Raw genomic sequence first — 57671 nt, 5'->3', positions numbered from 1 at the left:
CGTGGTCGAGGCGGGCAACGCGGCGGAGGTCTTCGCCAATCCGCAGACAGCCTATACCCGCCAGTTGATGGTGGCCGCCTTGGGGGAGAGTTCGCTGACCCCCGAGATTGCATGAAGATCCTCTTCGTTCACCAGAACTTCCCGGGCCAGTTCGTACATCTGGCACCGGCTCTGGCCGCGCGCGGGCATGACGTTCTGGCCCTGACGGTCGAGACGAACCAGCGCCCCTCGCCGGTGAAGGTGGTGAAATACCGCAAGCCCGATCCGGTCGAGATGTCCTCGCGGCTCACACGCCTCTACGCCGAAAGCGCGGCGCGCGGGGCCAAAGTGGCGCTCGCTGCGCGGCAGTTGCGCGACAGGCACGGCTATGTGCCGGATGTGATTTTCGGCCATTCCGGCTGGGGCGAGACGCTGTTCCTGCGCGAGGTCTGGCCCGAAGCGAAGCTCTTGGTCTATGCGGAACTCATGTATCGCACGACTGGGATGGACACGGATTTCGACGCGGAGTTCCAGCGCCCCGGCCTCGAGACCCGGATCTCCACCACCGCGCGCTCGGCCCATCTGATCCAGTCGATGGTGCAGGCCGATGCGGGGCTTGCCCCGACCGAGTTTCAGGCCGAGACCTTCCCGCCGGAGCTGCGTGCCAAGCTCACGGTCTGCCATGATGGCGTCGATTGCGCCCGCCTCGCGCCGAACCCCCAGGCGCGCTTCACCGTGCCAGAGACCGCGCTCACCTTCCGCCCCGGCGACGAGGTTCTGACCTTCGTGAACCGCTCGCTCGAACCCTATCGCGGCTATCACTCCTTCATGCGCGCGCTGCCCGATGTGCTCGCCGCGCGGCCCGAGGCGCATGTGCTGATCGTGGGCGAGGAGGGCCAAAGCTATGGCGCCCCGCCGAAGGACGCCAAAAGCTGGAAGCAGAAATTCCTCGACGAGGTGCGCGATCGGCTGGACATGAGCCGCGTGCATTTTCTGGGCCGCATCCCTTACGGCGATTACGTTGACATGCTCCATGTCAGCCGCACCCATGCCTATCTGACCTATCCCTTCGTGCTCAGCTGGTCGCTGATGGAATCGATGGCCGCGGGTTGCGCCATCGTGGCCTCGGATACCGCGCCGGTGCGCGAGGTGATCACCGACGGGCAGACCGGGCGGCTGATCGATTTCTTCGACATTCCCGGCTGGTCGCGCGCGCTGAGCGAAGGGCTGGCGACGCCGCAAACATTCGCCCCGATGCGCGAGGCGGCCCGAGCCCATATGTGCGAGCGTTACGACCTGCGCACCCATTGCCTGCCGCGCCTGATCGCCTTCGTCGAGGGCGCGATCGCCACGCCCTGATACGCGCCCGTCCGCGAGACGGACTCGACTCCACATCCCGCGAAGCTTAAAAAGAACAAAACGCGAACAAATGACTCGAACCCTAGGCTCAGCGACATGCTCGACGGGCGCACACGGCGTATTCTCACTCTCTGGTTTCCCCGGCTGGCGAGCGACCGGGTTCTTCGCGCGCGGCCCGTTGAGGGGCCCTTCGCGCTGGTCCTGCGCGAGGGCAATACCGACCGGCTGCACTGCCTGAACGCCGCCGCCGAGGGGCAGGGGCTCGCGCGCGGCATGGCGCTGTCGGAGGCCCGCGCCTTCTGCCCCGCGCTGCAGACCGCGCCTGCCGATCCCGCCCGCGAGGCGCAATTCCTCGAAACCCTGCGCCGCTGGGCCACGCGCTACTGCCCTTGGGTGGGGCTGGAGGACGAGGGGCTGGTGCTCGACATCACCGGCTCGGATCACCTCTGGGGTGGGGAGGAGCCGATGATGGCCGAGATGGCCGCCCGGCTGGAGCGCGCCCGGATCACCGCGCGGCTGGGCCTCGCCGACACGCGCGGCGCGGCTTGGGCGCTGGCGCATTTCGCCCCCGGCCGGGCTGCGCCGGGCGCGCGGCTCTCGGCACTGGGCAAGCTGCCGGTGGCCGCGCTGCGCCTGCCGCATGACACGATCACGGGGCTGCAGCGGCTGGGCCTGCGTGAGATCGGCGATCTGACCCGCACACCGCGCGCGCCGCTCGTGCGCCGCTTCGGGGCGGGGCTGATGGCGCGGCTCGATCAGGCCTTGGGCGATCTGCCCGAACAGGTCTCGCCCGTGGCCGATACACCCCATTACGGCACCCGCCTGACCCTGCCCGAGCCGATCGGACAGCAGTCCGACGTGATGGCCGGGATCGAGCGGCTGCTCGACCGGCTCTGCGTCAAACTCAAGGAAAACGAGACCGGCGCGCGGGTGCTCTGCCTCACCCTGCGCCGCGTCGATCAGGCCAGTCAGGAGGTCGAGCTGCGCCTCGCCACCCCGCTCCGCGATGCCACCCGGATCGCGGCGCTGTTCGCGCGCGGCATCGAGGATATCGATGCAGGCTTCGGGATCGACCAGATGCGCCTCGCCGCCACGCAGGTCGAGACACTGCCCGCCCGCCAGATCGGGGCAATCGCCACCGAGCGGCGCGACAAGCTAGGCGATCTGATCACCCGGATCGGGCTGCGCATCGGGCTGGAAAACGTCCAACGCTACCTGCCCGCCGACAGCCATATTCCCGAGCGCAGCTTCCTGATCGCGCCCGCCGCCTTCACCGACCCCGAGGGCAACTGGCACCAGCCGCACCCCCGCCCGCTGCGGCTGTTCCCGCCCGAGCCGCTCATCTCCGACGCCCCCGATCCGCCGCGCCGCTTCCGCTGGCGCCGCCAATCGCTCAGCGCGGAACGCATCGAGGGGCCGGAACGGCTGACCCCGGAATGGTGGTTCGACGATCCGAACTGGCGGCGCGGGATGCGCGACTATTGGCGCGTCGAGACCGGGCAGGGGCTGCGGCTCTGGATGTTCCACACGCCGCAGGATCCCGGCTGGTATATCGAGGGGGTCTTCGCATGACCGCCCCCTTCGCCTTGGCCGAAATATCCCGGGGGGCGCCCGACGGGCGCGGGGGCAGCGCCCCCTCCACGGTCGTGACCACCGCCAATACCCCCGCCATTCCGCTGGCCTATGCCGAGCTTTGCACCACCTCCAATTTCACCTTCCTCACCGGCGCGTCCCACCCCGAGGAACTGATGGTGCGCGCCGCCGAGCTGGGCCTCGAGGCCATCGCGATCACTGACCGCAACTCGCTCGCGGGCGTGGTCCGGGCCTTCTCCGCGCTCAAGGAACTCAAGCGCGAGATCGGCGAGGCGCTGCGTATCCGCTCGGAAGTCCAGCGCGACGAAAGCTCTCGCCAGCCCATCGGCTCGCCGCAGGATCTGGCCCGGCCAACCACCGCGAAACTGCCGAAGCTGATCGTCGGCGCGCGGCTGGTGCTGACCGATTGCCCGGTCGAATGGGTGGCGCTGCCCACCGACCGCGCGGCCTATCACCGGCTGAGCCAGCTTCTGACCCGCGGCAAGCGCCGGGCGGGGAAGGGGGAGTGTCACCTGACCCGCGCGGACCTGCTGGAGGGCTGCGCGGGGATGATCCTGATCGCCCTGCCGCCCGCCGATCTGGCCCGCGCCTACCGCCCGCTGCAGGAGATGCGGCGGCGCTTTCCGGGGCAGGTCTTCCTTGGCGCGCCGCCGCGCTATGACGGCTCGGATCAGCGCTGGTTCGACGCCTGTGCGGCGCTCGCGCTGAGGGCCTCGACGCCGATGGTGGCGACCGGCGACGTGCTGATGCATCGCGGGTCTCGCCGACAACTGGCCGATGTGCTGACCTGCCTGCGCGAGGGTTGCACCATCGATGCGCTTGGCACCCGCGCGCTGCCCAATGCGGAACGCCGCCTGAAAGGGGCCGAGGACATGGCGCGGCTCTACCGTCGCCACCCCGCAGCCCTGCGCCGAAGCTGCGAGATCGCGGCGCGCTGCGGCTTCGATCTCGACGAACTCAGCTACGAATATCCCGATGAGGTCGCGCAGAACGAACCCGCGCAGGACCGGCTCGACCGGCTCGCCCGCGAGGGGCTGGCCCGGCGCTCTCCGGGGGGGATTTCGGAACGTCACGCGGGGTTGCTGGAGAAGGAACTGCGCCTCGTCTCCGAGCTGGGCTTCGCTGCCTATTTCCTCACCGTCCATGACATCGTGAGCTTCGCCCGCAGCCGCGGCATCCTGTGTCAGGGGCGCGGCTCGGCGGCCAATTCGATCATCTGCTGGGCGCTTGGCATCACCGATGTCAGCCCCGACCAGATCGGCATGGTCTTCGAGCGTTTCATCTCGAAATATCGCGGCGAGCCGCCCGATATCGACGTCGATTTCGAGCATGAGCGCCGCGAGGAAGTCATCCAGTGGATCTACGAACGCTACGGCCGCGACCGCGCTGGCCTCTGCGCGACCGTGATCCATTTCCGCACCCGCGCCGCGATCCGCGAGGTGGGCAAGGTGATGGGGCTGAGCGCCGATGTCACGGCGAGCCTCGCGGGCCAGATCTGGGGCATTTCCGGCAAGGGGCCGGACCATGCGCGGATGGGCGAACTGGGCCTCGACCCCACCGATCGGCGGCTGTCGCAGACGCTGAAACTGATCGGCGAGATCATCGGATTTCCGCGCCATCTCAGCCAGCATGTCGGCGGCTTCGTCATCACGAAAGGCCGCCTCGACGCGCTCTGTCCGATCGAGAATGCCGCGATGGAGGGGCGCACCTGCATCGAATGGGACAAGGACGATATCGACACGCTGTGCATCCTGAAGGTCGATGTTCTCAGCCTCGGGATGCTCACCTGTATCCGCAAGAGCTTTGACCTTCTGGCGGGTCACGAGAAGCTGGATATGTCGCTCGCCACCGTCCCGCAGGAAGACGCGACGACCTATGACATGCTGTGTCGCGCCGATGCAGTGGGGGTGTTTCAGGTCGAGAGCCGGGCGCAGATGAACTTCCTGCCGCGGATGCGTCCGCGCATCTTCTATGACCTCGTGATCGAGGTCGCGATCGTCCGCCCCGGCCCCATTCAGGGCGGCATGGTCCACCCCTATATCAACCGCCGTCAGGGCCGCGAAAAGGTCGATTTTCCTTCCAAGGAACTGGAAGGCGTGTTGGGCAAAACCCTCGGCGTGCCGCTGTTTCAGGAGCAAGCGATGCAGATCGCGGTGGTCGCGGCAGGCTTCACGCCGGAGGAGGCTGACCGCCTGCGCCGCTCGCTCGCGACCTTCCGCAAGATGGGCACGATCGGCACCTTCCGCGACCGCTTTGTCGAAGGCATGCTGGCGCGCGGCTACACGCCCGATTTCGCCGATCGCTGCTTTTCCCAGATCGAGGGCTTCGGCGAATACGGCTTCCCCGAAAGCCACGCGGCAGCCTTCGCGCATCTCACCTATGTCTCGTCCTGGCTCAAGTGCCACCACCCCGCGATCTTCGCCTGCGCGCTGCTGAATTCGCAGCCGATGGGCTTTTATGCGCCCGCCCAGATCGTGCGCGACGTGCGGGAACACGGGGTCGAAGTGCGGCCCGTTTGTGTGAACCATTCGGGCTGGGACAGCTCGCTGGAACGCCGCGCGGACGGGGCCCTGGCGCTGCGTCTGGGCTTTCGCCAGATCAAGGGATTTCGCGAGGAGGATGCGGGCTGGATCGTCGCTGCACGGGGCAATGGCTACCCCGATCCCGAGAGCCTGTGGCTGCGCGCGGGCACGCCGCCGCATGTGCTCGAACGGCTCGCCGAGGCCGATGGATTTGCCGGAATTGGCCTCACGCGGCGCGATGCGCTCTGGGCCGTGAAGGCGATCCGCGCCCCCGCGCCACTGCCGCTTTTCGCCGATCCGATGGATGGGGAAGGGGGGCGCGAACCGGCGGTGGAACTGCCCGCGATGCATCTGGGAGAGGAGGTCGTGGAGGATTACGTGGCGCTCAGATTGAGTCTCCGCGCCCATCCGATGGAGCTGCTGCGCCCCTCGATTTCCGGCCTCACACCGCATTGCGAACTGATCGGCACGCGGCAAAATCGGGTCACGGTTTGCGGCCTCGTGATCACCCGACAGCGCCCCGGAACGGCCTCCGGGGTGATCTTCATCACCCTCGAAGACGAGACCGGCGTGAGCAATGTCGTGGTCTGGCCGAAGCTCTATGAGCGGTTCCGCCGGGCGGTGATGGGCGGGCGTCTTCTGCGGGTCTCGGGGCGGCTCGAACGGGAGGGGGTGGTGGTCCATCTGATCGCCGAAAAGATCGAGGATCTGTCCCCGCGACTGGCCGATCTGGGCCACCCGCTCGACGACGTTCTGGGCCTCACCACACCCCAGGCGGACGACGCTCCGAGGCTCCGTCCGCAGACCACCGCGCGCCATCCGCGCGAGCAGGCGAAACGGCTTTTTCCGAGCCGAGATTTCCATTGAAACCGGGCCTCTACCGCCCGTCGCGCGACACTTTGCCCGGTGCGGCGATTCGCCTCGCCTTGGACGCAATTGTTTTCGTAACGTCAAGAACGCCCTGTGGATAAGTTTCATTTTTGACGCTAAGTAAGGATATTAAGTCACTGAAATATATATGTTTCATATGATTTCGGCGCCCTGTGGATACTATTTTCGTTGCAATATTGCTGCGTGAGTTCAGCCTAAAGGAGAACAAAATTTCGTCAGATGGCGGAACCGCGTTCATATCGCAACTTGGGGAGGGAGCTTGCCGATATCGGTGAGCTTCAGGCGCGTCTTGTCTTTATTTGGCTTGACCAGTGTGACGAAATTCCTGCGTCGGACCCGCTCCGACGTGCAGGATGCTGTCGGTCTGGCCAATGACACCGCCCTCCACGAAGCCGATAACACCCTTCACCGCGAGGAAAATTACCGCATCGAGGCCCTGGAGCCGCGGCTTTTGCTCTCGGCGGACCCGATTTCGGGAGAACTGGCCCGGATGGCAGCCAATGCGCAGCCATTGGACCTTCTCGAAGACCTCATCGTGCTTGTTCAGACGGCTTTCGACCAGAATGTGCGGGGCGAGACGGGGGCTGATGAAGGGGCTTCGGACACCGGTTCGAACAGTGTGGACTGGCCGGAAGACTGGGGAAATCCTGCCGCTGCAACGCAAGCCGTCGCTCCGCAGGACGTGCAGGAAGAGGGGCAGCCAACGCCCTTCGAAGCGTTCCTTGCCCAGTTCGATATTCAAGAAAATCAGGGCATCGAAGGGCTGCGCGAGCTGCTCGGTGCGATGCTGTCGCAGCTACGTGGAAGCTTTGGCGCGGGACAAGACCCCGCAAGCAGCTCCGTGGCCGATCTGACCGGAAATGAGCCTACTGGCCCCCCGGCCGCAACCACTAATGCACTGACGAATAACGAAAATACGCAAAACTCCAACAATGGGGCGGTTCTCGCTGCGCTCCAGGACCTGTTCCAAAAAATCAGTGAAACCCTTGGTCTTGGCGAATTCTTCAACGCTGGTCCGTGGGGCCCGCAAGCCGATTACCTCCATTTCGCCGGTACCGCCCCGACGGGCTCGAGCGCCGCGGATCTGACCGAGGAGCAGCTTGCCCCGGTCTTCGAGGAAGCGCTCGCTCAGTGGGCGGCCCGGACCGATGACGCGGCGATCCTGTCGCAGCTCACCATCTCGATCACCGATCTCGAGGACGGCGCGCTTGCCCGGATCACCGGCACGCATATCGAAGTCGATGCCGACGCGGCAGGGGCCGGTTGGTTCACCGGTCTCGATACGAGCGAGCCGATCGATGGCGTCGATCTGCTGACGGTCCTCACCCACGAGATCGGCCATGCGCTCGGTTACGACCACGATGCCGATCTGGCCGTGATGGGGGAGAGCCTCGGCACGGGTGAACGGATCGCGCTTCCCGAACTTCAACTCGCAACCTCGGACCCGGTCGATGGCGCGCTCCAACTGTCCGACGCGTTCACCGCGCCGGTCATCACGCCCGGTGCCGGGTTCGCCGAGAACCTCCGCGCACTGTTCGCCGGTCTGGCCTCGGCACTCGGCATCCAGATCCCGTTTGCGGAGGAGAGCGGACAATCGCTTCGTCTCGATCCCGCGGCGGCTGGCACAGGCACCGCCGATCTCACCGAGGCGCAGGTTGCTCCGATCTTCGACGAAGCCCTCGCTCAATGGGCCAGCCGCACCGACGCGGCGATCCTGTCGCAACTCACCTTCACCATCACCGATCTCGAGGACGGCGCACTCGCCCGGATTACCGGCACGCTGATCGAGATCGACGCCGACGCCGCCGGGGCCGGTTGGTTCATCGACGCGACGCCGGGCGACAGCACCGAGTTCGATCTGCTCGCAGGCGATCGTCTGGTGGCGACCGACGGTGCGGCCTCCGAGGGCGTCGACCTCTACACCGTCCTGCTCCACGAGATCGGCCACGCGCTCGGCCTCGACCATGACGCCGACGCTTCGGTGATGAACGCGACGCTTGGTACCGGCGAGCGCATCGGTCTTCCCGACGCGGCCCCGAGCCTCGGCGCTCCGGTGGCCGGCGCGATCTCGGAAGCGGGTGGCGCGCTCGACGGCACCGCCGACAGCAACCTGACCTACACCGTGAACCTCGACGGCACCGTCACCGTCAACGGCGTGACCTATGGCACGCCCGGCGCACCGATCACCTCGATCGCGGCGGGCGCTGGCTTCAACGACACGATCGAGGGTCCGGACGCCGCGACGGTCTGGACGATCACCGGCATCAACGAGGGGTCGCTCAGCTGGAACGGCCTCACCATCACCTTCACCGGGGTCGAGCGTCTCGAGGGTGGCACCGAGGCGGATGCCTTCGCGATCGACGGTCCGGGCTTCGTGACCGCGGGCTTCGCGGGCAATGCCGGTCTGATGGAAATCTCGGTCGGCGATTTCGTGAGCCTCGCGACCAGCGACGGCGTCGGCTCGCCGATTGGCTACACCACCGACACCGGCCTCGACGGTGTGCTCTACGAAGTGGGCACCGGCACGACCACCGCCGTCACCGCCGGGTTCGACGTCACCACCATCTCGCTCACCGGCGGCTCGTTCTTCGCGGGTAGCGGCGCGAACGGCTACTTCACCCTCGGCCAGCCCAATAGCTCGGTCGGCTTCGCGGTCGACAATCTCAGCTTCTCGGTCAAGATGATCCGCGAGACCGCAACGGGCCGTCAGTGGGTAATCGCCGATGGCACGGTCGGTGCGCTGGGTCTGGTGAACGTCGACGGCGTGACTGCCACGCTCTCGAACGGCGCGCTGGAGCTGGTGACCTCGCAACTGACCGACCCGAACGATGCGCTGAGCGCCAAGCTCGTCGTCTCCGAGATCGACAGCGCGGCGACGGGCGCGACCGCGCCGCTCGCGAAAGTATCGGGCGACGTGACGCTGGCCATCGGCGGCGAGGTTCTGATCGCGGGCGGGTTCAGCTTCACCAAAACCATCGTCAGCGGCTTGACCGGCGCGACCGACACGATCGGCGATCTGATGGTCTTCGGCTTCGACGCGGTCAAATTCTTCGCGGGCACCGGCGCGGTCTTCGATACGAGCGGCCCGGTCACCGTCGACACCACTAACGCCTTCGGCTTCTCGGTCACCGGCTTCACCGGCACCTTCGCGGTGCTGAGCTCGGGCGGCACAACCTATACCGGCATCGACTTCTCCTTCGCCAACGCGACCCCGGTCGGCATCACCGGGCTGACCGCCGAGGTCAGCAATGTTTCCGTTCAGGTGAATACCGCATCTGGCGGTGCCACTCCGCTGAATTGGGACCAGGGCGCGCTGAGCGATGCCGGGCTGACGCTGAACGGTGCGCTCACCAAGGTCGAGGCCACCGCGACGCTGATCGTGAGTGACGCGGTCTATGTCAGCGGCACCTTCGAGCTGAAAAGCTCGGCCAAGACCAGCGTGACCTTCGACGGCGCGACGGTGGATGGCGATTACTTCACGCTCTTGATCACGGACGGGCGCCTCTTCGCGGGTGTCGGCGCCGAGGTCTCGGGCGGCAGCTACGATCTGACCAATGCGACCGGCTTCGAAATCCCGACCCTCGATCTGACGCTCGCCATGTTCACCGTGACCTCGGCAGGGGCCAACCTCGGCCAGAAGGTCACCGCGCTGGAACTCTCGACCGCCGCCACGCTGCATGGGATCACCGATGTGACCGCGACGGTCGATGCGCTCGACGTGACCTATGCGAGCATGGCGTTCGACTGGACCCAGGTCGGTGGGCCGAGCTTCAGCTTCGACAGCACTTTCACGGGCTTCACCATCGATGTGCGCGCGGTCTTCACGGTCAAGAGCACCGTTCTGCTCGCGGGCGACATCTCGATCACGGTGACCAAGCAGACCATCGCCGCGGCGGATAATCCGCTTGGCACCGATCTGACCGATGCGCAGGTGATGACCTTCGCGCTGGCCGATGGCTACATCTTCGTGGGCAGCGGCGGCGGCTTCACCACCGATGGGAATGGCAAGGTCAACGGGCTGGACCGCGATCTTGAGAACAAGCTGATCGGCACCGGCTTCGGCGCGGAAGGGGTGCTGTTCGAATTCGCCTCGGTGAAGAATGTCGATGGAACGACCGGCGCCGTGCTGAACGCCTGGAACGCGATCAAGCTCTATGTCGGCACCGTCGAGGTCGCGGGCATTCCGGGCTTCACGCTTGCCGTCAGCGATTTCGTGGTCGAGGTCAACGCCGCCGATGCGATGGTCGCGGTGAACCCGACCGTGATGACCTGGAAGGGGCTCGATCTGGGCACGACGCTCGCGCTGACCGATGCCACGAACGGCTTCGACAATACCGAGCGTTTCTTCGTCGGCGCGACTATCGACGAGCTGAACATCTCGGACACCGTGCTGCTGACCGGCAGCTTCTCGGTCGAGAAGACCGCGGGCACCTCGGTCGGCGGCATCACCGGCGATCTGCTCTACATCACGCTCACCGATCTGAGCCTCTTCGCGGGGGCGGGCGGCACGATCGGCGCAAGCGGGATCGATACGACGAACGCCATCGGCTTCTCGGCGGCGGGGGGCAATTTCTACATCGGCATCCTGACCACCACCGACCCGATCCCGGTCAGCTATACCGGCGTGTCGGCGAGCCTCGCGAGCCTCGGTCTGGTGAATGTCGAAGGCGTGACGCTGAACCTTGCGAGCCTCAAAGTGCTCTACAACTCGGTCAGCGATACCACCCTCTCCAATCTCGATTGGTCGAGCCTGACTGGCCTCGAAGAGGTGACCGACACGGTGAGCCTCGCGGTGTCGGGCAAACTGACGCTGGCGGTGGGCGATTTCGTCTATCTGCGCGCGGGCTTCGGGCTGAGGGCGATCGACGTGACGGCGCAGGCGGGCAGCGCCGAGACGCTCGATCTCGTCGATATCACCGCGGGCACGCTGACTTTCGTGACGCTCAGCGATGTCGAGTTCTTCGCGGGCACCGGTGCGTCGACCGCCACGGATGAGGCGACCGGCACGACCACGCTGAACCTCTTGGGCGATGCCGCGGGTCTTTATGCGAATGGCGGTAATCTCGCGCTCGGCCTGCTGACCGACACGACGACCGGTGTGAAATATTCCGGGGTGATCGGCTCGCTGAGCGCGCTGGAGGCCAAGGGCATCGACGCGGTCCAGATCAAGCTGTCGGGCATGTCGCTGGCCTCGAACTCGACAACCGCGCCGACCGGCCCGCACCTCGACTGGTCGACTGTGAACGATACCGACGTGACCACGGCGCTTGGCGATCTGGGCCCGGGTGATCAGCTGGCGGTGTCCGGCACGCTATCCGTCGAGATTTCCGAGACGGTCTTCGCGCTGGCGACCTTCAACTTCTCGGCCTCGACCGAGTCGATCGACGACACCATCCAGGCGGCGATCACCGATGCGCAGGTCACGCGGCTGACCCTGACCAATGTGAACTTCTTCGCCGGTGTCGGCGGTGCCTTCGATGATGCCAATGCTCCCACCGCGATTGCCGATCAGGGCACGGGCTTCCTCGCGTCGGGCGGCACGCTCGAACTGATCGTCGTGAAAGAGAAACTCGGCACCGCCACACCTCACAGCTGGAGCGCGCTGTCGCTTTCGGTCGATTATGTCGGGATGCGCGGCCTGCCCAACGAGTTCGCGCTCGGGGTCACCGGTCTTTACTTCCGCATGAACACGGCCTCGATGGGCGCGACCAAGCTGAACTGGTCGGCCATTGTCGATCCGGCCGAGAACCCCGGGATCGCTCAGATCAACGCCGATACCGGCATCGCCTTCGGCGGCACGCTCGATCTGGCGCTCGGCGGGTTCGTGCTGGTCTATGGCACGGTCGAAGGCTCGATCTCGACCGCCGATATCAATGACGGCGTGATCGCCCTGACCGCCGCCGACATCACCAGCTTCAAGATCACCGGTGCGCAGATCTTCGTTGGTGCTGGCGGCGCGTTCGACCGCGACGCGACCACGAACGAGGTGACCGGGCTTCTCGATCAGGGCACCGGCATCTATGCTTCGATGGGTCTGGACGACGCGCTCGAATTCGCGCAGGTGACCCGCCTCGGCGTGCTGACCGATAATGCGGCGACGAATGACAGCGATCCGGCCACGCAATGGGATAACGAGACCGTCACCATCGGTTGGACCGCGCTGCGCGTCACCGTCGCGAGCCTCGGCCTGCGCGGCATCGACGCCTTCCAGATCACCCTCGCGGACCTCGCGGTAGACGGCAATTTCGCAGCCATCGACGGCACCTTCCTGAATTGGGCCTCGCTGGGCGGCGTCACCGGGCTCGACTTGCTGAGCCTCGCGGATGCCACCGACGGCCTGACCCGCGACGACGGCTTCTCCGTCTCGGGCACCGTGTCGGAACTGAACGTGGCGGGCGTGATCGTGGCCTCGGGCAAGTTCGGCATCAAGAGCTTCGCGAGCGACATCATCGTGCCCTCGGGCGTGACGACCGAGACCGTGCTGGGTGCGAATATCCTGATCTTCACCCTGTCGGATCTGAACCTCTTCGCGGGTGTCGGCGGCGCGCTTCTGGGCGACGGCACGATCGACCCCGATCAGGGCACCGGCTTCGTGGCCGAGAACGCCTCGCTGCAACTGGTGCTGGTGAAGGAAGATCCGCTGAGCGTGACGCTTCCGGCAGTGCCGCGCAGCTGGACCGCCGTTGCGCTCGACGTAGCCACGGTGCGCCTGCAGGGTCTGCCCAACACGGTCACCGTGCAGGGCCTCGACCTCTATTTCGGCTTCAACGGCGCGGATGCGGTGAATGGCGAGCGGATCGACTGGACCGCGACCGGCGTGACCGAGATCGGCAATCTCGCCTCTGGCGATCTGTTCGACGTCACCGAGATGGGCGCCAACTTCAACATCGCTTTCGGCGGCTATGTCGAGTTCACCGTCGACGGCTTCGTCACCGTCGCGGGCACGATGGCGGGCCAGATCCTGACCGAGACGATTAGCGACGGCAACGGCCTGACGGTCGAGGGCGCGTCGGTGATGACCTTCTCGCTGACCGGCGGTTATTTCTTCGCGGGGCAGGGCGGCGTGTTCACCCGCACCGATGGCAAGATCACGGATGTGAGCACCACCGACGGTACTGGCATCTATGCGAACAATGTGGGCATCGAGTTCGCCTCGGTCACCCAGACCGCCGACAACCCGCTGACGACAGGTGTGGTCGAGACCCGCACGGTCAAAAGTTGGTCGGCAATCCTCGTGACCTCGCAAAGCGTCGGCGTGACCGGCCTTACGGGCTTCACGCTGAAAATCTCGGATGTCGCGGTCGAAGCCAACTTCGGCTACACCGACCCGCTGAACGCGGCCAACAACTCGGTGATGAACTGGAAGGGCCTCGATCTGGGCCTGACGATCACCGACAGCACGGATGGCTATGACGCGACCGCGATCCTGTCGGTGACCGGCACCGTGTCGGAGCTGAACGTGGCGGGCGTCGTGATCGCCACCGGCACCTTCTCGATCAAGAGCCTGCTCGCCGATGTGGCGGTCGCCACCGCAATCGACGCCGATGGCACGCTGACCGGGGCGAAGGTTCTGATCTTCACCCTGAGCGATCTGAACTTCTTCGCCGGTGTGGACGGTGTGCTCAAGAATGACGGCACGATCGACCCCGATCAGGGCATGGGCTTCGTGGCGCAGGGTGGCTCGATCGAGCTGGTGATGGTGTCGGAAGACCCGGCCACCGTGACCTCGCCCGCCGTGGCTCGCAGCTGGATGGCGCTGTCGCTGCGCGTCGATCAGCTGGGTCTGCAGGGGCTGCCGCTGACCGCGACGGTGAAGGATCTCTACTTCGCGATGAACGGCGCGGATGCGGACGATAACAAGCTCGACTGGGGCGCGACCGGCGTCGATCAGATCAACGCGCTCGCCGATATCACCAATCTCGACGCGGGCTTCGGCATCGAATTCGGCGCCTATGTCGAACTGCAGATCGAAGGCGCGATCCTGTTGGCGGGCGGTCTGTCGGGTGTGATCCGCGATCTCACCGTCGACGATCCGCAGGGCGGCACGATCAGCGCCAAGGCCTTCTCCTTCTCGATCGACGGCGCCTATGTCTTCGTGGGCGCGGGCGGCGAGTTCACCTATGACGAATTCGACCGGGTCGACGCCGTCGCCAATGCGGGCACGGGCTTCGCGGCCGAAGGGCTCGCGTTCGACCTGATCTCGGTGACCGAGGTGGTCGATCTGGTCGCAAACCCGAGCGCCGTCGCGCGCAGCTGGACCGCGATGTCCGCCCATGCCGACACGATCTCGCCGCGCGGCCTGCCGCAGGGGCTGGATCTGACGGTGAACTCGCTCGACTTCACGTTGAACGGGCGCGACGCGATCAATAGCGATCAACTCGACTGGGCGCCGATCATTCAGGATCTGGGCGTCGATGCGGTCGCTCCCGAAGATGGCACGGATCTGGTGATCTCGGGCGGTCTGGATCTGGATATCTTCGGCTTCGTCACCGGCTCGGCCACCTTCGACATCGTGATGCGCAACCAGATCGAGGCCGAACTGGACAGCACCAATGCGGGCCTCGAAGACGCGAGCCTCATGCTGATCGGCCTGCATGTCGAGAACCTCTTCGTCGGCCAGCCCGGCGGTGTGGGCCTGTCGGTGGCTTCCGCCGATATCGCGCTTGCGCTGATCAAGGCGACCCCGCCTGCAAACAGCACGTTGCCCTTGACCACCACGCCCTCGGCGACGGCGGTGCTGGGCAATATCCAAGGCGGCACGCTCGCCGGTCTGCCCGAGGGGATGGAGCTGACGGTCAACGCCTTCTCGCTCGACTACTACGCGACGAAGCCCGCCGGGAACGACACCACGACCTTCTTCAACTGGAATTCGATCGATCTGGACGGCACGCCCGCGCAGGGCGATCCCGCGAACGACCCTGCGGGTCCGGTCTCCTTCACCTATGGCCCGAATGACGAGGTGGTCACTTTCGACGCCAGCGCAGACCGCACGCAGGTCGTGGGCTACCTGACGCTCAACGCCTTCGGCTTCGTCGATGTGGGCGCGAAGTTTACGCTCTCGCAGGATATCGTCGATGTGGACGTGAACCACGACGGCACTTTCGACATCGCGACCGACATGAACGATGCGGTGCTGACCCGGATCAGCCTGAGCATCGATCCCGCCGACGAGGCCGCGAATGGCGGCGACGCCCCGGCGGATTACGAGGCCAAGTTCTTCATCGGTATCCCGGACGGCCCCGGTATCACCATCGCGAGCGCCGATATTCTGCTCGCTTCGATCAAGGCGGCCAATCCGCTCACCGATACCCGCGCCTTCACCGCGCTCAAGGCCGATATCGCCTCGGCCTCGCTGACCGGGGTCGATCTGGTGGATATCACGCTCGACACGCTGTCGCTCGAGATGAACAAGGCCAATGATGCGACCGGCGTGATCGACGTGCTCGATTGGGGGCAGTCGATCAATCTTCTCTCGACCGAATGGAGCGACGGCCTGACCATGCTCAGCGGCCAGGACCTGCTCGCTGCGACGAATGGCAATGACGTCGACCCGGCCACCACTGATACGGTCCTCGACATGAACCAGTCGGGCTTCTCGCTCTTCGCGGGTGCCACGATCGTCATCGAAAACTTCGTCCATATCGAAGGCCAGATCACGCTGACCAAGACCGACAAGGTCGCAGCCCGTATGGTCGGCTCGACCACCTCCTTCGAGGCTTCGGTTCTGTCGATCGGTATCTCGGAAGCCGTGGTCTTCGCAGGGGTCGGCACGCCGACGATCACCAATGGCGAGGTCGATGCTACCTCCGACGCGACGGGCGTGGCGCTCTCGCTGCAGCGCATGGGCCTGCATATCGTCAAGGAAATGCCGCTCGATCCGGCGAACCCGACCGCGACCCCGCTCAAGAGCTGGATGGTCGTGAAGGCGACGGGCGGGGCCTCGCTGATCGGCGTCGACAATGTCACGGTCGATGGCTCGCTCACGCTGATCATGAACCGCGGCGGCAACGAGACGACGCCCTACAACACGCTCGACTTCACCTATGGCGGTGTGGGCGGCACCTGGGACATCACGGTCGGCGCCGAGACGATCACCTTCGACGAGCTGACCGTGGCGACGCTGGAAGTGTCGGGCTCGCTGACCATCGGCTTCGATGCCTATGTGTTCATCCAGGGCGAGTTCGCCTTCACCCAGTCGAGCGAGATTTATTCCGCCCTCGTCGCCGGCACGAGCACGAGCCGCGACCTCAAGGCGGTGACGGTCGGTGCGCAGCATGTGAACATCTTCGTCGGCACCGGCTACGACCTGACCAAGGCCTTCGGCGATCAGGGCGATGCGGTCGGTCTGAAGATCACGGACGCCTATCTCGCGCTCGCGATGTTCAAGACGGTCGACGCGAATGGCGTGGCGCTGGCTGCGACCGATCCGGCGGCGGCCTCCTATATGGCACTGAAAGCCGGTGGCACGGTCGAGCTGGTGGGCATCGACGGGGTCACCCTCTCGGGCTACGGGCTCGAGGTCGAGCTGAACCAGGGCAAGCTCCTGAGCACGCAAGCCAAGGAAGCGCTGAACCTTGCGAGCTTCGATGGTGGCGGCTTCGACGTGAAGGTGAGCGACACCGATATCGTGACGCTGGATGCCAATGGCGCGATCCTCGCGGCCTCCGGCTTCGTCGTGCTGGGCTTCGAGGATTACGTCTTCCTCGCCGGGCAGGTTGCCTTCCAGAAGGGCGCGACCCTGACCGTCGGCACCGCGCCGAACCAGAAGACCTTCGCCGCGACCGAAATCTCGGGCGATGGCATCAGCGCCTTCGTCGGCACCGGCGGGCCGTATTTCGAGGTTGATACCTCGGGCGACACCCCGGTCGTGCAGCCGATGGCCGATACCTCGGGTGCGCAGGGTCTGGTGCTGACGAACTTCTCCTTCCGTCTCGCCATGCTGAGCCAGGTCGATGCCAATGGCGTCGCGGTGGTGGGCGGTGAGAAATACACCGCGCTCTATGCGTCGATCGAAGAGGTTGCGCTTGCCGGTATTCCGGGCGTCGCGATCAGCGCGAGCGGCGTCGAGCTCAAGCTGAACCAAGGCAAGTCGGGCACCGCGGGAGCGGGCGCCCAGACGATCCTCACGGGCTTCGACTTTACGGAGGTGACGGGCCTCGACCCCGGTGCCACGACCTTTGCAGATATGACCCCGCTTCAGGCGTTCTACAGCCTTGGCTATGCGGGCACTTTCCTTTCGGTCTCGGCTTATGGAGATCCGGTGGGAACGGGGATCGAGCTTCTCGTGAACCTCTCGGGCGATACGCCCACCAGCGCAGACGATGCCGACTTTGCCTTCTCCGGCGATCTGTCCTTCGAAAAGACCACCAGCGCGACGGGCGTTGTCTATTCGAAAATCGCGCTGACCGACATCACCCTGACATTCGGCGATTATGAATTCACCGGCGACGCGCTGCTCTATCTGATGCCGCAGGGCATGGCGGGCAGCTTCTCGGTCACGCTTCCCGATATCGCGTTCGACGATGGCACCAACGCCTACCAGATCGGCAATGGCACGACGGCGACGCTCGAGATCAACACCTCCATTCAGGCGGTCTATGTCGAGTTCGCGAATGGCGATATCCTCGATCTGCCGCGCGGCCAGTTCCTGCGGGTCGAAGTCGAGAACGCCGCCTTCTATGTCGACTTCAACGCGACCGATACCGACAATGACGGCACGCTCGATGTGGGCGCCTCGCCGGAGATCAGCCTGACCGGCACGTTGATGTTCTCGCAGCTGACGACCGGGATTGCGCCGAACCAGACCAAGCGCATGACCATCGCCTTCACCGGGGTCACGGGCGGCTATACGGACTCGAACGGAGACGGCTTCACCATCGAAGACGCGAAGGGCGTGATCCTGATCTATTCGGGCTCGGCCACGCTGTCGCAGAACGGCATCGCCGCGCAGATCGAGGCGAGCGCGCAAGGTTCGGCTGCAGGCTTCGAGGTCTCGGCGAGCGCGATCATCCGCATCAACACCACTTCGCGCACCGATATCTACGAAGAGGTCGATGTGGGCGACGCGACCTACATTCTCGACTTCCAGGGGCAGGCCAATGTGAACCAGATCGCGCTGGCCGAGGTGAAGCTGAGCTACGAGCCCTACTTCACCATCGAAGGCAGCCTGAGCGACATTCTCCCGGCGGAACTGCCGGCGGGTGCCACAAGCGGCAAGATGGGCCGCAATATCTCGATCTTCCTCGGCGATGCGGGCGATCCCAACGATCCGAGCGACGATATCGGCCTGCTGATCTCGAACACCACGATCGCGATCTTCGAATTCGGAACCTCCGCCAACCGCAAATTCGCGGTCTATGCGAAGGGCGAGGTTCAGGCGCTGGGCATTCCGGGGCTCAATATCTCGGGCACGGTCGAAGTGTGGCTCAACACCTCGGGCACCGCTTTCTCGACCACCGTGACCGGCTTCCCGCTGCTCGAAGGCGGCACCTCGGCGACCCCGGTCGCGATCACCTTCGCCGCCCCGCAGATGGAGCGCGTGAAAGGCTCGGTCGAGATCAGCTTCGGCGTGGCCGAGACCGGCGATCTGCTGGTGATCAGCTCCAACGACGTTCTGTTCAACAAGACGCCCGATGGCCGGATCTCGGTCGACGCGCCCGAGACCTCGATCACGGTGACGCCGCCGGGCGCCGACAGCTTCGGTATCGAAGGCGCGGCCCAGTTCAGCTTCGGCGGCGCGACCGGCTTCCAGCTGACCGATATGCGGGTGACGGGCTACACGCTCTTTGGCGAGACCGTCTCGGTGACGCCGACGACGAACCTGCGCCCGCTGACCGCCGATATCGCCTCGCCGCTCAATGGCCAGATCATCAATCTCGACGGCTTCACCTATATCGACGTCACCTTCTACAACACCAACCGTCTGGATGCGGATGCCTACCCGGCCTATCCGCTGGGCATCGACCCGGACTCGATCACGGATATCGACCCGGAATTCACGATCACCGCGCGCTATGGCGACACGACGGCGGCGATCACGGTCGACGGGGCAGGGGTGCTGGTCGAAGGCACGGCGCGCCCGACCTATCGCTACCAGATCACCACGCCTGTGAGCCTGTCCGCGAACACCACCTATGAGGTGCAGTTCCTCGCCAATTCCTGGCGCGATGCCGCCGGGGCCCAGAGCGCCGCCGAATACGAACGCTTCACGATCCGCAAGTCGCCGGTTCAGAATGCGCCCGCGGCGAACCCGGCGACCGATCCGCAGGATCTGACCACGATCACCGCCGCGCCCTCGATCGAGCTGGCCTCGCCCTTCAATGGCGCGGTGATCGACAAGTCGATGCTGAACTCGAAGGGCTATATCGACGTCACCTTCGTGCTGCCCAATGGCGAGATCCTCGACGCAAGTTCGATCAATGGTGACGAGATCCGCTTCGTGCGCACGGGCGGCGCGTCGAACGTCAATCTGCTGACGAACACCAACGGCACCTACACGGTCGAGAAGATCGGCAAGACGACCTATCGCTATTACGTCTTCGCCGAGCCGCCCGCTGCGAGCGCCACCGGCACGGGCGTGGTCGGCACGCCGACCGCGACTTCGACCTCGCAGGCGAACCCGGCCTTCAACGTGGGCGATGTGCAGGTCGAGTTCATCACCGGCACCTGGAAATACACCGATCGCGGCACTGACCTGAACAGCACGGCCGACGATGTCGTCTACTGGTTCGGCGGCGAGAACGGCTCGGTCGCGTCGCCCGCGAAGACCACCGCCTATGTGCAGATCTTCAAGGTGCAGGAACTGCCGGCGGCCGAGGCAGCGACCCCGATCAAGGTCGGCCCGGTCTCGATCCTCGCGCCGAAGGTTGGCCTCGCGAAGCTCGGCTTCAAGGACGGTCTGCTGGTCCTGACGATCTCGGTCGGAGCGGAAAGCGCTTCGCTCGCCTTCGGCGGCACCGCGACCCAGAATGCCGACGGTACTCAGACCAATAGCGGCGGCACCCAGATCACCCTGACCAACCTGTTGGTGAAGTTCGATATCGGCATCGACGTGATGGGCGTGATCTCGGGCGGCGGCGACGATCCGGTCGTCTCGCTCACAGGCAAATGGTCGATCACCGCCGACAAGCTGACGGGCTCGATCCCTGACGTGGTCCTCTTCGAGGCCGACCGCATCAAGGTCGAATACGATCCCTCGTGGACGGCGCCCGATACCCCGGTCGCGGGTACGCCGGAGGGCGCGGGTCAGGAGATCATCAAGATCGACACGATCAAGGTCACCTTCCCGAAATTCGGCATCGCGGGCCAGATCACGACCTTTGAGGGCGTGCGCGGCCTCACGATCTATGACAACGGCTTCCGCATCGGGCGCGGCGAGATCATCTATTCGGGCACTGGCGCGGGCTCAGGCACCGGCACGGGCGCGGTCCAGCGCACCGACGGCGCGACCGGCAAGATCAAGTTCGGCTCGATCCTCGAATTCGACGACCTGCGCATCGGCGTCACCGACTTCTCGCTGATCTTCGGCCAAGAGGTGAATTTCGACGGCACGATCTATGTCGGCTCTGGCGGGGCGACCTTCGCGCCGGGCAAGGCGATTAACGCCAAGGTCACCGACCGCGTCTCGGGCGAGGACGTGAACGACACGCTCGCGCTGAAGGCCGGCCTGACCTTCACCGATGGCGTGGTCGACGGCTTCATCTTCGAGCTCGACACGTTCGAGATCAACATCGGCTCGGTCCTCAAGCTGAAGGGTGTGGGCCTGTCGCTCGATACCGGGGCAGCCGATGACGAGGAGCTGATCAGCTTCGTCTCGATCGGCGCGGAACTGAAGATCGGCTCGCTGAACCTCTCGGGCGAGGCGCGCCAGTTCGCCTTCCTCGGCGACGGCACTTTCGTCACCAAGCAGGGCTTCGGCGTCTTCATCGGCGTGGGTGGGGCCTCGGGCGCGAACTTCAAATGGCCGAGCTGGCTGCCGATCAAGATCACCGAGATCGGCGTGCAATGGCCCGACATTCAGGCCGACCCGAGCGATTTCGTCCTCACCTTGTCGGCGTCGATCACCGGGCTGCAGGGCTATGACGGGCTGACCTTCGAGGGCACGGTCGAGGGCATCCGCATCGATGTGGGCCTGCTGCTGGAAGGCAAGTTCCCGATCATCGGCATCGACTCGATCGGCGTGAAAATCGGCGGCAACGCCTTCGGCGGCGAGATCGAGGGCGCGCTGATCGGCGGCATCATTCGGATCGGCGAGGGCAATCAGGTACTCTCCACCTTCGACCTTACGAGCCCGGTGAAAGACCGCGTCTTCTTCATCGGCGTCGAGGCGGGCTTCTCCTTCTCGGGTCTGGGCGGCTTCACGATCCGCTTCGCACTGTCGGAACTGGGACCGCTCGGCGTGCTGGTCTCGGGCTCGGTGCCGGGCGGTATCCTGCTCGAGCCGAATTCGGGTCTCGCGATCAACGACTTCACCGGCGGCGTGGACTTCTTCAAGTCGCTGCCCGACATCACCGATCCCGACGAGCTCAACGGCCCCGATTTCGCGCTGCCGCTGAACGTGTCGATCGACGACTGGCTGAACTCGGTGCAGCAGCAGGTCGTGAACCAGTATATCGCGATCCAGAACGGCTCGGCGGCGGGCGGCGGGTTCGCGGCGGCCTTCACCTCGCCGATGATCATCACCGGCTCGGCCAAGCTATATTCGATCTACACCTCGCAGGCCGTGTTCAACGGTCAGGTCACGATCAAGATCTCGACCGACGGCAAGATCCTCGTGATCGGCCAACTGAACTTCGCCGCCGACAACCTCTCGCTCTCGGCGCGGCTCTACGCGAACCTGTCGAAGATCGCCTCGGGCGAGGCGACGATCCTTCTGCTGGTGAAGATTCCCGATCAGGTCGATCTGCTGACGATCAAGGGCTCGCTGCAATTCGGCTTCAAGGACATCCTCGGCGAGGCCACGCAATTCGCCGTGGTCGAGGAACAGGCCGCAACACCGACGCAGCGCCTCGACGGGCCCAGCGATGGCGGCGTGACCGGTGTCGGCAACTTCAACGAGCGCGCCTATATCGACATCACTTTCCCGACGGTGAACGGTGCGACGGTGGACGCCGCTTCGGTCTTCGACCTGACGCCTGAAATCGAGATCACCGGTGGCGATTTCACCCTCGACAACACGCAGGCGCCTGCACAGGTCGATGCCGACACGTTCCGCTTCTGGCTGACCGGCACGGGCGATGTGAACTCGGTGACCTACACCTTCCTGTTCCAGTCTTGGTCCTACACCGAGACCGCGACCAACGAGACGGTCTATGCGGATGAGGACAACACGACCCAAAGCGGCGACCCGGCTGTCGCGGGGCCGTGGGTCGATATCAAGTTCATTGCCGAGATCGGCGGCGAGATCACCGCCGAGACGCTGGCCGCGATCGCGACCAATGCGGTGGCACCGTTCAAACTGTTCAACGACAATGGCGACGAGATCGACATCCTCGGCGCCATTGCGATCGGCGGCGGCAAGGTGCGTTACTTCATCGACACCAGCGATCCCGACCTCACGAACAACCAGCTCGCCGTCGGCGATTACACCGTGCGCTTCACCGCCGATACATGGGCCAACAACGCCACCCAGACCGGCAAGAACAACACCGCGACGCCGGATGCCGTGTTCTCGGTGGTCGAGCCCGAAGCCTCGCTCAGCGCGCCCTATCAGCTGGACGGCGACGGCTACACGGTCGACGTGAACCTCGCCAATGCCGATCTGCGCATTATCGTGACCTTCGATCCCGCAGGCAGCGGCTCGCTCGATTACGGCTCGATCCTCGATACGAATGACGAGTTCACCCTGACGCGCACCGGTGCTGCGGATGGCTCCACGGTGAATACGGCCGTCGGAATCTCGGATACGCCGGTTCCGGTTGCGATGTTCATGAACGAGGACGGCACGGCGAGCCTGAAGACGCTCGGTCTCGATGCCGAAGGCCGGATCGTCGCCTCCGACAGCGCGGATTATGACCATCCCCTGCCGACGGGGGCGGAACTCTATGCGCTCCTGAAGAAAGAGGGCATCACCCAATTCGCCTATGCCATTACCACCGCGAATTTCGACTTCGCGCCGGGCATCTACACGCTCACCTTCACCGGGGCTTGGGCCGATGCGGCGGGTAATACGGGCGCTACCGGGGACAAGGTGATCACCGTCGAAGGCGCGACCGCGATCATGGTCGATCCGGGTGCGGGCGCTGCGATCGACGTGAACCTGCTCAACGGTCGCAACTATATCGACATCGAGTTCCCGGACGTGCCCGACAGCGATTTCGTCTATGACGCGGCCTCGATCACCGATGGCGGGGCGGAGTTCACGCTGAGCGGCGCGGGCCTCGGCACGGTGCAGATCGACAATGGTGTGGCCCCGGTCCGCGTGGGCGGCACCGACGCGGCCCCGATCTATCGCTACTGGCTGACCGGCAGCTTCGACAGCGGCCAGACCTATGGCGATGTGACCATCGCGGCGGTCGAGCAAGGCTGGTCCTACCGCTATTCCGACAGCGCGAACCCGACCACCGACCCGGCGATCAAGAGCGGTGAGGACGGTCTGGGCGTGGTCGCCAACCTCGAGATCACTAAGGGTTCGGTCGAGATCACCTTCACCAATATTCCGACGGGCTATGTGCTCGACCCGGCGTCGGTGCTCGACCTCGCGGCCGAGTTCACCGTGCAGACCGATACGGTAGAGACTTCGCGCCTGAGCGGCGGCACCTTCCGTGTCGAGCTGGGCGAGGGCGCGCCGGCCCTGCTGCAAAACGACCCGAACGATCCGACGAAGATCTCCTTCATCTACTCGCTGCAGACCTTCATCGATGAGGGCAACCCGGCGGAGCCCGCTTCGCTCACTGGCGAACTCTACCCGCAGACGATCACGCTGGAGTTGGACATCACGTCGATCTCCTTCTTCTCGACCGCGGCGCTGAGCGCCCCGACCATCGTGGTCAAGAGCGGCTCGACCTACTCCGACGCCAACAGCGCCGCCAATCTGCCGGGCGACCGCACCTATTTCGACATCGTGCTGAGCGGAGCTTATGGCGAGGACATTACCGATCAGCTGGCGATCGGCGACGTGAGTGTGACGGGCCTCACGATCACCGAGCTGATGGATATGGGCGGCACGATCCGCGTCTTCGCAGACGGCGCGCTCGGCATCGGCAGCCATGACGTGACGCTGGCCGCGAACAGCTTCGGCGATGCAGCCAAGAACCGCGTCCAGACGCTGTCCTTCACCGTCTCTGGCCCGCAGGGCGATCTGGTCGATCCGGCGAATGAGGGGAGCACCGGTCTGGGCGATGTGAACGGCCGCGGCTATGTCGATCTGCATTTCGAGCGCCCGGTGGGCGGCGCGCTCGATATCGGCTCGATCACCGATCTCGCGCCCGAGTTCGAATTCGGCGGCAGTGGCTCGATCACCTTCGATGACACGTTGGCCCCGGTCTGGCTGAACCCGCAGGCGACCTCGGGCGACTATATCTTCCGCTACTTCACCACCGGCGCGTCTGCCGCAGACACCACGATCTCGCGCATCGCGACGGTCGAGGATCAGCCGACTGTTCTGCGCGCCGATGGCACGGCCGACGATGCGACCGGCCCGGTCTCCTTCGATGCGAGCACCCTCTCGGTCGCCTTCGTCGATGTGCGCTACACCCCGACCTATGGCGACGAGATCGACTTCGGCACGCTGGGCGACGAGATCAGCTTCTCGGGCACCGGCGCGAATGGCGTCACCGTTTCCTCGGCTCTGATCGTGGGCGACGGGCTGACCGTGCGCTACTTCCTCACCGGCAAGTTCACCGCCGGCACCGTTCAGGTCGATTACGCCGCAGCCAGCTTCGGCTCGGGAAGCTACGACAACGACGCGAAGACCCAGAGCTTCCGCCTCGTCCAGCTTGGTGCGAGCCTGACCGACCCGGTCGAAGGCGCTTCGGTGGGGCAGGCGCCCTTGAACGAGCGCGGCTTCATCGACGTCACCTTCGAGCTGCCGAGCTATGCCACCGGCGTCGATCTCGAGAGCATCACCGATGCCGGTGCCGAGGTGATCCTGAGCGCGACCGGCTACACGATCGAAGTAGATGACAGCCAGGCGCCGACCTACATGGGCGACGATGCGAACGGCAATCCGATCTTCCGCATCTGGTATCTCGGCGACTTCGCGGGCTCGAACCTCGACGACAATGTCTCGGTCGAGTTCATCTCGGGCAGCTTCGACTGGATCGGCACCGATGGCGGCACGATCAAGGCGATTACCGCGACCAACAGCGAAGATCTGGTGGTCACGACCGGCAAGATCGGTCTGGGCGCCAGCGCGCCGACGGCGACCTATGTGGCGCTGTCGCTCGGCACGAGCCAGACGCTGACCGATAGCAGCCTCGCGACCACGGACTTCACGCTGACCGATATCGACGGCAACTCGATCACGATCACCGGGATCCAAGCCCGTGGTCCCCCAGGCGAGTTCGCTGTGACCTTCGACTCCGCCGACGCCGCCGACGGCGCGGTGCTGACCCTGACCTATGCGGCGGGCGCATGGACCTACGGGGCCGCTGCCTCCGAGGCGATCGATCCGACGACGCTCTCGATCACGCCCACCGACACCGCTTCCTATATCGACATCACCTTCGACACGCTGGGCGATCCGAGCCTCAACGCGCTCTACGCGATCGACGCGGCCACGATCGACGGCGACGAGTTCACCCTTGGCGGGGCAGGCGGGGCCAATCTCGATCTGCTCGACCTCACCCCGACCGACATGGGTGACGGCACCTTCCGCTACTATGTCTCGCGCGAATTCGGCCTCGGCACGGTCACGGTTTCCTTCAACGAGGGCAGCTGGTCCGACCTGCAGGGCAACGAAGGCGGCGCGAGCCAGCAGAGCTTCCGCGTTATCGACCAGATGCAGGAGGGCGGCCAGCCCGGCGCCGATGCCGACCCGGCCACCACCCGCGTCTTCTTCATCCGCGTCTCCGGCTCGATCACCCTGAATTCGGCGGGCATCGTCGACGAGCCGCTCGTCGAACTGCGCGCGCAGGCCGAACTGACCTTCGGCGATTACATCAAGGCCGACGGCTCCAAAGTCTTCCGCTTCGCGCTCGAAGCCTCGGGCACGATCACGGTCTACAAGCTCGGCAATATCGGCTCTGCGGCGGCGCGCTTCGTGCTGGAGACCGGCGGTATGTCGAGCGGCCTGCCGCAGTTCTGGGGCGTGGCCACCATCCAGCCGAACTTCGAGGCGCTCAACGAATACGGCGTCTGGATCAAGGGCAACGCGACCCTGATGATCAACATGTCGGGCGAGGACAAGGTCGAGACCCTGTCGCTCGAGGGTATCCTCGGCGATCAGCTCGAGCGCATCTCGGGCGGCGACGACGACACGGTGGCCGTGGCCGATCTCGGCGCGCTGCCGAGCCAGGCGGTCGAGGGCTTCTACGAGAAGCAGGCCGTCAGCACGCAAGTGCGCGCCACCTTCGCGGAATTCGGTGTCACGCTCAGCTCGGAAGCCAAGATCGAGCTGGTGCGCGAGCTGAACACCCAGTCGCGCTGGCGGATTACGGACGGCGCGAAGAAGTACTTCATCGAGAGCCTCGACGGCACCGCGACGCTGCATTCCGAAGAGCAGACCTACGAGCTGACGCGCAACTCGGTCGTCTTCTATATCGGCGGCGCGATCAAGCTGACCGATCAGAACGCGAACGACCCGGATGTCGACACGAGCGTCAACGTCTATGCCGAGCTGACCGGCGCCTTCTACCTGAAGATTTCGCAAGACCGGGTCGAGGTCTTCGTCGCGGCCGGCGCCAATGTCTTCAACGTGATTTCTGGTCAGGCGGTCGGTCTGCTGATCATCGACTTCGGCACCGCCCCGGGCAGCGCCTTCGGTGTCGCGGGTAGCCTGTCGCTCGAGGTGAGCGTGGGCGATGCCGGCGGCGAGAATACGGACGCGGCGAACAATGCCGGCAGCTTCGGCAATATCGCGGAAGACGTCTTCCGCTTCGAGGCCGAGGTCATGGTCCTCTTCAACACCACCGGCATCACCCAGACCTTCGATGTGCCCGACGCGCTCGTGCCGTTCCTGCCGCCGAATGTTCCGACGACTTTCGAGATCTTCGAGCGTCCGCCGATCCTCGGACAGAACGAACGGGACATGACCAAGGATGCGGGCCCCTATTTCGTGGTCCAGATCAGCGGCTCGGTGACGCTCTTCGACTCGGTCACACTCAACGGCTTCCTGTCCGTCACGGGCACCGGCGACTCCCTGACGATCCAGGGGACGGTTTCCGGCCGGATCGCGAATTTCGGCGCGGTCGAGGGGATGCTCTATCTCGAGGCGAATATCGGCGCGAGTGATCCGGGCGTGGTCGGGCGGGCGCAACTGTCGCTGGTCGGCGGGCTGGAGCTTCCGGGCGTCAGCCTCGGCGGGTCGCTCTCGATCATGCTCGAATTCAACACCTACGCGACGACGCAGGATCGCTACACGATCGTCACGCAGGGCGAATATGACGATCTCGTCGCCAACGGCGATGCGACCGCCAACACTGACGGCACCTTCTATTACGGCACGATCTCGGTCGAGAACGGGCTGTTCCTGAAGGTCACCGGCACGCTGGTCGTCTCGGATGTGATCGAACTGACGGGCGTCTTCACCTTCCGCATCGGCACCGCGCCCGATTTCGAACTGGTCGCGACGCTGGATGTGCAGGCGAAGCTCGTGGGCGTGGCCGAGTTCGGTCTGACCGGCGGTCTCGTGATCGCGGATGGCGGGCTGGTGATCTATGCCGAGATCGATCTCAATATCGACCTCGCGAGCGTCATCACCGTGACTGGCGACGCGACCTTCCAGCTCAACACCTTCTCCAGCGCGCGCACTCTGGAGATCCCGACCATCAATACCAGCGGGCAGGAGAGCACGATCTCGGTCACCGTGGCCTCGGGCTTCAGCCTCGAGATCGTAGGCTCGGTCAACTTCGTTGGCCTCGCGACCGCCTCGGGCCGCGTTTATATCGGCCTCAATGCCAGCGAGTTCCGCGTCGAGTTCGACGTGACCTTCGGCCTAGCCGGGCTCAACATCTCGGCCGCAGGCGGCGCGGTGCTGTTCTTCAACTCCAGCACTGGAGAACTCGACGGCCTCGCGCTGCTTCTGGATGTCAGCATCAACGCCAATATCGCGCTGGTGATCGACATCGAGGCCAGCGGCAAACTGATGCTCAACACCGTCGGCCGCGACGTGACGATCTCGGGTCGTGTGCTGGAGCGCAACTCCTTCGTGCTCGATCTCAGCGGCAAGGTCGAGTTCCTGAAGGTTCTCAAGTTCGAAGCGGGGTTCCGGATCGAGGTCACGGACAACGCCTGGCGCGTGGACTTCAACGCGAGCATGGACTTCTTCGGTCTCGCCACGATGAGCGTGAACGGCTGGTTCAACTCGAAGGGCTATTTCGACCTCTCGCTGAGCGGTCGCCTCGTGCTGGGCTCGAATAGCTTCGGCCTGACGGGCAACTTCTCGATCCGGGTCTATTACCTCTTCGACGATGCGGCGGATGTCTACAAGCTCGGTGTGTCGGGCTCGGCCTCGGTCTCGCTGCGCGCCTTCAACATCAGCTGGGCCACGGTTTCGATCAGCTTCTCGGCCACGGCGACCGGCACCGGCCGCGTGCCGATCGTGATCTCGGCCAGTGCGAGCGTGAAGGTGCTCTTCGTGAAGGTCTCGGTGAGCATGTCCTTCACCGTGGGCTATGTCGAATTCCCGACCCCGATCTATCTCGCGGGCGACCTGAACGGCGACACCAATTCGGGCACCTACAAGGATTGGGATGACACCTCCACGATCCTCGTGCTGAACATGGGCGACGCGAATACCAAGCGCGGCATCGGCGAAGCGACAGAGGGCGAGACCTATATCATCGAGGCCGTCACCCCGGTCGTGAACGGCGCGCAGACGATCCGCGTGATCTATTCGGGCCGCGAGCAGGTCTTCGAGCACGTCCACGAAATCCGCGGCTATGGCGGCACCGGCGACGACCTGCTGGTCGTGCGCGACGGCGTCGCCGTGCCGATCCTCTTTGTGGGCGGCGCGGGTGTCGATACCGTGGCCTACGAGGGCGACGGACAGGTCACGATCAACTCGGCCTCCGAGGGCGGCACTGCGGGCGATCTGGGCGACCAGATCAGCATCGGCAGCGGCGTCGCGGTCGGCTCGATCATCTACGGCTCGGGCGCGAATGACCGGATCGTCTCGGATGCGCTGGTGCCGATCACCATCTACGCGCTCGGCGGCGATGACGTGGTGCTGCAAAACGGCACGGGCGTCGCCACGATCTACGGCGGCACCGGCGCGGACCGCCTGATCGGCGGCGCGGCGGCGGATGTGATCAACGGCGAGGGCGGGGCGGACGAGATCGACGGTCGCGGCGGCGCGAACACGATCAACGGCGGCGGCGACAATGACCGCATCTTCCGCAGCCTCGCCTCCGACGGCGTCGAGGTGATCAACGGTGGCGGCGGCACCGACACGATCCTGCTTTATGGCACCGCGAACCCCGACACGGTCACGATCGGTCAGAAGCCCTCTGACTCCGGCATCCTGCAGGCGCTCGACGCCGATGGCAGCGGCTTCGAGGCCGACGGGGTCGAGGGGCTGATCATCCATCTGCTCGGCGGCACCGATACGCTGACGGTCAATCCGCTCGGCCAGACCGATCTGAATACCATGCGCATCGACGACGATCTGGTCGTGGAATCCGCCGATCCCGCGAAGGACGTGGCCGAGATCGACGGCACGAGCGATGGTGTGGCCGATGCGGTGATCTTCAACGGCACCAGCGGCGTCGACACCTTCACGCTGAAGGCGGGCGCGGTGGCCGATCAGGAATTCATCCTCGTCGCCGCCTGGTCGACCGGCACCGTGACCGTCACCTTCGACGACACGATCCGCGCCAAGGGCGACACGCTGCGCATCTCGGCGGCGGGCGGCAATGACAAGATCACTGCGGGCCCGGCCGTGGCGGCAGGCGACCCGTCCAACGCGACGCCGTTGACCAACGACCTGATCGCGCTGACGCTGGAAGGCGAGGGCGGCAACGATCGGATCATCGGCTCGATCTTCAACGACGTGATCGATGGCGGCGCGGGCTCGGATACCGTGACGGGCGGCGAAGGGCTCGATGTCTTCCGCGACACCGACGAGGCGAACGAGACCGACACGCTGATCGAGGTCTTCGCGGGCGAGGATATGGGCCTCTACGAGAACCTGTTCCTCGTCGGCAAAGTCTTCCAGGCGGACGGCTCCACAGCCTATGCGGACGGCACGACCGATGGCGCGATGGTGCCGGGCGACGCCGATCTGTGGAGCGCCTCCGGTATTGGCGCGGGCGAGACCACGGTGGAGCGTCTGAACGGTATCTTCGAGGCGGTCGATCTGACCGGCGGGGACGGCGTCAACAACACCTTCGTTGTCAACGACCTGAGCGGCTCGGTCACGGTCGGCGGTCTGGCCATCGGCGTCAGCGCCTTCAACGGCACCGTGACGCTCGACAATGCGGGCTCGGATGCGAGCGGCGATCTGGAGCATTACATCATCGCGGCTCCGCTCGGTTCGGGCTTCACCGTTCATATCACCGACAGCAGCACCACCGACGCGGACAAGCTGGTCTATCTGGGCTCGCAGGGCGACGACTATGTCGCGATGTCGGTGGGCCTGATGGCCGCCTCGCGCTACACCAATGCGGCTGGCAAGGTACTGGGCGCGGCCGCCGTCAGCATCGATCACACCAATCTCGACGTGATCGAAGTCGATACCCGCGAAGGCGCCGACGTGATCGCGGTCACCGCGACCGATCTGCCGATCTACATCAACAGCGGCATCGGCGACGACGTGATCAATCTCGGCTCCGCCGCCTCGTCCGAGCCGGGCACGGCCCCGCTGGGCGGCACGCTCTCGGGCATCGCCGCGCTGATCCAGATCGACGCCTATGACACCTATAGCGGCCCGATCCTCGCAGATCGTGGCAATGATACGCTCAACATCGACGACAGCGGCAATACCGGCGCGACCACCGGGGTGATCGGGCTGGAAGATCGCACGGCGGTCGAGGGCTTCATCTTCGTGGATGGCTTCACCGCTGCGACTGCGGGCATCCGCTACATCGCGCTCGAAAACGTCAATGTCGATCTGGGCGACGGTGTGAACGACGTCACCCTCAAGTCGACCGGCAAGCGCGACGTGACCACGCTCGAGACCCGCGACGGCGCCGATATCATCAAGGTCTTCGCGATCAACGGCCCGACCACGATCGACACCGGCGCGGGCGACGATGCGGTCACCGTCACCGATGACGACCCCGACACGCCGCTGGCCAATGACGGCACGCTGAACGCGATCCTCTTCGGCTACCTGACGATCGATGCGGGCGCGAACGATCCGGTCACCTACGAGGTCGACGGCACCATCGTGAACCATGGCGACACGCTGATCGTGTCCGACGCGGGCGACACGCTGCCCGATCAGGGTGGCTATCTCAGCGGCACCGAGATCGTCGGTCTCGGCATGACGCTGGGGGTGGTCTATGCGGGCTTCGAAGAACTGGAGCTGTCGCTCAGCAACGGCAATAACGGCTTCCACGTCTCCGATACCCATGCGGGTCTTACCACGCTGAACACCGGCGACGAGACCGCGACCGGCGATGCCACCTCGGATGCGATCACCATCGAGAAGATCTCGGGCCGCACCTTCCTCAACCTCGGTGCGGGCAACGATCTGGTGCAGGTCAACTACTACGCCGACGGCACCCAGACCTTCCTCAACGGCATCGACGGGTTCGAGCTGGATATCGACGGTCAGGCGGGCAGCGATCTCTATGACATCGGTCTGGCCAGCGCGGGCAACTCCACGATCCGCATCCTCGACACCGGCACCGCCTTCGACGGCATCGACCGCGCCGAAATCCGCGGCACGGACGGGCGCGACCTGTTCCTGTTCCGCGCCAACCAGGACCTCGATGTGGGCGTGGTCGCGGCGCTGCCGATCGCCGAGGACGGCACCATCCTCAATACCGTGGTCGAGCGGGTGGAATACAACTCCGCCATCGACGCCGATCTGCGGGTCTTCGGGCGCGCGGGTAATGACCTCTTCGTCTTCGACGATACGCTCGCGGGCGTTCAGGCCTTCGGCGATGCGGGCGACGACACGTTCCAGATCGGCCAGCTCTTCGCCTCCTTCCGCGACGAGCAGAATCCCTATAACGGCCTGAGCGGCATCGACTATTACGAGACCACGCAGGTCACCGTCGGCTTCCTGTCGAACGGCGTCAGCTTCGACACCACGATCCGTGGCGGCGACGGCGAGGACAACTTCACCGTCTACTCCAACAAGGCTGAACTGTTCCTCTATGGCGAGGCCGACGACGACACGTTCCAGGTCCGCTCCTTCGTTCGCGTCGACCCGAACGACCCGGCCGCGCCATTTACCAACATCAATGGCGGGCAGGGCGCCGACTTCATCCAATACGCGGTGAACGCGCCGGTGCGGATCGATGGCGGGGACGGCTTCGACACGATGACCGTGATCGGCACCGAGATGGGCGACGACTACGTCATCACCAAAGACGGCGTCTATGGCGGCGGGCTCTTCATCTCCTACACGGGGATGGAGAAGCTGGTGGTCGACGCGCTGCAGGGCAACGACACCTTCTTCATCGAGAGCACCTCCGAGGGCGTGCTGCTGGAGATCGTGGGCGGTCTGGGCTCGGATAGCGTGAACCTTGGCGGCTCCGATCTCGACGGTGTCACCGAGGGCGGCGCGATCACCGTCGTGTCGAACGGTCTCAACGGTCACAGCGGGTTGATCCAGACCACGGTCGACAGCACCGATCCGCGCTATCAGGCGATCTGGGCGCAGGATCCGGTCTCGCAGATCAAGGACAATGACGCGCCCGATCTGGTCTTCTTCAACGCCGATGGCGAGGCGGGCTCCAGCGTGCTGCGCGTCTTCGAGGCCGCGACTGCCGATCCGACCATGTCGGTCACCCGCTACGCGATCGCTCTGTCGCGCGCGCCGGACGAAGACGTCTACATCACGATCTCGCCGACGCTGGGCACTGAGGGCGATGTGGCCGCGGGCGCCGAGGGCGTGCTGGTCAACGGCTCGGCCTCGGGCACGGTGCTGCACTTCACGGCGGCCAACTGGGATACGCCGCAATACGTGACCGTCACTGCGATCAACGATCTGGTGGCAGAGGGTCGCGGCATCGTTCAACTGCGCCATACCGTGACCGAGGGCGACAGCCGCGCCGACGATACCGGCTTCGACAATCTCGCCGTGCCGAACATGCTGGTCGACGTGATCGACGATGAAGTGGCCGAGCTGCTGATCTTCCCGGTCGACAATTCCTCGGCCATCGATCTCGCGGGCGACACCATCGTGGCCGAGGCCGCAGCGCTTGCCGCGAATGACCGCTTCGCCGTGATGCTGAGCCGCGCGCCGACCGGCCCGGTGCAGGTGAACTTCGCGGTCGATGGAAATGTGACGCTGTCCTCGAATGTCGTGAACTTCGACGGCTCGGATTGGAACACCGCGAAATTCGTGACGATCACCGCGGTGAACGACAGCGCCGACGAGGGTGTGCATTACGCCCGCATCCAGCCCACGATCTTCGAAGACACGCGCGACGCCTTCCTCGGTGCGACCTATGCGGATGTGGCCGGCGGGGTCGCGGCGAATATCAACCGCGATATCAGCCAGCCGCGCAGCGCCGAGGTGCTCTATACCGCTGCCGATCTGACGATCCTGCGCCCGAATACGGCCGTGGCCGAGATCTACACGCTCACGCTGGGCGGCATCGACTATGTGGTCGGTGTCGGGATCGGCGAAGTGGTGGCGGACCTCTCGACCGTGACCGAGGGCACGATCGTGGTCGATGCGCGCCTCGATCAGACCGCCACCGCCGCGGATATCGCAGATGCCTTCGCGACGCTGGTGAACGCCGACGCCGAGCAGGCTGCGACGATGACGGGCACGGGTGCCACGCGCAGCATCGCGGCAGCGGCGGGCGTCTCCTTCAAGCTCCTGATCGAGACCAGCGATCCTGCGTCCGGCTATCTCTTCACGCCCACCGGCGACATCTATGTCTCGATCTCGGGCGACGCGTTCGAGTTCTCGAGCGATGAACTGAGCGTCGATGCGGCCACCAGCAAGCGCGCCTATGACATCGTGGCCTTCCGCCTCGGCGCGTCGCTGGCCGACGGCACGCTCGCCGCCGATGGCACGCTGGTCGATGGCGCGACCTGGATCATCAAGCTCGACGGGCTGCAGGTTCAGGCGACCGCCGAGTTCGGCGACACCATGAGCGATATCGTCAACAAGCTGGTCGCGCAATTCGCGGGCGCCGATTACTCGGCCTCGGCGGGTTATCTGCAAGCGACGCTGCTGCCCTCGGTCGAAGGCGCGATCTACTCCAATGCCGGGGCGAAGACCTGGACCATCCTCGTCGATGGTCAGCTCATCAGCTACACCTCGCAATCGGGCGACGAGCTGGGCGGGATCGCGGGCATCTCCGAAGAACTCGCGGCGCAGATCAACGCCGCCAATCTCGGGATCACGGCGGTGGTCGATGCCAATGGCGCGATCACGCTGACCTCGGCCACGGCCTTCTCGCTGCTGCCGCTCGATAGCGATGACGCCTCGATCGCGATCGCGAGCGATGCGAGCCTGACGCCGCCGAGCTACGATCTGGGCGAGATCTTCATCTTCCGCACCCCGGGCGCGGGCGGCATTGAGGCCTTCTCGATCGAAGTGCTGCGCAAGACGAGCCCCGACGCGGCGAACACCCGGACCGGCGGCCTCTATGTCAGCGCGGATGCGGTGAAGTCGCAGACCCATTGGCAGCTTGCCCGCATCGCCTTCGCGGCGCCGCTGACCCCGATCGTGATCCCCGAGGGCACGAGCCTCGCCTATGAGATCGGTACCAACATCACCAATGCCGAACTCGCGCAGCAGTTCACGCCCTACAGCTATGTCGTGGGCAGCAACGGCGACAATCTCGCGCCCGCGCCGCTCGACGTCACCGTGCTCGATGACGACGCGCCGACGGTGGAGATCATCCAGACCGGCGGCTCGACCGATCTGGCCGAGCGTGCGCCGGGCGATGTGCAGGTCGTGGACAGCTTCTCGGTCGTGCTGACCGGTGCGCTGAGCGGCGACAACACCGTCCGCGTCGATGTGACCCCGCTGCCGACCCGTACTTACAATTCGCAAGAGGCGTTCAACGCGGATGCGAACTTCGGCGAGAACGAACTCGTGCAGGTTCAGGTCGCAGCGCCGCTTGCAGCCCTGTCGCTGGCAGGGGAGGCGGTCGAAGGTGAGACCTGGCAGGTCACCCTGTTCAACGATGTGGCCCTGCGCGCTGGCGCCCAGACGGTCGGCTACACAGTTCAGGCGGGCGACGATCTGGATGCGGTTGCTGCGGGCCTGATCGCCGCGATCAATGGCGTCACGGGCTACAACGCCACGCTCACCGCCGATGGCGCGATCGAAATCTCGGTCGATGCCAGCGCGAGCTTCACCCGCTTCTTCGTCGAGGTCGGCATCGCGGGCGACAGCCAGGGCAGCATCGACACCCGCACCGTGCAGGACTTCAACTTCGCCAATGTCCTCGAATTCGAGATGATGGGCGTGCCCACGGCGGGCGAGGTCTGGACGGTCAACTTCGACGGCCAGAGCTTCTGGCATACCGTTAGCGCCGGGCAGTCGCTGTCGAACATCGCTGCCGCGCTGGGTGCCCAGATCAATCTCGCGAATGATGCGGCCACCGCGAATGGCGATCCGCGCGCCTATGAGGTGATCGTCGACGGGCGCGTGATCTCGATCCGCGAACTGGCCGACCCGGCGGCGGATTATGCGGCCTCGGCCTCGGTCAGCGGCCAGAAGGCCGGCGAGATCGCGGCGCGTCAATTCGTCGAATTCGATGCAACCAACTGGATGACCCCGCAGCAGGTCACCGTGATTGCGATCGACGATACGATCGTGGATGGTGGCGACGCGCAGGTCTTCGGCGCCTTCAATGACCGTGTGAATTCGATCCGCGGCCCGGTCTCGATCATCGGCGGCGAGAGCGATACCGACGTGTCGCTGCGCGTGCCGGTGCTGCTGCCGGGCGAGACGAACATTCCGCTCGCCGATGGCGTGACCGGGACGGTGACCGGTGGCGGCACGGTGATCACCATCGATCCCGAAGAGCTGACCCATGTGAACGGCGATTACGGCGAGCGTCCGGGCTTCGATCCGCGCATCAACGACACCGCCACGATCTACGATATCGCGACCATCGACCCCGAGGGCACGCTGAGCGGCCGTGTCGATGTCGCGAGCGTCTCGGAAGACATCCTCTCGCTCGTCAACGATGCGGGCATGACGCTTACGCTGATGGTCGGCATGCAGGATGCGGTCGAGGCGGGCTATGTCTGGTTCTTCGGCACCCCCGATCAAAGCGATCTGGCACTGATCGACTGGCTGACGGCCTCGGTCGATCTGGCGGGCGACGTGACCGCGTTCGAGACCGTGACCGTGACGCTCGATGGCACCGATTTCAGCTACACGCCGGATACCGAGCACGCCTACCGCTCGATCGTGCTGCGCGAACTGGCCGCGCTGATCGACGCTTCGGCCGAATATGAAGCGGTGGCGACGGTGAACCTGCTGGGCGAGACCCGCCTGCATGTGAAGCGCGCCGATGCAGCCGCCTTCGACATCGCGGTGACCACCTATGCGGGTCTGACCTCGAACATCGGCGGCGCGCCGGTGCAGAGCCTCTATAACGACGCGAATATCCACTGGACCACGGCCGCGTTCCACCTGATCCAGCCGCCGGTGAGCGGCGCGAGCTGGGCGCTGACGATCAACGGTGCGGCCACGCCGGCTTCGGTCACCTCCGATGGCAGCTTCGGCTCGGTCACCCAAGGGTTGGCGGCGCGGATTTCCTCGGTCTATGCGCCGGTCGTCTCGGGCAGCCAGATGGTGCTGGAAAGCACGCCGCCCGCCGACTTCGACACCGATCCGGGTGCGCTCATCACCTATGCGCCGGTCAATCCGAACCTGCGCGTGGACGAGGCCGAGCAGATCGACACGCTCACCGTCTTCAACAACGAGAGCCCGGCCATCGACAGCGGCGTGCTGACCGAAAACCATCTCTCGGGTCTGGGCATGGGCGGCGACACCTATATCGGCGGCGAGCTGATCGCGGGCGGTGTCAGCTATACTGGCCTCGAAGTGGTCGACATCCGTCTGGGTCGCAATGTGGATACCTTCACGGTCGAGAGCACCCATCGCGGCAAGACCATCATCGACAGCGCCGACGGCAATGACGTGATCTATGTGAAGACCACTGCCGGTCACACGATCATCCGCACCGGCAATGGCGACGATCAGGTCTATGTCGGCTCCGATCAGGGCGTGGTCGACCAGATCACCGGCCTGCTGATCGTCGATATGGGCGCGGGCGAGAATGACCGTCTGTTCCTCGATGACAGCGCCGACCTGAACGACAATGTCCTCGTGCTGGATGGCGCGCGCGTGGCCGGGCTCGATATGCCCTCGGTGGCCGAGCGTATCCAGATCGAGACCCGCGGCACCGGCGGCAGCTTCACGCTGGCTCTGCCGGATGGCACGCCGGTCACGGTGGCCTTCGACGCGGATGCCGCGGCGATGAAAGCGTCGATCGATACGGTCTTTGCCGATTACGGCACCGATGCCGAGGTGAGCGTCGAGGCGACCGATAGCGGCTACATCTACACCGTCATCTTCGGCGGCCCGACCGGTGGCGTCGATCTGCCCGACCTGATCGTCGATGCGAGCGGGATCACCAGCGATGCGAACACCACCGCCAATATAGAGGTCACCGAAGTCATCAAGGGCACCACCGATCCGGGCCTGAACCAGATGCAGGCGATCACCATCGCGGCCGAGGGCGGGACCTTCACGCTGGCCTTCATGGTGCCGGATGTGCTGGGCAACATGGATCTGCGCATCTCCGACCCGATCGCCTATGACGCGACGGCCGAAGAGATCGCCGCGATCCTCGAGCCGATCCTGAACCCGAATAACAGCCGTCCGTTCCTGCCCTACACGAAGAACTTCGCGGTCGACCGCTTCGGCGACACGATCTACCTGACCTTCCAGGGCGCGCTGGCCCAGACCACGGTCGAGGCTGTCGATACGCGCGGCCTGACCGGCGATGTGCTGGAGGCGCGCATCGATATCGCCGAGCCGAGCGCGGGCGACACCTTCACGATCGATCTGACCGATCTGGCGACGCCGCTCTTCGACGACGCCTTCCCGGGTGACTTCGCACTGTCGAGCTTCGCCTATACCGCGCTGGCCGGCGACACGGCGGCGGATGTGGCGGCGGCGCTGGCAGCCCAGATCATGGATGCGCAGGGTCCGAACATCATCGCCCATGTCGAGGGCACGGTGCTGGTGATCACCTCGCGCTCGGGCGAGCGGATCTCGGTCACGGTCAATGGCGGCGACCCGGCGCTCGACTATCTGCTCGGCCCGCTGGGCATCCAGACCGATCTGGCCAAGCTCGAGACGCGGATGGACGGTGTCGATTACTACGGTGTCGAATATCTCGAGATCGGCATGGGCGCGGGCAACGATGTGATCAACGTCCGCGGCACCACCGCCCATACGACGCTGAACCTTGGCGCGGGTGACGAGCGGATCTATGTCTCCTCCGAGGCAGGCTTCGGGCTCGACACCGACACGACCTTCCTGACCGGGCATCTGCTGAACATCGAAGGCATGCTCAACATCGAAGCGGGCACCGGCCGCCACAAGCTGATGATCTCGGATGAGGCGACGGTGCAGGGCGACGGCACCACCGATCTCCGCGCCGAGATCACCGATGACCGCGATGCCGCGCTGGCAGCCGCCGCCGCCTGGGGCGACGATACCGAGTTGTCGAGCGTCAACGAGATCTTCGTCGTCGGCATCGCGCCCGCGCCGATCACCTATGGCGCGGATGCGGCGGGCAACTTCCTCGGCGGCATCACCTACTGGACCGGCTTCGGCGCCGATGCGATCGCCATCGACGGCACCCATGCGCGTGACATCGAAGGCGGCCGCGAGCTGACGGTTCTGAACACTGGCCTCGGCAATGACGATGTGACTGTCGATCTGCAGGCGGGCGAGGACGGGGCCTTCGTCCTCAACACCCAAGGCCCGCATGATGCGAATTACGCGCCCGATTGGGGCTATGCCCGCGACTATCTGGAATTCGCCGATGACGACATCGTCGATGCAGCCCTCAGCACGCTGCCGCTGATCATCTTCGGCGGGCAGGGCGATGACCGCATCACCTCGGGTCTCGCGAATGACATCGTCTTCGGTGATCGCGGCCGGATCGACTACCTCACCGCGGATGGCACGGGCTATGCGCTCAAGCTCGGCTCGGGCGGCCCGGATCACGTCAATGACGGCACCGATGTCGCGCCGACCCTGATCTACACGATCGACCCGACCATCGGCGGCGCCGACACGATCACCACGCTTGGCGGCGACGATATCGTGCTGGGCGGCGTCAACGGCGACACGATCACCACCGACGGCGCGACCGATAGCGGCATGGATATCGTGATCGGCGACAGCGGCTTTATCGACTATGTCTCGGCTGATGGTGACAGCACCGATATCGATGAGATCGCCACCACCGCCGAGACCTATGGCGGCTCCGACCGGATCGTGACGGGTCTGGGCGACGATATCGTGCTCGCAGGCGAAGATGGCGAGACGATCATCGACGCGCTGATCGACGGCACCCGCTCGCGCGACCGCGAAACCATCGCCGCGACGATCCTCGCGGAAGGGCAACAGATCGCGGGCGACTATGTCGACGCAGGCCAGGGCGACAATATCGTGCTGGGCGATAACGGCCGGATCGTGGCCGCGACGGATGATGCGCCGCGCTTCGGCACGCAGCCGATTACTCTGGGCCGGATCGAGACGACCACGCCCGCGATCGGCGGCGATGACGTGATCCTTGCGGGCATCGGCTTCGACATTGTGCTGGGCGGCACGGCGGGTGACGTGATCCGCGTGGCCGAGGGCGAGGTCTATGACGTGGCCGTGGGCGATGCGACCCTGCGCGACGCGGGCAATATCGTCCTTGGCGACAACGGCTATATCGACTGGGTCAAAGCCGATGGCGATGCGTCCGACATCGACGAGATCGCCTCGACCGCCGAGGCGATCGGCGGGGCCGACTGGATCGTGACCGGCGGCGGCGACGACATCGTCATCGCGGGTGTCGACGGCGGGGCTCTGAGCGTCGATTGGGGTGATGGCGAGACCGTCATCTCGGGCGATTACGTGAACGCGAGCCAAGGCGACAATATCGTGCTGGGCGACAACGGTCGGATCGTGGCCGCCGAGGACAACGCGCCGCGCTTCGGCACCCAAGCAATCACGCTGGGCCTGATCGAGACCACCGCGCCCGAGGTTGGTGGCGATGACGTGATCATTGCGGGCATCGGCTACGATATCGTGCTCGGCGGGGCTGGCGGCGATGCGATCAACCTGAAGATCGACGAGGTCTATGCCGCGACTGACACGTCTGCCACGCTGCATGACGCGGGCAATATCGTGATCGGCGATACCGGCTTCATCGACTGGGTCGGCCTCGACAATGACGCAACCGATATCGACGAAATCGCGACGACCGAGGATCGCTATACTGACACCGGTGCGATGATCGGCGGCAACGATCTGATCGCCACCGGCGCGGGCCGCGACTTCATCATCGGCGGCACGGCGGATGACACGATCTTCGCGGGTGCGGGCAACGATCTGGTCTTCGGCGATCACGGTCGGATCGTCGCGCAGCCGGGCGGTGGCGTGGATGCCGACCTGCTGCCGCTGAACCTGACCGAGTTGACCACGCAGTTCGACTTCTACTCGATCCTGCGCAGCGAGTTGGACGGCGGCGGGCGCGACATAATCTTCGCCGAGGATGGCGCGGATATCGTGCTGGGTCAGCAGGGCGCCGACGTGATCTATGGCGGCAATGGCGACGACGACCTGATCGGCGGCCATAACCGTCCGGGCGGCGATGATGGTGCGGACCGTATCGACGGCAACGGTGCGGTGCTGTTCGAGGATCGCCCGGTGATCAGCGCCTGGTTCGATCTGGACGCGCAGGCGCTCGACCCGAACGCGACCGATAACGACGTGATCCTTGGCGACAATGGCATCGTTATCCGCACCGACGCGGCCGAGAGCCTGCGCTTCCGGATGCTCGCCGATGGCACGCTGACGATCTATGACGCTGCCGATGACGGCACCGGCTCGAACGCAGGGACGACGGCACAGACCAACCCGACCGGCGTGGAAGAGCGGCTGATCGCCCTCTTCGACCACACCGACGCGATAGAGGCCAACCGGACCGACCTCTACGGTGCGGATTACCTCGCAGGCGGCGCGGATGACGACGTGATCTTCGGCCAGCTCGGCGACGATGCGATCCAGGGCGACGGCTCGGCCACCTTCCGCGGCCTTGCACTCACCACCGCCTATGACGCAACCGATGACGGCTACGCCACGCGCCTCGCCGACGGCACGCTCAGCGTGAACCCGACCCGCAGCATCGACGCGGCGCGCGACGGCGACGACTATATCGAGGCCAATGGCGGCAACGACATCGTCTTCGGCGGGCTGGGTCAGGACGACATCATCGGCGGCTCCTCGGATCTCTACATCCATGATGCGCGCGCGACCGGCGAGGGCTTCAGCCTCGATCTGCTGGCAACGGTGAATGTCGATGAGACCTTCCGTCCCGACGGCGCCGATATGCTCTTCGGTGGGCAGGGTGATCCGGTGACGCTGAGCCGCAACGATTACGGTCAGAGCGGCGCCAACGCCCATGCTCGCGACGCCGATGTGATCCTTGGAGACAATGGCCGCATCCTGCGTCTGGTCGGTGCGACCGGCTTCCTTGGCTTCAACTACGACACGCTCGATCCGGCGCGGGCCTCGGGCACCGTCATCGGCGGCGCAGATCATTCCGACGCTTGGCTGGTGGTGCGCGCGGTCGAGCTGCTCGATTATCACACCGGCGGCCCGGATGTCTGGGGCGCGGCTGCGCTGGCCGACAATGGCGGCGCGGATGAGATCCACGGCGAGGGCGGCGACGACGCGATCTACGGCATGCGCGGCAATGACGTGCTCTATGGCGAAGGTCAGGACGACGATCTGATCGGCGGCTGGGGCCATGACTGGATCTCGGGCGGCACCGGTCAGGATGGCGTGCTGGGCGACGATGGCCGGATCTGGACCTCGCGCAACGATCGTGGCTATGGCGAGCCGCTCTACGGTGTTCTGCCGGTCAGCCCGCAGACGATCTCGACCCCGGGCAAGATCCAGCAGGCCGATATCAACGTCCAAGGGGCGCTGAAGAAGACCGTGAACCTGACGCCCTTCTTCCTGACCGCCGATGGCCAGACCGACGATCCGCTGCAGGACCCGGTCTATGCCGACGACATCATCTATGGCGGTCTGGGCGACGACTTCCTGCATGGCGGCGCGGGCGACGATCTGGTCTCGGGCGCCGAGGCGCTGGCCGAGGCCTGGTATCTCGCCTATCCCAACGATGCGCTGGCGCCGGGTGTGGCGGGCGTGCTGGTACGCTCGGATTACACGGTGCCGTTCTGGTCCGCCGATCCTGCGGCCACGCAGGGCAATGCGCTGGGCTACAACGCCTCCTACGCGGGCGAGTTCGCAGCCTATGACGAATACAATCCGCGCGATGTGATCGTGATCGACGCCGCTGGCCACTATGTATCGCTCTCTGAGGCGACCGACGGTCTGACCTTCTTCGCGAGCTTCGATCCGGCCGATCCGGGTGCGCCGCAGGTCGGCACGCTCGAGCAGGATGGCAGCCCGGTCTATAGCGACGGCAATGACGTGATCTTCGGCGATCTGGGCAATGATTGGCTCGTCGGCGGCACCGGGCGCGACCATGTCTATGGCGGCTGGGGCGACGATCTGATCGATGTCGACGACGATCACACCCGCGACGCGGATGGCTCGGCTCTGGGCGCGAATGACACGCCCGACACGTCGTCGAGCTATGAGGACATCGTCTATGGCGGTGCCGGTCGCGACATCATGATCGGCAATACCGGTGGCGACCGCCTGATCGACTGGGTCGGCGAATTCAACAGCTACATCGTGCCCTTCGCACCCTTCGGTGCCTTCACGATCTCCCGTGCGCTGGCCCCGCAGATCCAGGAGTATCTCTACGATCTCTCGGCCTCCGACGGCGCCGATCCGACCCGCGCGGCCGATACCGGCGACTACAACGCCGACCGCAACGGCGAGCCGTGGGGCGAGCTGGGGCTGGTGATGCAGAAAGACGATGCGTGGCAGGATCAGACCGGCGCGCCGAACGATCCGCAGCCGGGCAACATTCCGGGCGGTCGCCGTGACGTGCTGCGCTCGGCCGATTTCAACGGCAATGGCGGCGGCAAGGATGCGCAGGGCTTCGCCGCCGATAGCGGAGTCTGGACGGTTGAGGGCGGCGCCTTCGCGGTGAGCCCGGAGAGCCTTGGCGGCGATGCGGTCTCTGTCTTCTATATCGGCGACGCGCTGCCCAGCTATTTCGAGATGAAGGCGACCATCGTCGGCGGCAAACCCACGGCGGGCCTGAAGTCGAACGCCTATCTGATCTTCGACTACCAGTCGCCGACCGACTTCAAATTCGCCGGTGTGAACATCTCGACCGACAAGTTCGAGATGGGTATCCGCACCGCCGATGGCTGGATCGTGCTGGAGCAGACCCCGGTCCAAGCCAAGCCCGACACGCCCTATAACCTGCTGCTCGCGATCAACGGGCTGACGGCGACGCTGGTGATCGACGGGCAGGAGTACTTCACCCATGTCTTCGATGCGCGGGTCGATCAATACGGCGTCACCCATGGGCTGAACTCCGGCTATGTCGGGATCGGCGCGCAGAACTCGGTGACCAAGCTCGACAATATCGCGGTGCAGGTGCTGCCGCCGGAATTCACTCTCGATGAGACCGAGGACTTCTCGGACGGCATCGCGGATCGCTTCGCCACCGATACCGCTTGGCAGATCAACGCGGGCGCGCTGGATGCCCAGCCCGCCGGTGTGCCCGCCATCGCACTGTCCGATCTGGTGATTGCGGAGACCTCCGTGACGCGGCTTGCAACCCAGATCGAGACCAACGGTCGCGCGGGCTTCGTCTTCGACAGCTACACAGACGGGCGCTACAAATATGCCGTTATCGATGCCGCCAATGACCGCGTCTCGATCGGTTATTACACGCATCGCGACGGCTTCGTGGAAACCGCGAGCTACGACATCGCCATCGACGGCAGCCAGTCCAACAAGCTCGAGATCACGCTCGCCCGCAGCACGGTCAGCCTCGCGCTTAATGGTCACGAAGTGCTGGGCCACGCCTTCTACGCCCCGGTCGCGGATGGTGCGGTCGGTCTGATGGCCTTCGATGCGGCGAGCTTCGACGATGTGCGCCTCGCGACGAACGACCCGGCTTATTTCAAGCCCGATACCGGTTCGCTGATCTATGACTATAATTCCGCCGGTCCCATCGCGATTGCAGATCAGGGCGTGACCACGCAGAGCCTCTATGTCGGCTCGGATGTGGTGATCGCCGATCTCGACGTGACGCTGAGCCTGACCCATGAGCGGCTGAGCGACCTGACCGTGACGCTGATCGCGCCGGACGGCACGCGGATCGAACTGTTCGCGGCGCTTGATGGCACGGCGATCGACACGCGCTTCGACGATGCGGCCGCCGATAGCATCACCGGCGCGGCGGCACCTTACGGCGTGACCTATCGCCCGGCAGGCGATCTGGCGTCGCTCGAGGGCAAGGTGTCGGGCGGGGTCTGGACGCTGGAGATCGTCGAAGGGGCGAAGCGCAAGACCGGCACGCTGGAAAGCTGGTCGCTGACGATCGAGGCGGGGCAGGCGCTCCATGCGGTCTCGGTCGCGGAGGCGCCGGAGGGTGCGGTGCTCGATGAAGACCTTCTCGCCGCAGCCCGGGCGCAGGCGCTAGAAGAGATCGCGCAGGAACTGGGGCTGACCGCGGAAGAGATCGCGAAGCTCGAAGCGGTGCAGATTTCCATCGCCTCGCTCGACGGCACGCTTCTGGGCTATACCGCCGAGGGTGCGATCACGCTCGACGCGGATGGGGCAGGGCATGGCTGGTCGCTCGATGGCAGCGAAGGGCTGAACCTCGTCGATGCGCTCAAGCATGAGTTTGGCCATATCCTCGGGCTGGCCGACGATAGCGATGCAGCCACCTGGATGGATCCGACCCTCGCGGCTCAGGACGCCACGCCCGCGGCCAACCCTGTGCCGGACACCCCGAATGATACCGCTTCCGAGACTGCGACTGACGCCGGTCCGCAGGATGCCGCCACCAGCGACACCACCTCCGCGCCCAGTGCGGCCCCGATCACCGAGCCTGAACCGGCAACAACGACCCCGACGCGGGGCAATTCAGGCAATACGGGTAAACAATCGCGCAATGCAAAAGGCTGACGCAGAGGCCAATGCGTTCAACTGCCACGTTTTTTCTTGATTGAATCCGGAACTGCTCGTTTACTTTGCGTAAGGGAGCGAGTTTGGCCGTTCAATCGGCACTTTCAGGGACATAAGCGGACACGGGAAGGGTGCTGGGGAGCACCCTCGAGGGAGCAATTTTGCAGCAACATGCAGGGACAACGTCTGGCGAGGCGACGGGCTCGGTATTTCTGGATTCCGAAACCCTCGGCAGGCTGAAAGCAGGGACAGACCGCGCGCAGGTATCGCAGGCTTGGTTGGCCGCGATGGCCCGACAGGTGGCAGGTCTGGAACAGGGGTTGGTGGTGCTGGCCGGGATCGGGCGCAGCCGGTTCGAGCCTGCCGCGGTCTGGCCAGAGAATGCGAAACCGAAACGCGAATTGATGGCAGCCATCGACGGCGCGATCCATGCCGAGCGCATGGTGATCGAGACGCTGAGCGAAGGCGGCGCGGCCATCGCGGTGCCGATCCGTATGGAGGGCCAGCTCCGCGGTGCGGCGGCGATCCAGATCGGCGCGCATCCGGAGGCGCGCACCGACCTTGCGATCGATCAGCTGCAATGGGGCTCGGGCTGGCTCGAGGCGTTTTTGCGCCGCAAGCAGGGCGGCTCGGGCGACAGCCTCGCCTCGGTGATCGAACTGCTCGCGACCAGCCTGCATTACAATCGCTTCACCGAAGCGGCGACCGCGGTGGCCTCTGAACTTGCGGGCGTTCTGAATTGCGAACTGGTCGCGATCGGCCTGACCCGTGGGCGTCATGCGCGCGTCCGGGCACTGTCGAATTCCGCGAGCTTCGGCAAGCGGTCCAACCTCGTGCGCGCGATCGAGGCCGCGATGGACGAGGCGATCGACCAGCAGGCGGTGCTAAGCTATCCGCCGCCCGAGGACGGGTCCGAACGGGTGCTGCGCGCCCATGCCACCCTGTCGGAAACCGAGGGCGGGGCGACGCTCTGCACGGTGCCGCTGACCGAGGACAAGAAACTGGTCGGCGCGCTGGTGCTGGAACGCCCGGCGGGCGAGCCGTTCGGGCGCGACACGATCCAGATGGCGGAATATGCGGGCGTGCTGCTCGGTCCCGTTCTGGCGATCAAGCGGCGCGAGGACCGCTGGCTGCCCGCGAAGACATGGGATGCGAGCGTCAATACGTTCAAGGCGCTGTTCGGCCCCAATCATGCGGCGCTGAAACTGGCCGCAATTGCGCTGGTCGCGTTGCTGGCCTTCGCGTGGTTCGCCAAGGGCATGTATCGCGTGACCGCCGATGCGACCATCGAAGGCCGCATCCAGCGCGCGATCTCGGCCCCCATTGAGGGCTATCTGGCCGAGGCCGATGCGCGCGCGGGCGATATCGTGAAGGCGGGCGAGGTGATGGCCAAGCTCGACGACCGCGACCTGCGGCTCGAGCGGCTGAAATGGGAAAGCCAGAAGTCCAAGCAGACCCGCGAATATTCGCAAGCCATGGCCAAGCGCGAACGCGCCAAGGCGCTGATCCTGCAAAGCCAGATCGAACAGGCGGATGCGCAGATCGAACTGCTCGATCAGGAGATCGGGCGGATGGTGATCAAGGCGCCCTTCGACGGGGTCGTGGTCTCGGGCGATCTGACGCAGGCGCTGGGGGCGCCGATCGAGCGCGGCGACGTGCTGTTCCAGGTCGCCCCCCTCGATGATTACCGCGTGATGCTGCGTGTAGACGAGCGCGACGTGAAGGATGTGAAAGCGGGCGAGAGCGGCGCGCTCATTCTGGCCTCGCTGCCCGACACGCCTATCGAAGTGCAGGTCGACCGGATCACGCCGATCTCCAATGCCGAAGCGGGGGCGAACAAGTTCCTCGTCGAGGCCTCCGTGACCGACGGGCCGATCGATGCGCTGCGTCCGGGCATGGAGGGGGTCGCCAAGATCGAGGTCGAGGAACACCGCCTCGTCTGGATCTGGACCCGGCGGATCGTTCTCTGGGTGCGCATGACGCTCTGGTCCTGGTGGCCGTGACATGGCCACCTCGCTCTTCTCTCCGTCTTGGTATCGGGTGAAGGATCTCAAGCCGCGCCTGCGCAGGCATGTCGCGATCCATCGGCACGATTATCGCGGGCGCGTCTGGTTCGTGGTTCAGGACATCGCGACGGGGCGCTTCCATCGCATCTCGCCGGCCGCGTGGCGTCTGGTCGGGCTAATGAACGGCAAGCGCACGATGGACGAGCTGTGGAACACCACCAACGAGCAGCTTGGCGAGAAGGCGCCCACGCAGGACGAGGCGATCCGGCTGATGGGCCAGTTGCACGCGGCCGACGCGCTGATCTGCGACGTGCCGCCCGACGGGCGCGAGCTGTTCCGCCGCTATCAGCGCCACCAGTCGATGCAGATCAAGCAGAAGATTTGGTCGCCGCTCGCCATCCGCATCCCGATCTGGGACCCGGACGCCTTCCTGACCCGCACCATGCCCTTCGTGCGGCCCTTCTTCACCCGCACCTTCGCGGTGATCTGGGTGCTCGTCGTGCTCGCGGGCTTCATCTTCGCCGCAATCAATTTCGGCGCGATCACCGACAATATCGCGGACCGGGTGCTGACGCCCAAGAACCTCTTCGTGCTGTGGCTGGTCTATCCGGTGGTGAAGGCGTTTCACGAACTGGGCCACGGATATGCGGTGAAGAAGAACGGCGGCGAGGTGCATGAAATCGGGATAATGCTGCTGGTTCTGGTGCCGGTGCCTTATGTCGATGCCTCTGCCGCCTCAGCGCTGCGTGACAAGTATCAGCGGATGCTGGTCGGCGGCATCGGGATCATGGTGGAGCTGTTCCTCGCCTCGATCGCACTCTTCGTCTGGCTCAATGCCGAGACCGGCGCGGCCCATGCGGTCGCCTATAACGTGATGCTGATCGGGGGCGTCTCTACGCTTCTGTTCAACGGCAACCCGCTCTTGCGCTTCGACGGTTATTACGTCTTCGCCGATTGGCTTGAGATCCCCAATCTCGGCCAGCGCGCGAACCGCTACTACGCCTATCTCGCGCAGAAATACCTGTTCGGGATGAAGGAGGCGGAGCCCGTCACCTCGCTGCCCGCAGAGAAGCGCTGGTTCCTGTTCTACGGGATCGCCGCCTTCATCTATCGCCTCTTCATCATGTTCGCGATCATCACCTATATCGCCGGCCGCTTCTTCTTCATTGGCGTGCTGCTGGCGGCTTGGGCGATCACGACACAGATCCTCGTGCCCATAGGCAAATCCATGTCCTTTCTGTCTTCCAGCCCGAAACTCCGCTCCAACAGGCCGCGTGCGGTCCTTGTGACAAGCGCGATCCTTGCCGCGCTCTTCGTGATCCTCTTCGTCCTGCCCGCGCCGTATCGATCCGTCGTCAGCGGCGTGACATGGCCCTCCGAGCAGGCGCAGGTGCGCGTCGGCACCAGCGGCTTCGTGACAGAGGTGCCGGTCGCGACCTATGACGCGGTGCAGCCGGGCGAGGTGATGATCAAGCTCGACGATCCGCTGCTCAGCGCGCGGCTCGATGTGCTGGACTCGCAACTGGCGGGGTTGGAGCTGCAGCGTCAGGCAGCGGTGCGCACCGACCGGGTCGAGGCCGAGATGATCGCGGCGGAGATTTCCGCGACACGCGAGGACCGCAACCGGCTCGCCCAGCAGCTCGACGAATTGTCGATCCGCGCGCCGCGGGCGGGTCTGGCCGTGGTGCCCAATGGCGAGGATCTGCAGGGAAGGTTCGCCAAACGCGGACAGGTGATCTCCTACGTCCTGACCGAGGAAGACACGGCGGCTCTGCGCGTCGTGGTCGGTCAGGACGATGTCGATCTGGTGCGCAACGCGACGGGCCGCGTCGATGTGATGCCGGTTGAATATGGAGGGCAGAGCTATCCCGCGACCATCGTGCGCGAAGTGCCCGGCGGCATCCGCGACCTGCCGACGCCCGCGCTGGGGCTGCAGGGTGGCGGCACGGTTCCGGTCGACCCGGGTGACACCAAGGGGCTGCGCACGCTGCAGCGGGTCTTCGAGTTCGAGCTGGAAATGGCCCCCGATGCGGCGCTGCCGCTGCTAGGTCGTCGCGTCGAGGTGCGTTTCTCGCATGGCACTCTGCCGATCGGGTTTCAGGCCTATCGCGCGCTGCGCCAGCTGTTCCTGAGGCTCTACGATGTCTGAGATGCTCGTCCAGCGCCCCGGTCTGCTCACCGCCTTCTATCCCGAGCGCGAGGATGAACGCCTCGGCACGCTCGACCGGGTGATGGCGAGCGCCGTGGGGCGGGTGTCGCAATTCTTCTCGATCAAATCGGCGGCAGGCGCGGGCTTTTTGCGCCGTGTCGCGAAAGAGGAGAAGACGCTGGCGAAGCTGGAGGCGCATGCCTTCAACGCGGCCCGCGTCGAGGTGGCGCAGAAGCTGCGGGTGAAGGGGCTGCGCGCCGACCTGGTGGCCCGCGCCTTCGCGCTGGTGCGCATCCAATCCGAACGCTCGCTGCAGATGCGCCCCTTCGACGTCCAGCTTCTGGGCGGGCGCGCGATGCTGCGGGGCCGGATCGCCGAGATGGACACGGGCGAGGGCAAGACCCTGACCGCCACGCTGCCTGCCGCGATCATGGCGCTCTCGGGCGTGCCGGTGCATATCGTGACGGTGAACGATTTCCTTGCCGCGCGCGATGCGGAGTGGATGGGGCCGCTCTATCGGGCTTTGGGTCTCAGCGTCGGCGTTATCATCGAAGGGCTCAGCCCCGAGGAACGGCAAGCGGCCTATGCCTGCGATATTTGTTACTGCACGAACAAGCAGTTGGCCTTCGATTACCTCAAGGATCGGCTGGTGCTGGAGGGCGAGACCCGCGCGCTGCATATGGCGCTGGAGGGGCTATCGAAGACCGATCCGAAACGGCAGAGGCTGCTGATGCGCGGGCTGTGCTACGCGATCGTGGACGAGGCGGATTCCGTGCTGGTCGACGAGGCGCGCACGCCGCTGATTATCACCCGGGCCGGCGATCATTCGGGGCTGGAGCAGACCTATCAGCGCGCCGTCGAGATCGGGCGCAAGTTGACGCGCCCGCGCGATTTCACCGTGCGCGAGAAGGAATGGAAGGTCGAACTGACCGATCTGGGCAAGGCGCGGCTGCGCCAGCTCAGCGCGCATTTCGGCGGCGTCTGGGCCACCGAGATTCACCGCGAGGAACTGGCGCGGCAGGCGCTCTCGGCGCTGCATCTCTATCACCGCGACAAGCATTACATCGTCGATGAGGCGGGCGTGCAGATCGTCGATGAATATACCGGCCGCGTGATGTCCGACCGCTCGTGGGAGCGCGGGCTGCATCAGATGATCGAGGTGAAGGAAGGCTGCGAGATCACGGGGCGGCAAGAGACGCTGATCCGGATTTCTTACCAACGCTTCTTCCGCCGCTATCTGACGCTGGCAGGCATGACGGGCACCGCGGCCGAAGTCTCCGGCGAGCTGCGCGCGGTCTACCGGCTGCGCACGAAGCGCATCCCGACCAACCGCCGCTCGCGCCGCAAGAACCTTGGTGAGCGGCACTACGCGACCGCCGATCAGAAATGGCGCGCCGTGCTGGCCGAGGCCAAGCGCGTCCATATGACGGGCCGCCCGATCCTGATCGGCACGCAATCCATCGCCGCCTCGGAAGAGATCAGCGCGCTCCTGACCGAAGAAGGTCTGACGCATCGCGTGCTCAACGCCCGCGAGACCGAGCACGAGGCCCATATCATCGCCGAAGCGGGCGGGCATGGGCGGATCACGGTCGCGACCAACATGGCCGGGCGTGGCACCGACATTCGCATCGACCAACAGATGCGCGACCTCGGCGGGCTGCATGTCATCGCGACCGGTCGCCACGACGCGCGCCGCATCGACCGCCAGCTTTTTGGGCGCTGCGGACGGCAGGGCGATCCGGGGAGTTTCGTCACCTTCGTCTCGCTCGACGACGATCTGCTGCGGGTCTTCTACGGCACGCGGCTTTCCGGTCTGACCCGCATGTTTTCAAGCGGGAAGGGGCGCGTGCCGTGGTTGATCGGCGCGCCCGTGACCCGGCTTGCGCAACGCGCGACCGAAGCGCGCCATTCCGGTGTGCGAAAGGCGCTTCTGCGCGCCGACGACAATCTCGAAGACCTGCTCGCCTTCAGCGGCAGGGGCAACTGAAAGGGACCACCCATGCGGCTTACTTCCATCACCCTCCTTCTCGCCCTCGGTCCCGGCGCGGCGCTCGCGCAGGATCAGGAGCGCTTCGATTGCCTGATCGATCCGGGGCAGGTGCTCGAGATCGGCTCGGCGGTGGACGGGGTGATCGATCAGGTCTTCGTCTCGCGCGGGGATACCGTGAAGAAGGGCGACCCGATCGCGAAGCTGGAATCCAAGGCCGAAGAGGCGCAGCTGACCTATGCCAAGGAGCGTGCGCAGGATGAGGGGCCGATCGACATCGCGCGCTCTAAGGTGGCGCTGCTGCAAAAGGCCGCCGACCGCGCGACCGAGATGGGCAAGCGCAACGTGATGGCCGATGCGCAGGTGCAGGAGGCCCAGACCAATGCCGAAGTGGCCCAGTTGGAGCTGCGCTCGGCCCAAATGGACCAACATTTGGCGAAACTCGATCTGCAGAGGGTGGAGGCGCAGCTGGCGCGGCGTGAGATCCGCTCGCCGATCGACGGGCTGGTGATCACGCGGATGATGGGGCCGGGCGAATATGTCTATTCGCAAGCGCCGATCGCGCAGCTCGCGCAGATCGATCCGCTGCATGTCGAGGTCTTCCTGCCGACGTCGATGTATGACCGCGTCAAGAAGGATCAGGTGTTGAAGGTCTATCCCGCAGCGCCCGTGGGCGGCGAGTATGACGCAACGGTGAGCGTCGTCGACAAGGTTTTCGATGCGGCGTCGGACACGTTCGGGGTGCGCCTCGCGCTGCCCAATCCCGAGGGCAAGCTGCCCGCCGGGATCGACTGCACCGTGGGCTTCCCCGCCGAATGAGCGTGACGTGGCCCTGTCGTGGCAGGGCCATCACTTAAAGCGCAGGGGCTGCGTTCAGCGCTGGAAGCAGCTTGCTTTCTTGCCGAAACCGGCGGGCGAGCAAATCCATTTGCCCTTGCCGATGAACCGGGTCTGCACGACGCGCGGCGTGGCTTGCGCTTTGCTGGTGCGACCGGCGAGCCAGTCAAATTTTGCGCCGCCCTGACCGGCGGTGCTTTTGGCGGAAACACGGATCGGTTTGAGGTCCAGCATGCCAGCTTGTTGCGCATGGGCGCTGCTCAGCGGGGCTGCAAAGATCAGGCCGGCCACGACAAGGCGGGCCGCTTTCACGGATAAAAACGTCATCGGAACTGTAATCCTGTCTGCTCACGTTGCGGTCTGACCCCTCCCGTCTGCGCGGAAGAGGGCCGATTGCGTCCTCGTGCCAGCAGGATTGGTCGATCTCAGCCTACGGGTCAAGTTGGTAGGTGACGTGGCGGGAAGCGGGCGGATTTGTGGCGAAATGCAAAGAGGCTGCGCGAGAGAAATTCCCGCGCAGCTTCAATGTCTTGTCTAGCAGTGGTGTTGTAGGCGAAAAATCGCCACTACCTATGGTGGCTCAGGTCAGAACTTGGTTCTTGATTCGCCAATCCGGCGCGCCGAAGCCTTCGGGCCACGGGTAAACCTCGCGCTGGTTGAAGTAACTTACACCGACGAGGCTCGGATAGTCCGGCAATTCCTGACGCACCCGGTCGCGCCACATCGAGACATAGGACTGGTTTCCGACATAGCCGAGCTCGGCCACCGCAACCGGTTTGCCATAGGTTGCAGCCCGCGCGTAGCGGGGCGCGAAGATGTCGTCGAAGGTCTGATCGCGCCCGAACTTGGCCTGGTCCCAAGCCTGCAGCCCGAAGACGGTGAGGCCCACGATGTCGGCGTAATCGTCACCCGGGTAATAGTCGCCCATGTTCTCGTCGCCCAGCGGGGACCACATCAGATTGATCTTCGGCGCCCGGTCGCGGGCGACGTCGGTCATCCGGCGATAGGCCGCGATGTAGTCGTCGGGGTTCCAGTCCGACCAGATGAACTGGCCGGATTTGTCGTCCATCTCATGGGCAAAGCGTAGCGTGACCGGGCTTTGCAGCGTCGCCAGCACATCGGCCACCGCGATCATGTTGGCGTCGTATTCGCCTCGCTCGATGCCGCGGCGCAGATATTGCGCCGTGTTGCGCTCCGAGCGCGACCATGTCCAGGGCTCCAGTGTCACCAGAAGCGCGCGGTTTCGTTCGAGCGCGTAGCTGTCGGCGTCGTTCAGCGAGGGAAGGAAAACGTCCTCCCAGGGCAGGAACAGGTGCTCGATCACCACGCCCGAAAGATCCGCAAAGTCACCATCGGGATCATAGACCCCGAACGGCAAGGAGCCGGGCGGCACGCTGACATCCGCAGCGAACGCCGGCCGCGCCGATACTGTCAGTCCCAACGCCGCGGCACCGGCCATCATCTCGCGACGGGTCATCAAATAATTAGCCATGTCAGTCTCCTCCTTTTCAGTGCGAAGCCCCGTCACTTCCAGCTTGGTTTGACGTGGAACTTCGCTTGTCCCGGAGCGCCCATGCCGGCCCCCGAGACGATGTATTCGACCTTTGCGAGCTGAACCGATTTCAGCCCGATCATGAGCGCGTAGACGCTTTCGCCGCCGCGGAGCCAAAGGGCTCCGAAACTGAGCGAGACGATGACGCTCAGCGTGCCCATCTGAACCGCCATGTCGCGCGGCCAACCGCGCCAATCGATCTGAACGCGGCGCGCGCGCGCGCCGAAGATCACACTCAGCAAGACGAAATAGAACGCGGCGTTGAACATGGAGAGGAGGTAAAACCCGCGCGCCTCGATGACGTTGTCCACCAGAAGAACCGGCAGCAAGGCCCCCAGGGCCAGTCCACCGTAAACGGCGATGATCCGCTCCGGCAGCATCGTCGAGGCCGCTTCGCCTTTCGGCGTGATCCGGAAATCGACGAACTTGCCCGACAGCCGGTCATAGACGGCCATCACGCATCCCCAGAGCACCCAAGGCCATTGCATCATCACGAAGAGTGCTTTCTCCCACGCGATGATCTTGGCGTCGTGCGGACGGAAGAACTGATCGCGCCGCAGCATGAAGGCGAATATCAGCGTCACCGTGCCTGCGGGCAGCACATGTCCGATAAAGGCGGGATAGGTCACGTCGGCAAAGCGCATGTCGAAGCTGATGGCGATGATCGGGGCGACATACATCATCGACATCGAGAGCGCGAAGAAGACATACCAGCTTTGGCAGAGCACGAAGAGGAACTTCAGCCGCCACGGCATCTTGCCGACATAGTCCGGCATGTAGCGCAGAAGGAGGCTCAGCAGCGAGCGCGACCACTGGAACTCCTGCGTGATCAGGTCGGTCACAGTCGCCGGGCCATCGCCGATCGCAATCGCGTCGATCGCGTGAACGCCGCGCCAGCCCGCCGCGTTCATCAGGAGCGTGGTCGAGTGATCTTCCGCGAGTTCGGGACCTAGACCGCCAGCTTCCTTCAGCGCGGAGGTGCGCACAGCGTAATGAGAGCCGATGCACATCGGCGCGAATACTGCAGTGTAGCCCGCTTGAAAAACTCCGTGGAAGGCCGCTTCGAAATAAAGCCGCGTGCGCGCGGCCCAGCTTTCCTTGGCATTGGACGCACAGATCGACGGCGCACTGACATAGCCCACCGCATCATCGGCGAAGGGGCGCAACATTTCGCGCAGGTATCCCGGTTGCGGGACGTGATCGGCGTCCAGCTGGCTTACGATGTCATAATCGCGATAGCCCCAGTGGTCGTAGAAATAGGCGAGGTTGCCTTCCTTGCAGCGGGTCCGCCGCGGCCATTCCTGCCGGTGGTAGTCCGCGATGCCGTGGCGGCTGGAGATCTTCACCCCGTGGATCTTGCACCATGCGCGCGTCTCGGGCGAGGGCGCTTCGTCGGCGAGCCACGTGTCATGCGGATAGTCCTGCGCGAGCATCGCCTCCAATGTCCGACGAACGACCGAAAAGGGTTCGGATGGAGTTTTCGTCGTGATCATCGCGACGCGCCACCGACCCGGCTCCGGAAGGGGCGAGGAGGGGCGGACCGCCTGCAGGAAGATCACGAAGAAGTAGATCTGCATTGCCAGAAGCCAGATCAGCACGCCCGTGAGTATCAAATAGGGAACCGTCGAAAGGACATGCGACGGTGTCAGCCACCAGCTCCAGAAATAGACCGTCGCGAGCATCCACAGCGCAAACAGCACCCGATAGCGCAGTGCCTGCCTCGGTGTGAGGATGGGCGCGAGGTGTCCGGCCTCGATCGCAGCGCGTATGTCGGGGCGCTGGATCATTCGGCGGCCGTTGCGGTTATCGGGGCGGTTGCGGTTTCAACGCCCGCTATCTCCGCCCGGAAATAGGCGATGGTCGGCACGAGGCCGCTGCGCAGCGCGATCTCCGGACGCCAGCCCAGCCGGGTCTCGGCGCGGGTGATGTCGGGGCAGCGTTGCATCGGATCGTCGAGCGGCAGATCCGAGACGACGAGCGGCGCCCGGCTCTCGCACATGTCGCGCACGATATGGGCCAGCTCGGCGACGGTATATTCGCCCGGATTGCCCAGATTGACCGGATCGTGGCCGACCGTCTCGCTTTCCATCAGCGCGACCAGTCCGCTGATCAGATCGTCGACATAGCACAGCGAGCGCGTCTGCGTGCCGCCGCCATAGAGTTCAAGCGGCGTGCCGCGGATCGCCCGCGTCACGAAATTCGAGATCACGCGCCCATCCTCGGGGTCCATCCGCGGCCCGTAGGTGTTGAAAATCCGCGCGATGCGGGTGTCGATGCCGCGACAGGCCTGAAGATCATGGAACAGCGTCTCTGCCGCGCGTTTGCCTTCGTCGTAGCAGGCGCGGGGCCCGGTGGTGTTCACCCGGCCGCGATAGTCTTCGTGCTGAGGCGAGATGTCCGGGTCGCCGTAGACCTCGGAGGTCGAGGCCTGCAGGATGCGCGCGCCGGTCCGCTCGGCCAGGCTGAGAAGGTTCAGCGACCCGGCGATGCAGGTCTGGAACGTGTGCAGCGGATCGAGCTGATATTTCGGCGGCGAGGCCGCGCAGGCGAGATTGAAGATCCGATCGATCTCGCCATGCATCTGCAGCGGGGCGATGACGTCATGCCTGAGGAAGGTGAAATCGGGATGGTCCAGCAGATGGGCGATGTTTCGTGTCCGCCCGGTCTGCAGGTTGTCGATGCAGATCACGGCGTGACCGGCTTCGATCAGCCGGTCGCACAGATGCGATCCCAGAAACCCGGCCCCTCCGGCAACCAGGCAACGTAACTGCCCCCTATGCCGGCGCGGCGGCGCCCAAGAGATATCTTGCGTCTCGAAACGTGGCAGATGCGTCATGTTCTCCCCCCACAGAAGAACGGCAACGACTGCCCAGTCCGGTTTGAGGTCGACTTAATCGCTCTGGGCCGGACCAGGCCCGTCGATCCCGATTACAGATATTTCAAAAGCGTAGGGGGCGAATTTCGGGCCGATCAAGCGAAAGCAAAGCTTTTCGAGCGAAATTCGGAAGGTCGAAAAAATCCAACCTCCGGTTAGATGAACTTTGCACGTTAGGGTTGAGTGTGGCGCTGCCGGTTCGACTTTTCGTTTTCGCGGCTATCCGTTGATTCGATTTAGACAATCGAGCCGGGAAAGGCACAAAAGCGCCTTTTCTCAGAGGTCGGAAAGACCCGCCGTCAGGGTGT

At 65.0% G+C, this 57671-nt stretch carries 14 protein-coding genes (2 of these 14 only partly in view); 9 read left to right on the top strand and 5 right to left on the bottom strand.

Annotation, left to right across the window (positions count from 1 at the left end; all coding sequences use genetic code 11):
• The 9 genes from BMI91_RS02825 to BMI91_RS02785 form a co-directional block, all read left to right on the top strand.
• Positions 1-115, top strand: the end of a protein-coding gene (locus BMI91_RS02825; RefSeq protein WP_078603889.1) for an ABC transporter ATP-binding protein. 1496 nt of this gene lie to the left of the window's left edge; the window shows 115 of its 1611 coding nt (coding positions 1497-1611); its start codon lies off the left edge, out of view; the stop codon is at positions 113-115.
• Entirely contained in the window at positions 112-1338 is a 1227-nt protein-coding gene (locus tag BMI91_RS02820) for a glycosyltransferase (protein WP_078603888.1), read from the top strand. Before BMI91_RS02825 ends, BMI91_RS02820 begins: the two co-directional genes overlap by 4 nt.
• 96 nt (positions 1339-1434) lie before the next feature.
• Positions 1435-2910, top strand: coding sequence for a Y-family DNA polymerase (locus tag BMI91_RS02815; RefSeq protein ID WP_078603887.1), 1476 nt, complete (start codon positions 1435-1437; stop codon positions 2908-2910).
• Positions 2907-6320: an error-prone DNA polymerase gene (locus tag BMI91_RS02810; RefSeq protein WP_078603886.1), complete on the top strand. Its 3414-nt coding sequence runs from the start codon at positions 2907-2909 to the stop codon at positions 6318-6320. Before BMI91_RS02815 ends, BMI91_RS02810 begins: the two co-directional genes overlap by 4 nt.
• A 337-nt stretch (positions 6321-6657) precedes the next feature.
• Positions 6658-45957 (top strand): matrixin family metalloprotease, encoded by a 39300-nt coding sequence (locus BMI91_RS02805; RefSeq protein WP_244176578.1) that lies wholly within the window; start codon positions 6658-6660, stop codon positions 45955-45957.
• A 287-nt stretch (positions 45958-46244) separates the two neighbouring features.
• Complete coding sequence (locus BMI91_RS02800) at positions 46245-47960, top strand: efflux RND transporter periplasmic adaptor subunit (protein WP_146683996.1); 1716 nt, start codon at positions 46245-46247, stop codon at positions 47958-47960.
• Between the two features lies 1 nt (position 47961).
• Complete coding sequence (locus tag BMI91_RS02795; protein ID WP_078599401.1) at positions 47962-50112, top strand: hypothetical protein; 2151 nt, start codon at positions 47962-47964, stop codon at positions 50110-50112.
• Positions 50105-52099 carry a preprotein translocase subunit SecA gene (locus BMI91_RS02790; RefSeq protein ID WP_078546404.1) on the top strand — a complete coding sequence of 665 codons (1995 nt, stop codon included), beginning with the start codon at positions 50105-50107 and terminating at the stop codon, positions 52097-52099. The genes BMI91_RS02795 and BMI91_RS02790 overlap by 8 nt, the downstream gene beginning before the upstream one ends.
• A gap of 12 nt (positions 52100-52111) precedes the next feature.
• Positions 52112-52918 (top strand): efflux RND transporter periplasmic adaptor subunit, encoded by an 807-nt coding sequence (locus BMI91_RS02785; protein WP_078603883.1) that lies wholly within the window; start codon positions 52112-52114, stop codon positions 52916-52918.
• Positions 52919-52972: 54 nt separating this feature from the next.
• Here the strand turns inward: BMI91_RS02785 and BMI91_RS02780 are convergent, their stop codons facing one another.
• The 5 genes from BMI91_RS02780 to BMI91_RS02760 form a co-directional block, all read right to left on the bottom strand.
• On the bottom strand, positions 52973-53227 hold the full coding sequence (locus BMI91_RS02780) for a hypothetical protein (protein ID WP_146683994.1): 255 nt from the start codon (positions 53225-53227) through the stop codon (positions 52973-52975).
• 289 nt (positions 53228-53516) lie between these two features.
• On the bottom strand, positions 53517-54428 hold the full coding sequence (locus BMI91_RS02775) for a glycoside hydrolase family 26 protein (protein ID WP_093476858.1): 912 nt from the start codon (positions 54426-54428) through the stop codon (positions 53517-53519).
• Between the two features lie 32 nt (positions 54429-54460).
• Positions 54461-56275: a glycosyltransferase family 2 protein gene (locus tag BMI91_RS02770; RefSeq protein ID WP_078603882.1), complete on the bottom strand. Its 1815-nt coding sequence runs from the start codon at positions 56273-56275 to the stop codon at positions 54461-54463.
• Positions 56272-57324 (bottom strand): UDP-glucuronic acid decarboxylase family protein, encoded by a 1053-nt coding sequence (locus tag BMI91_RS02765; RefSeq protein WP_078603881.1) that lies wholly within the window; start codon positions 57322-57324, stop codon positions 56272-56274. Before BMI91_RS02765 ends, BMI91_RS02770 begins: the two co-directional genes overlap by 4 nt.
• 315 nt (positions 57325-57639) lie before the next feature.
• Positions 57640-57671, bottom strand: the 3' portion of a protein-coding gene (locus tag BMI91_RS02760) for an autoinducer binding domain-containing protein (RefSeq protein ID WP_078603880.1). Its footprint extends 400 nt past the window's final position; the window shows 32 of its 432 coding nt (coding positions 401-432); the start codon falls outside the window, past its right edge — the gene reads right to left on this strand; the stop codon is at positions 57640-57642.

It is taken from the genome of Thioclava sediminum, from assembly GCF_002020355.1.
In the GTDB taxonomy this organism is placed as follows: domain Bacteria; phylum Pseudomonadota; class Alphaproteobacteria; order Rhodobacterales; family Rhodobacteraceae; genus Thioclava; species Thioclava sediminum.
The sequence above is the reverse complement of the archived record's forward strand: the minus strand, read 5'-3'. Positions and strand labels throughout refer to the sequence as shown.

Excerpts from the sequence above, each read along its gene's own strand:
- BMI91_RS02820 (WP_078603888.1), top strand. The coding sequence starts at position 112 with ATGAAGATCCTCTTCGTTCACCAGAACTTCCCGGGCCAGTTCGTACAT.
- BMI91_RS02815 (WP_078603887.1), top strand. The coding sequence starts at position 1,435 with ATGCTCGACGGGCGCACACGGCGTATTCTCACTCTCTGGTTTCCCCGG.
- BMI91_RS02810 (WP_078603886.1), top strand. The coding sequence starts at position 2,907 with ATGACCGCCCCCTTCGCCTTGGCCGAAATATCCCGGGGGGCGCCCGAC.
- BMI91_RS02800 (WP_146683996.1), top strand. The coding sequence starts at position 46,245 with ATGGCCCGACAGGTGGCAGGTCTGGAACAGGGGTTGGTGGTGCTGGCC.
- BMI91_RS02795 (WP_078599401.1), top strand. The coding sequence starts at position 47,962 with ATGGCCACCTCGCTCTTCTCTCCGTCTTGGTATCGGGTGAAGGATCTC.
- BMI91_RS02790 (WP_078546404.1), top strand. The coding sequence starts at position 50,105 with ATGTCTGAGATGCTCGTCCAGCGCCCCGGTCTGCTCACCGCCTTCTAT.
- BMI91_RS02785 (WP_078603883.1), top strand. The coding sequence starts at position 52,112 with ATGCGGCTTACTTCCATCACCCTCCTTCTCGCCCTCGGTCCCGGCGCG.
- BMI91_RS02775 (WP_093476858.1), bottom strand. The coding sequence starts at position 54,428 with ATGGCTAATTATTTGATGACCCGTCGCGAGATGATGGCCGGTGCCGCG.
- BMI91_RS02770 (WP_078603882.1), bottom strand. The coding sequence starts at position 56,275 with ATGATCCAGCGCCCCGACATACGCGCTGCGATCGAGGCCGGACACCTC.
- BMI91_RS02765 (WP_078603881.1), bottom strand. The coding sequence starts at position 57,324 with ATGACGCATCTGCCACGTTTCGAGACGCAAGATATCTCTTGGGCGCCG.